Origin of the sequence: Dokdonia sp. PRO95, assembly GCF_000355805.1 — a bacterium.
In the GTDB taxonomy this organism is placed as follows: Bacteria; Bacteroidota; Bacteroidia; order Flavobacteriales; family Flavobacteriaceae; genus Dokdonia.
Genome location: NZ_CM001837.1, coordinates 1,048,093 through 1,105,763 on the forward strand (window position 1 = coordinate 1,048,093; position 57,671 = coordinate 1,105,763).

The 57,671-nt window shown below is 38.5% G+C and carries 45 protein-coding genes and 1 pseudogene (2 of these 46 only partly in view); 22 read left to right on the top strand and 24 right to left on the bottom strand.

Annotated features, from left to right (window positions below; translation table 11 throughout):
- The 3 genes from D017_RS04550 to D017_RS04560 form a co-directional block, all read left to right on the top strand.
- On the top strand, positions 1-1,569 hold the 3' portion of the coding sequence (locus D017_RS04550; RefSeq protein ID WP_035334922.1) for an ATP-dependent DNA ligase. Its footprint begins 57 nt before the window's first position; 1,569 of the gene's 1,626 nt are visible here — the last part of the coding sequence; the start codon falls outside the window, past its left edge; it ends in the stop codon at positions 1,567-1,569.
- A gap of 69 nt (positions 1,570-1,638) precedes the next feature.
- Entirely contained in the window at positions 1,639-1,965 is a 327-nt protein-coding gene (locus D017_RS04555; RefSeq protein ID WP_051583800.1) for a GIY-YIG nuclease family protein, read from the top strand.
- Between the two features lie 61 nt (positions 1,966-2,026).
- Positions 2,027-4,498 carry a ligase-associated DNA damage response DEXH box helicase gene (locus D017_RS04560; RefSeq protein ID WP_035334923.1) on the top strand — a complete coding sequence of 824 codons (2,472 nt, stop codon included), beginning with the start codon at positions 2,027-2,029 and terminating at the stop codon, positions 4,496-4,498.
- Positions 4,499-4,518: 20 nt separating this feature from the next.
- Here the strand turns inward: D017_RS04560 and D017_RS04565 are convergent, their stop codons facing one another.
- From D017_RS04565 to metG, 3 genes are all read right to left on the bottom strand, one after another.
- Positions 4,519-5,421: a histone deacetylase gene (locus D017_RS04565; RefSeq protein WP_035334924.1), complete on the bottom strand. Its 903-nt coding sequence runs from the start codon at positions 5,419-5,421 to the stop codon at positions 4,519-4,521.
- A 610-nt stretch (positions 5,422-6,031) separates the two neighbouring features.
- Positions 6,032-8,155, bottom strand: a complete 2,124-nt coding sequence (locus D017_RS04570; RefSeq protein WP_035334925.1) for a Tex family protein — start codon at positions 8,153-8,155, stop codon at positions 6,032-6,034.
- 4 nt (positions 8,156-8,159) lie between these two features.
- Positions 8,160-10,247: a methionine--tRNA ligase gene (gene metG / locus D017_RS04575; RefSeq protein WP_035334926.1), complete on the bottom strand. Its 2,088-nt coding sequence runs from the start codon at positions 10,245-10,247 to the stop codon at positions 8,160-8,162.
- 341 nt (positions 10,248-10,588) lie between these two features.
- On the opposite strand from metG, the gene D017_RS04580 reads away from it, so the two are divergent.
- Genes D017_RS04580 through D017_RS04590 form a run of 3 tightly spaced genes read left to right on the top strand, consistent with a single transcriptional unit; the run spans position 10,589 to position 12,740 of the window.
- The gene (locus tag D017_RS04580) at positions 10,589-11,488 is read left to right on the top strand and encodes an LD-carboxypeptidase (RefSeq protein ID WP_035334928.1); all 900 of its coding nucleotides are present in this window, start codon (positions 10,589-10,591) and stop codon (positions 11,486-11,488) included.
- Positions 11,481-12,365: a hypothetical protein gene (locus D017_RS04585; protein ID WP_035334929.1), complete on the top strand. Its 885-nt coding sequence runs from the start codon at positions 11,481-11,483 to the stop codon at positions 12,363-12,365. The genes D017_RS04580 and D017_RS04585 overlap by 8 nt, the downstream gene beginning before the upstream one ends.
- Before the next feature lie 15 nt (positions 12,366-12,380).
- On the top strand, positions 12,381-12,740 hold the full coding sequence (locus D017_RS04590; protein WP_035334930.1) for a YraN family protein: 360 nt from the start codon (positions 12,381-12,383) through the stop codon (positions 12,738-12,740).
- A 14-nt stretch (positions 12,741-12,754) separates the two neighbouring features.
- Here D017_RS04590 and D017_RS04595 read toward each other — a convergent pair whose 3' ends face one another.
- Positions 12,755-13,579, bottom strand: coding sequence for a helix-turn-helix transcriptional regulator (locus tag D017_RS04595; RefSeq protein WP_035334931.1), 825 nt, complete (start codon positions 13,577-13,579; stop codon positions 12,755-12,757).
- 174 nt (positions 13,580-13,753) lie between these two features.
- Positions 13,754-14,677 (bottom strand): LysR family transcriptional regulator, encoded by a 924-nt coding sequence (locus tag D017_RS04600; RefSeq protein WP_035334932.1) that lies wholly within the window; start codon positions 14,675-14,677, stop codon positions 13,754-13,756.
- A gap of 89 nt (positions 14,678-14,766) precedes the next feature.
- On the opposite strand from D017_RS04600, the gene D017_RS04605 reads away from it, so the two are divergent.
- The 7 genes from D017_RS04605 (at position 14,767) to D017_RS04635 (ending at position 21,256) form a co-directional block, all read left to right on the top strand.
- Complete coding sequence (locus D017_RS04605) at positions 14,767-15,015, top strand: hypothetical protein (protein ID WP_013750506.1); 249 nt, start codon at positions 14,767-14,769, stop codon at positions 15,013-15,015.
- Positions 15,016-15,045: 30 nt separating this feature from the next.
- Entirely contained in the window at positions 15,046-15,354 is a 309-nt protein-coding gene (locus D017_RS04610; protein WP_013750507.1) for a hypothetical protein, read from the top strand.
- 30 nt (positions 15,355-15,384) lie between these two features.
- Positions 15,385-16,347 carry a sodium-dependent bicarbonate transport family permease gene (locus D017_RS04615; RefSeq protein ID WP_035334934.1) on the top strand — a complete coding sequence of 321 codons (963 nt, stop codon included), beginning with the start codon at positions 15,385-15,387 and terminating at the stop codon, positions 16,345-16,347.
- Positions 16,348-16,396: 49 nt separating this feature from the next.
- A complete protein-coding gene (locus tag D017_RS04620; RefSeq protein WP_035334935.1) occupies positions 16,397-16,708 on the top strand; it encodes a hypothetical protein in 312 nt (103 codons plus the stop codon).
- A gap of 25 nt (positions 16,709-16,733) precedes the next feature.
- A complete protein-coding gene (locus D017_RS04625) occupies positions 16,734-17,618 on the top strand; it encodes a YitT family protein (RefSeq protein WP_035334936.1) in 885 nt (294 codons plus the stop codon).
- A gap of 201 nt (positions 17,619-17,819) precedes the next feature.
- Positions 17,820-18,611: a GLPGLI family protein gene (locus D017_RS04630; protein WP_035334938.1), complete on the top strand. Its 792-nt coding sequence runs from the start codon at positions 17,820-17,822 to the stop codon at positions 18,609-18,611.
- Positions 18,599-21,256, top strand: coding sequence for a carboxypeptidase-like regulatory domain-containing protein (locus D017_RS04635; RefSeq protein ID WP_035334939.1), 2,658 nt, complete (start codon positions 18,599-18,601; stop codon positions 21,254-21,256). Before D017_RS04630 ends, D017_RS04635 begins: the two co-directional genes overlap by 13 nt.
- Before the next feature lie 197 nt (positions 21,257-21,453).
- Here the strand turns inward: D017_RS04635 and D017_RS04640 are convergent, their stop codons facing one another.
- The 3 genes from D017_RS04640 to mfd all read right to left on the bottom strand — a co-directional run bounded on the left by D017_RS04640 (position 21,454) and on the right by mfd (position 26,263).
- On the bottom strand, positions 21,454-22,134 hold the full coding sequence (locus tag D017_RS04640; protein ID WP_051583801.1) for a DUF2490 domain-containing protein: 681 nt from the start codon (positions 22,132-22,134) through the stop codon (positions 21,454-21,456).
- Between the two features lie 2 nt (positions 22,135-22,136).
- Positions 22,137-22,694, bottom strand: a complete 558-nt coding sequence (locus D017_RS14920; RefSeq protein WP_152023862.1) for a hypothetical protein — start codon at positions 22,692-22,694, stop codon at positions 22,137-22,139.
- Between the two features lie 170 nt (positions 22,695-22,864).
- Positions 22,865-26,263 carry a transcription-repair coupling factor gene (gene mfd / locus D017_RS04650; RefSeq protein ID WP_035334940.1) on the bottom strand — a complete coding sequence of 1,133 codons (3,399 nt, stop codon included), beginning with the start codon at positions 26,261-26,263 and terminating at the stop codon, positions 22,865-22,867.
- 185 nt (positions 26,264-26,448) lie between these two features.
- On the opposite strand from mfd, the gene D017_RS04655 reads away from it, so the two are divergent.
- The 4 genes from D017_RS04655 to D017_RS04670 all read left to right on the top strand — a co-directional run bounded on the left by D017_RS04655 (position 26,449) and on the right by D017_RS04670 (position 29,597).
- Positions 26,449-26,949 carry a sigma-70 family RNA polymerase sigma factor gene (locus D017_RS04655; RefSeq protein WP_035334941.1) on the top strand — a complete coding sequence of 167 codons (501 nt, stop codon included), beginning with the start codon at positions 26,449-26,451 and terminating at the stop codon, positions 26,947-26,949.
- A gap of 4 nt (positions 26,950-26,953) precedes the next feature.
- Positions 26,954-27,562, top strand: a complete 609-nt coding sequence (locus D017_RS04660; protein ID WP_035334942.1) for a hypothetical protein — start codon at positions 26,954-26,956, stop codon at positions 27,560-27,562.
- A 126-nt stretch (positions 27,563-27,688) separates the two neighbouring features.
- Positions 27,689-28,126 carry a DoxX family protein gene (locus tag D017_RS04665; RefSeq protein WP_035334943.1) on the top strand — a complete coding sequence of 146 codons (438 nt, stop codon included), beginning with the start codon at positions 27,689-27,691 and terminating at the stop codon, positions 28,124-28,126.
- Between the two features lie 121 nt (positions 28,127-28,247).
- On the top strand, positions 28,248-29,597 hold the full coding sequence (locus tag D017_RS04670; RefSeq protein ID WP_035334944.1) for an NAD(P)/FAD-dependent oxidoreductase: 1,350 nt from the start codon (positions 28,248-28,250) through the stop codon (positions 29,595-29,597).
- Here D017_RS04670 and D017_RS04675 read toward each other — a convergent pair.
- The 3 genes from D017_RS04675 to pdeM form a co-directional block, all read right to left on the bottom strand.
- A complete protein-coding gene (locus D017_RS04675; RefSeq protein WP_035334945.1) occupies positions 29,594-30,394 on the bottom strand; it encodes a tryptophan-rich sensory protein in 801 nt (266 codons plus the stop codon). The genes D017_RS04670 and D017_RS04675 overlap by 4 nt on opposite strands.
- 88 nt (positions 30,395-30,482) lie before the next feature.
- Complete coding sequence (locus tag D017_RS04680) at positions 30,483-31,910, bottom strand: aminotransferase class V-fold PLP-dependent enzyme (protein ID WP_035334946.1); 1,428 nt, start codon at positions 31,908-31,910, stop codon at positions 30,483-30,485.
- A 116-nt stretch (positions 31,911-32,026) separates the two neighbouring features.
- Complete coding sequence (pdeM, locus tag D017_RS04685; protein ID WP_035334947.1) at positions 32,027-32,662, bottom strand: ligase-associated DNA damage response endonuclease PdeM; 636 nt, start codon at positions 32,660-32,662, stop codon at positions 32,027-32,029.
- Positions 32,663-32,718: 56 nt separating this feature from the next.
- On the opposite strand from pdeM, the gene D017_RS04690 reads away from it, so the two are divergent.
- Positions 32,719-33,867, top strand: coding sequence for a lycopene cyclase family protein (locus D017_RS04690; protein WP_035334948.1), 1,149 nt, complete (start codon positions 32,719-32,721; stop codon positions 33,865-33,867).
- Positions 33,868-33,871: 4 nt separating this feature from the next.
- Here the strand turns inward: D017_RS04690 and D017_RS04695 are convergent, their stop codons facing one another.
- Positions 33,872-34,549, bottom strand: coding sequence for a haloacid dehalogenase type II (locus D017_RS04695; RefSeq protein ID WP_035334949.1), 678 nt, complete (start codon positions 34,547-34,549; stop codon positions 33,872-33,874).
- 80 nt (positions 34,550-34,629) lie between these two features.
- Positions 34,630-35,397 (bottom strand): TerB family tellurite resistance protein, encoded by a 768-nt coding sequence (locus tag D017_RS04700; protein ID WP_035334950.1) that lies wholly within the window; start codon positions 35,395-35,397, stop codon positions 34,630-34,632.
- 199 nt (positions 35,398-35,596) lie between these two features.
- On the opposite strand from D017_RS04700, the gene D017_RS04705 reads away from it, so the two are divergent.
- Complete coding sequence (locus tag D017_RS04705) at positions 35,597-36,010, top strand: BrxA/BrxB family bacilliredoxin (protein ID WP_035334951.1); 414 nt, start codon at positions 35,597-35,599, stop codon at positions 36,008-36,010.
- 202 nt (positions 36,011-36,212) lie between these two features.
- Complete coding sequence (locus D017_RS04710) at positions 36,213-36,872, top strand: HD domain-containing protein (protein WP_035334953.1); 660 nt, start codon at positions 36,213-36,215, stop codon at positions 36,870-36,872.
- A gap of 86 nt (positions 36,873-36,958) precedes the next feature.
- Here D017_RS04710 and D017_RS04715 read toward each other — a convergent pair whose 3' ends face one another.
- The 4 genes from D017_RS04715 to D017_RS04730 all read right to left on the bottom strand — a co-directional run bounded on the left by D017_RS04715 (position 36,959) and on the right by D017_RS04730 (position 45,589).
- Positions 36,959-39,256, bottom strand: a complete 2,298-nt coding sequence (locus D017_RS04715; RefSeq protein ID WP_035334954.1) for a S9 family peptidase — start codon at positions 39,254-39,256, stop codon at positions 36,959-36,961.
- A gap of 188 nt (positions 39,257-39,444) precedes the next feature.
- Positions 39,445-39,852 carry a hypothetical protein gene (locus D017_RS04720; protein ID WP_035334955.1) on the bottom strand — a complete coding sequence of 136 codons (408 nt, stop codon included), beginning with the start codon at positions 39,850-39,852 and terminating at the stop codon, positions 39,445-39,447.
- A 235-nt stretch (positions 39,853-40,087) separates the two neighbouring features.
- Positions 40,088-41,815 (bottom strand): helix-turn-helix domain-containing protein, encoded by a 1,728-nt coding sequence (locus tag D017_RS04725; protein WP_035334956.1) that lies wholly within the window; start codon positions 41,813-41,815, stop codon positions 40,088-40,090.
- A gap of 72 nt (positions 41,816-41,887) precedes the next feature.
- Positions 41,888-45,589 (bottom strand): carboxypeptidase-like regulatory domain-containing protein, encoded by a 3,702-nt coding sequence (locus D017_RS04730; protein WP_035334957.1) that lies wholly within the window; start codon positions 45,587-45,589, stop codon positions 41,888-41,890.
- A 374-nt stretch (positions 45,590-45,963) separates the two neighbouring features.
- On the opposite strand from D017_RS04730, the gene D017_RS04735 reads away from it, so the two are divergent.
- Positions 45,964-47,376, top strand: a complete 1,413-nt coding sequence (locus tag D017_RS04735; RefSeq protein WP_035334958.1) for a Gfo/Idh/MocA family oxidoreductase — start codon at positions 45,964-45,966, stop codon at positions 47,374-47,376.
- A gap of 63 nt (positions 47,377-47,439) precedes the next feature.
- On the opposite strand, the gene D017_RS04740 is transcribed toward D017_RS04735, so the two are convergent.
- The 5 genes and pseudogenes from D017_RS04740 to D017_RS04760 all read right to left on the bottom strand — a co-directional run bounded on the left by D017_RS04740 (position 47,440) and on the right by D017_RS04760 (position 55,151).
- The gene (locus tag D017_RS04740) at positions 47,440-48,210 is read right to left on the bottom strand and encodes an enoyl-CoA hydratase-related protein (protein ID WP_152023863.1); all 771 of its coding nucleotides are present in this window, start codon (positions 48,208-48,210) and stop codon (positions 47,440-47,442) included.
- A 63-nt stretch (positions 48,211-48,273) separates the two neighbouring features.
- Positions 48,274-49,674, bottom strand: coding sequence for an ATP-binding protein (locus D017_RS04745; protein ID WP_225969332.1), 1,401 nt, complete (start codon positions 49,672-49,674; stop codon positions 48,274-48,276).
- A 47-nt stretch (positions 49,675-49,721) separates the two neighbouring features.
- On the bottom strand, positions 49,722-50,273 hold the full coding sequence (locus D017_RS04750) for a CopD family protein (protein ID WP_035337995.1): 552 nt from the start codon (positions 50,271-50,273) through the stop codon (positions 49,722-49,724).
- Positions 50,274-50,353: 80 nt separating this feature from the next.
- Positions 50,354-53,455 (bottom strand): glycosyl hydrolase, encoded by a 3,102-nt coding sequence (locus D017_RS04755; protein WP_035334961.1) that lies wholly within the window; start codon positions 53,453-53,455, stop codon positions 50,354-50,356.
- A 314-nt stretch (positions 53,456-53,769) separates the two neighbouring features.
- Positions 53,770-55,151: pseudogene (locus D017_RS04760) on the bottom strand (MATE family efflux transporter).
- A gap of 134 nt (positions 55,152-55,285) precedes the next feature.
- Between D017_RS04760 and D017_RS04765 the strand changes: the two are divergent.
- Entirely contained in the window at positions 55,286-55,732 is a 447-nt protein-coding gene (locus D017_RS04765; protein ID WP_035334962.1) for a hypothetical protein, read from the top strand.
- A 9-nt stretch (positions 55,733-55,741) separates the two neighbouring features.
- On the opposite strand, the gene hemH is transcribed toward D017_RS04765, so the two are convergent.
- On the bottom strand, positions 55,742-56,782 hold the full coding sequence (gene hemH, locus D017_RS04770; protein WP_035334963.1) for a ferrochelatase: 1,041 nt from the start codon (positions 56,780-56,782) through the stop codon (positions 55,742-55,744).
- A 113-nt stretch (positions 56,783-56,895) separates the two neighbouring features.
- Positions 56,896-57,671: the 3' portion of an AraC family transcriptional regulator gene (locus D017_RS04775; RefSeq protein ID WP_035334964.1), read on the bottom strand. It continues 115 nt past the right edge of the window; 776 of the gene's 891 nt are visible here — the last part of the coding sequence; its start codon lies beyond the right edge, outside the window — the gene reads right to left on this strand; it ends in the stop codon at positions 56,896-56,898.

Consider the following 57,671-nt stretch of genomic DNA (forward strand, 5'->3'; position numbering starts at 1 on the left):
AAGGTTAAGGCACTTGCGCATTATTTTAAAGAAGCGCCAGATAAAGATAAGGTCTGGACGATTGCCATCTTATCGCACCGCCGTCCTCCACGACCTGTAAACACAACCTTACTAAGGGAGTGGGCGAGCGAACTATCAAATATTCCCTTATGGCTATTTGAAGAGAGCTATCACATCGTGGGTGACCTTGCAGAAACGATTGCACTTGTGGTTCCCGCAGCAACAGCATCTTCAGAGAAGTCGCTTACTCAGTTTCTGGAAGAGATGATTTCGCTTAAGCGAAAAACGGATGAAGAGAAAAAGGAATACCTCTTTGATAACTGGGCAAATCTCAACTATTATGAACGTTTTGTATTTACAAAGCTTATTACCGGAGGATTTAGAATAGGCGTGAGTCAAAAGTTAATGACGCGTGCATTATCACAAGCAACAGACATAGAAGAAGACGTACTAGCTTATAAACTTATGGGAGACTGGAAACCGCAGACGGTCACCTTTCACGATCTGGTTATCGAAGAAGATGCAAGTCAAGAGTTTTCAAGGCCGTATCCATTTTACCTTGCCTATGCAGTTGAAGATGAGCCTTCGGCGCTGGGTGATGTGACAGACTTTCTTGCCGAACATAAATGGGATGGTATACGCTCACAAACCATCTTTCGTAATGGCGAGATTTTTATCTGGAGCCGCGGTGAAGAGCTAGTGACAGATAAGTACCCAGAACTTGAGATTCTCAAAGAACATATACCAGACGGAACCGTCATAGACGGTGAGTTACTGCCTTTTTACAATGGTCAGATTGGCACATTTAACGACTTACAAGCGCGTATAGGACGTAAGACGGTGAGCAAAAAAATGCTCAAAGAAGTGCCTGTGATTATCAAGGCTTATGACATTTTAGAATGGGAAGGTAAAGACTTGCGTGAGATTGCTTTCGCGAAAAGGAGAACAATACTCGAATCGTTATATCGCAATATCACAGATAAAGGGCTGCCTATAGGCATTTCTAAAACAATGGAGTTTGATAGTTGGGAAGCGATGGCACAAGAAAGAGACCGCAGTAGAGAGATGCGCTCTGAAGGATTAATGATTAAGCGCAAAGACAGCCCCTATCGGGTAGGTAGAAAAAAAGGCGACTGGTGGAAATGGAAAGTAGATCCGCTCACCATTGATGCTGTGCTCACCTATGCAATGCGTGGTCACGGTAGACGAAGTAATTTATTTACAGATTACACCTTTGGGTTATGGAATGAAGATAAAACCGAGCTCGTTACTTTTGCAAAAGCTTACTCAGGACTAACAGATGCCGAGTTTAGAAAAGTAGATAACTGGATTAAAAAAAACACGCTAGAGCGTTTTGGACCTGTACGATCTGTAACACCTCATCACGTGTTTGAAATTGCCTTTGAAGGAATAGCGTTATCCAAAAGACATAAAAGTGGTATTGCCACGCGCTTTCCAAGAATGCTACGCTGGCGACACGACAAGAAGATAGAAGATGCAAATACACTAGAGGATTTGAAAGGGATGATTCCGAGCGCAGCGAAGGAATCTCTCCCGCCCACAAAATAATGGTGCAAGAAAGCAACATCTAAATTTCCGCATAAGAGTAAGAACATTCGCAATATCAACCTCATTAAGATGCCATATTACACTTACATACTAACTAATAAGAATAAAACTGTTCTTTATGTAGGAGCGACTCGCAATCTTAAAATACGAATGGCTCAACATAAGACTAAATATTACCCCAAGTCTTTTAGCGCGCAATACAATTGCTACAACTTGATGTATTACGAATTATTTGAAACGCATAATGAAGCTCTCGCAAGAGAAAAGCAGTTAAAATCTGGAAATAGAAAACGGAAAATTTCATTAATCGAAAGTAAAAATCCTGATTGGTTAGATTTGGCAAGTTCCTACGCTTCGCTTGGGAATGATGATTATTTAATAAAAGAAATATGGTAATAGGTGTATTTGGTTTGGTGGTTATTGAATCGCAACAGATTACTTCGCTACACTCGTAATTATGAATAATAAGCAACTACTCGATATCGCAAATAACTGGTTCCAGTCGCAAGACTGGAAACCGTTCCCGTTTCAAAAACAAACGTGGAAGGCTTTTCTGGCGGGTAAAAATGGATTGCTTAATGCGCCTACGGGTAGTGGGAAAACCTATGCACTTTGGTTTCCGGTGGTTCTTAAGTATATCAAACAAAACCCTGATTACAAGACCAAACATAAAAAAGGACTAAAGGCTATTTGGATTACTCCACTGCGCTCGCTTTCTAATGAAATTGAGCTTTCGGCTTCTCGCATCACACAAGATCTCGGCACACAGATGACGGTGGGTATACGCAATGGAGACACCTCTCAATCTGAGCGTGCAAAGCAAAAACGTTCAATGCCAGACTTGCTCATCACCACGCCCGAGAGCTTGATGCTTTTGATTGCTTCCAAAGGGTATGAGAAGGTTTTTAAAAATTGTTCGGCTATTATTATTGATGAGTGGCACGAATTACTGGGCACAAAAAGAGGTGTACAGATGGAACTCGCCTTGAGCCGATTGAAAACAGTCGCTTCAGATATGCGTATCTGGGGAATTTCGGCAACGATTGGGAATCTCGAGCAAGCTCGAGAAGTATTGCTAGGTTATGAGAGTGACGCTTTTCGCAAAAGCGTAATTATCAAAGCAAACATCAACAAAAAAATTACTGTTAAGTCTATCATTCCAGACGAGATGGAAACCTTTCCTTGGCGTGGTCATTTGGGATTGCACTTGCTGGAATATGTTGTACCCATCATTAATAAAAGTAAGACTACATTACTGTTTACAAACACGCGCAGCCAGTGTGAGATTTGGTTTCAGCGCATTCTTGCGACACATCCTGAGTATGCTGGTGAGATTGCAATGCATCACGGGAGTATCAATAAAGAGACGCGTACGTGGGTTGAGGGCGCGATACGTAATGGTTCACTCAAGGCGGTAGTTTGTACTTCTAGCCTTGATCTCGGAGTAGACTTTGCGCCTGTTGAAACCATTATTCAAATAGGCGGCCCAAAGGGTGTCGCTCGTTTTTTACAACGTGCTGGGCGATCTGGTCACAGCCCTGGCAAGGAGAGTGTGATTTACTTTTTGCCGACGCACGCCATCGAGCTGATAGAAGCGTCTGCTTTGCAGCGCGCCGTTAAGGAAAACACGGTAGAAGATAGAATTCCGTATCTCAATAGTTTTGACGTACTGATTCAATATCTCGTGACGCTAGCCGTGTCTGACGGATTTTTACCCGAAGACATCTGGCCAGAGATACAAACTACGTTTTGCTTTCAAGCAATGACAAAAGAGCAATGGGAATGGTGCCTTAATTTTATGACAATGGGTGCGCAATCCCTGCAAGCTTATGATGAGTATAAGAAGGTGGAGATTCTTGAGGACGGCAGATTTAAAGTAAATTCTCGTATGGTGGCAATGCGCCATCGCCTGCAAATAGGGACGATTGTAAGCGATGCAAATCTTGTAGTCAAATATCAAAAAGGTGGTTACATTGGTACCATAGAGGAGTTTTTCATCAGTAAGTTAACGCGTGGTGATGTGTTTACTTTTGCAGGTCGCAACCTAGAATTTATCCGTATTAAAAATATGGAAGTACACGTGCGTAACAGCTCAAAGAAAACTAATAAAGTCCCCTCGTGGATGGGCGGCCGACTTACCTTGAGTAGCCAGATGTCTCAACTGTTACGGGAGGAACTTTATACTGGGAATTCGCTTTCGCGAAAGCGGTCTCTAGAGATTAATGCGCTAGAGCACATTTTTAGACAGCAAAAGGTAGAGAGCATCATCCCAAGTGATGAGCAATTGCTTATTGAGACATTTAAAACGCGCGATGGCTATCATCACGTATTTTATCCTTTTGAAGGTCGTTTTGTGCACGAGGCTATGGGAAGTTTACTTGGGTATCGCCTTAGCCTGCTAGACCCTATCACCTTCTCTCTCGCCTTTAATGACTACGGTTTTGAGCTGCTTTCAGACCAACCTATAGACATACAGCAGCTACTAGATAACGACCTATTTACGACGGCATATATGCACGACGACTTGCAGAATAGTCTCAATGCTACGGAGATGGCCAGGCGAAAATTTAGAGATATTGCCGTGATTTCTGGGCTTGTGTTTACTGGCTTCCCAAACAAGCAAATCAAACAGAAACACCTGCAAAGTAGTAGTCAGCTGTTTTTTGATGTGTTCCGAGATTATGAGTCAGAGAACTTACTGTTTCAACAAGCATTTACAGAGACTTTTGAGCATCAGCTAGAAGAAGGTCGATTGCAGCAAGCGCTTGAGCGTATAGAGACGCAAGAAATTGTATGGATGGATTGCGAGCAACCTACGCCTTTATCTTTTCCAATAATTACAGACCGCTTACGCGAAAAATTGAGCAGCGAAAAACTAGCCGACAGGATCAAGAAAATGACTGCGAAATTGATGCGAAAAAAGAAATAATAGTCTCACGAAAGATTATACTAAAAATAAATATCTTGCGCCGTTCTAAAGGTATTTGCGTGTGCGTCAATTATCACTTTTATGTCTGGAGAATAGCCGCCGCCCATACTACATTGTACGGGAATTTTTAAATCGTGACAGATTTGTAACACAAACCGATCGCGTTCTTTACAACCTTCTATACTACATCCAAGCTTACCCAATTTGTCACTTGCTAAAATATCGACTCCGCACAGATAGAAGATAAAATCTGGTTGTTGTTCTTTAATGAGATTTGGTAATGTTTTTTTTAGAATATCGAGATACTCCGCATCGCCTGTATCGGTCTCTAATGCAATATCAAGATCTGAGATTTCTTTTCTAAAAGGATAGTTTGCCTTACCGTGCATAGAAAACGTAAACACCGAATCGTCACCCGTAAAAATCTCTGTCGTTCCGTTACCTTGATGAACATCGAGGTCTACAATGAGAATCTTTTTCGCAAGCTCGTTTGCTTGTAAATACCGCGCAGCAATCGCTTGGTCGTTGAGAAGGCAAAACGCCTCTCCGTGATCTTTATAAGCGTGGTGTGTACCACCAGCAATATTCATTGCAATACCATTTTCTAGAGCGTAGTGACACCCATCAATGGTGCCTTGAGTAATGATTAATTCGCGATCTACAAGTTCTTGTGAGAGCGGAAAACCGGTTTTTCGTTGTGCTCTTGGGTCAATAGTAAGTGCTTTAAGACTCTCTACATATTCTGTAGTGTGACATCGTACAATATGCTCGTTATCTACCTGTACAGGCTCAAAAAAGTTATCCTCTGTACACGTCCCTTCATACACTAATTGCTTAGGAAGCAAATCATACTTCTCCATAGGAAAACGATGCCCCTCCGGCAGTGGGTGTTTATAAATAGGGTGGAATGCGATTTTGAGCATTAAGTATATTATGGTGAGTATACAAATATACAATCACTCGTCATTTCGAGCTTGCCGAGAAATCGCATAGGAGTGAGCACATAAAAAAAGAAAGTGAGCAGCTACTCGTGTAATCTCTCCTATTGTCGAGATGACAATCCCTCGTCATTTCGAGCCTGTCGAGAAATCTCATAGGAGTAAGCGCATAAAAATCTAGTCGTGTGACCTCTCGACAAGCTCGAGGTGACTAGGACTATGTCGCGAACAATCAAGTTTTCCGCAGCCTGTATTCTTGAGCAACTCGTGTGATCTCTCCTATCGTCGAGATGACAATCACTCGTCATTTCGAGCCTGCCGAGAAATCGCATAGGAGTGAGAACATAAAAAAAGAAAGTGAGGAGCTACTCGTGTGACCTCTCGACAAGCTCGAGGTGACTGCGGCTACAACACAAACAATCAAGTTTTCTGGAAGTTGTGCTCTTGAGCTACTTTCTTGATCTCCCCTTACGTGGAGATAACAATTGCTCGTCATTTCGAGCTTGCCGAGAAATCGCATAGGAGTAAGCGCTCAAAAAAACAAAATGACTAGCTACTTGTGTGACCTCTCGACACGCTCGAGGTGACAAAACTTTTACTTCTCCAACTTCAATTGTATCCTCTTTCTTGCGATATCTACTTCCAGTACTTTTACAATCACCTGCTGTTGTAAACTTACGTGTGCACTCACATCGCTCACATAACCATCTGCAAGGTTTGAGATGTGTATGAGACCGCTTTCTTTGATGCCTATGTCTACAAAGGCTCCAAAAGCTGTTACATTATTTACAATACCTGGCAGTAACTGTCCAGGCTGTACATCTTCTATGGTGCGTATGTTTTGATTAAAAGTAAACACCTTTGCTTTTTCTCTAATATCTAGCCCAGGCTTTTCTAATTCGCTTATAATATCGGTGAGTGTAGGAAGTCCTACCTCATCAGTTACATATTTTTGAAGATCTATCGATTTAAGAAGGCTTGTGTTTCCAATCATTTCGGAGACAGAGACTTTTTGATCTTTGGCGATACTTGCAACGAGCTTATACCTTTCTGGATGTACCGACGAGTTATCTAGCGGATTTTCGGCACCTGTGATTCTCAAGAAACCTGCGGCTTGTACGAATGCTTTTCCTCCCAGACGTGGTACCTTTTTAATCTCTTGACGTGTTTTGAAGGGTCCTTCGCTTTCGCGAAAGCGTACTACGCCTTCGGCAAGTTTTGGTCCGATTCCAGAAACATAGCTCAATAGCGGAGCACTTGCCGTATTTATATTCACACCCACGGCATTTACACAGTTTTCTACCGTTTGATCTAGCGATTTTTGAAGTGCGGTCTGATCTACATCGTGCTGATATTGCCCTACGCCAATTGACTTTGCATCTATCTTCACCAGCTCTGCCAGCGGGTCTTGCAACCTACGACCTATAGAAACCGCGCCACGAACTGTCACATCATAATTAGGAAACTCATCACGGGCAATCTTGCTCGCACTGTAGATGGATGCACCCGCCTCGCTCACTACAAAAACCTCCATTGCATTCTTAAAATGGATGCGCTTTACGAGTCTTTCGGTCTCGCGGGAAGCCGTTCCATTCCCGATGGCGATCGCTTCAATTTTATAAGCATCTGTGAGACTTGAGATCTTCTTTATCGCGCCTTTGTCATCGTTTTTTGGTGCGTGTGGATAGATGGTTTCATTATGTAACAACTGTCCCTGTGCATCGAGGCACACCAGCTTACAACCTGTTCTAAAACCTGGGTCTAGCGCAAGAATACGCTTCTCACCTAGCGGCGAACCAAGGAGTAATTGTTTTAAATTTTTTGCAAATACTTGGATGGCAGTTTCATCTGCTGTTTTCTTTGCTTCTGAGAGGCGCTCATTGCTCAATGCAGGGAATAATAGTCGCTTGTAGGCGTCTTTTATGGCCAGCTCAATTTGCGTAGCGCTATCTCCACGAGAGCGTATGAGTTTGCGTTCTATTTTGTCAAGCGCTCGCTCATCATCGATGACAACTTTCACACGGATGTAACCTTCATTTTCGGCTCTTAAAATGGCGAGTAGTCTATGCGAAGGGCAGCGACTTAATGACTCAGACCAGTCAAAATAATCACGGAATTTCTGAGCTTTCTCATCGTTTGCCATTTTCTTAACCACCTTCGTCTCTATGGTGGCAAAACGTTTTAATTGCTCACGTATATTATCGCGTATATCTATGCGCTCATTAATCCACTCGGCTATAATGTGACGTGCTCCTTCTAACGCACTTTGCGCATCCAGAACCTCCTTATTAGTATATCGATGCGCTAGCCCTTCTGGGTCTTGCGCATTTTGAGACATAATTATTTTGGCAAGTGGTTCTAGTCCATTTACACGTGCTGTCTCAGCCTTCGTTTTACGTTTTTTCTTGTACGGTAAATACAAGTCTTCTAGCGTAGTAAGATCTTGCGTTTTTTCAATCTTATCTTTGAGTTCTCTGGTAAGAACATCTTGCTCTTCTAGTGATTTAAGAATTGATTTTTTACGTTTTTCTAAAGTCTCAAACTGCTCTTTAAGCTCGATAATCTTCCCAATCTCCACCTCATCTAGCCCACCCGTCGCTTCTTTACGGTAGCGAGCTATAAATGGGAGTGTACAGTCTTCGTTGAGGAGATCTAGTGTATTTTTTACACCTTTTTCTGATAAGCCTGAGCTTTTGATTACGTATTGTAAAACCTCCACACGCTTAACTTATCATATTCCCATTACTCACCCCTTCAGCATCAGGATTTACAAACACCAACTTACCAGAGGCATCCTCCGTCATTAAAATCATTCCTTCACTCTCTACACCTCTTAATGCTCTTGGAGCCAGGTTTACAAGTACGGTTACTTGCTTCCCAATTACTTCTTCTGGAGTAAAGCTCTCTGCGATACCAGAAACTATGGTACGTACATCAATACCTGTATCTACTTTTAAGATGAGGAGTTTCTTCGTTTTCTTCATCTTCTCTGCTTCGATAATGGTACCTACTCGCATATCGAGTTTTGTAAAATCGTCAAAGGTAATCGTGTCCTTTTGTGGCTCTACAACTGCATTTTCGGCAGCGGCTTCTGCTTCGTTTGCTGCTTTGCTTGCTTCTAGCTTATCTAGCTGTACTTGTATCTGACTATCTTCTATTTTTGAGAAGAGTAATTGAGATTTATTAATGGTGTGACCAGCTGGAAGTAAGACCTCATTAGATGATATATCACTCCATTGTAATGCGTTTTCATCTGCACTTGAACTCACATTAAGAATATCTTTCAGTTTTCCGCTTGTATGCGGTAATAATGGCTCACTCAAAACAGACAGTGCAGCTGCAATTTGTAAGGCTACGTACATTACAGTTTTAGTACGTTCTTCATCTGTTTTGATTGTCTTCCACGGCTCTTCGTCTGCTAGGTATTTGTTTCCTAGACGAGCGAGGTTCATAAATTCTGTTTGGCTTTCGCGAAAGCGGTATTTTTCTATACTGCTACCTATCACTGCAGGGTATGCTTTTATAGCATCTAGCACTTCTGTATCTAACGCATTAAACGCACCCGGCTCTGGTATCGCGCCATCATAATATTTGTGCGTAAGCACGGTAACTCTGTTAATAAAGTTTCCAAAAATTGCTACAAGTTCGCTATTATTTCTAGTTTGGAAATCCTTCCAAGTAAAGTCGTTGTCCTTAGATTCTGGTGCGTTTGCTGTAAGTACATAACGCAACACGTCCTGCTGATCTGGAAATTCTTCAAGATACTCGTGTAACCATACTGCCCAGTTTTTTGAAGTAGAAAGCTTGCGCCCTTCAAGATTTAAAAACTCATTTGCAGGTACGTTATCTGGTAAAATATACTCGCCGTGACCTTTGAGCATCGCAGGGAAAATCAAACAGTGAAAAACGATATTATCCTTCCCTATAAAGTGAAGTAGTTTTGTGTTTTCATCTTTCCAGTACGGCTCCCAGTCTTTGCCTTCACGCGCTGCCCATTCCTTTGTAGAAGAGATATAACCTATAGGCGCATCAAACCAAACGTACAACACCTTTCCATCTGCTCCCTCTACTGGAACTGGGATTCCCCAGTCTAGATCACGAGTTACGGCACGAGGGCGTAGTCCATCATCTATCCAAGATTTGCACTGCCCGTACACATTAGTTTTCCAGTCTTTTTTATGTCCTTTTATGATCCACTCCTTAAAGAAATCATTGTATTGATCAAGTGGTAAAAACCAGTGTTTTGTTTCCTTAAGTGTAGGTACAGCTCCCGTAATCGCACTCTTTGGGTTAATTAAGTCTGTTGCATTGTGCGAAGTACCACAGCTCTCACACTGATCTCCATAAGCCTCTTCAAAGCCACATTTAGGGCAAGTTCCCGTCACAAAACGGTCTGCAAGAAACTGGTTTGCCTCTGCGTCATACAGTTGCTCGTTAGTCTCTTCTATAAACTTACCTTGATCGTACATATTCTTAAAAAACTCAGACGCTGTATCGTGGTGAATTTTTGCAGAGGTACGTGAGTAATTATCAAAGGTGATCCCAAAATCTTCAAAAGATTTTTTGATAATGGCATTGTATTTATCTACTACATCTTGCGGTGTAATCCCTTCCTTTTTTGCTTTAATTGTAATAGGCACTCCATGCTCATCACTTCCACAGATAAAAGCAACATCTGCTCCTTGCATACGCTGGTAGCGCGCATAAATATCTGCCGGAACATACACTCCTGCAAGGTGGCCTATGTGTATAGGTCCGTTAGTATACGGCAATGCCGCTGTAATTGTATATCGTTGTGGATTCTGAGACATATTGTGTTCTTTAAGAATCGACAAAAATAAAGAAAAACAAGCAAGGATTATCTATAAACTAATCTAGCTTTAACTCGGTATTATTAAGCTAGGAGCGCTGCAGTAGTTGTAGTAAGCAGCTGCCTCTTCCCGCTATTCATTACAATTCCTCACCTTGCTATCGCTAGGTTGCGGGATTTTCATTGCTATCGGGGCTATGGAGCATGGTTTAGGAGTTATAAGCATCTCTCAAATCACCTTGTTTTAAAATAATAAGTAATTAACCTTTTCACCAAATTACCAGTTGGTTTAAAATCCAAACTGCCGTTAAGTTAGTATATTGAGGTGTGAAAAATACACTAATGATTACACCTCCTTATCTTGTACAAGGCGACAAAGTCGCAATCGTTGCTACGGCTCGTAAAATTTCTAAAGAAGAACTCAAAGACGGCATTGCCTTACTTAAAAGCTGGGGCTTAGTTCCCGTATTGGGCAACACCATTGGGTTAGAAGATAATCAGTATGCCGGCACAGATTTTCAGAGAGCACAAGACTTTCAGCAAATGCTAGATAATACGGAGATTAAAGCCATATGGTGCGCGCGTGGTGGCTACGGGACGGTACGCATAGTAGATAATCTAGATTTTTACAAGTTTGTCAAATATCCAAAGTGGGTAGTTGGCTACTCTGACGTGACAGTTTTACACAGCCACATCCATAAAATCGGGTTTAAAACGATACATGCGACAATGCCTGTGTCTCTTGATGACAATACCGCTTTCGCGAAAGCGTCATTAAAACAATCGCTTTTTGGCGAGCAACCTAACTTTAGTTACAACACCACAAATAAACTTAATAGACTAGGCACTGCAAAAGGCACACTTGTAGGTGGAAATTTATCCATTCTCTACAGCCTTTGTGGTAGTAGCTCTGATCTAGATACAGCGGGTAAAATCTTATTTATAGAAGACCTGGATGAGTACCTCTATCACATAGATAGAATGGTAGTAAACCTAAAACGCAACGGGATGCTGGATCACTGTGCGGGTATGGTTGTGGGTGGTATGACGAAGATGCACGACAACAGAATCCCTTTTGGGAAAACGGCTCAAGAGATTGTGCTAGATGCTGTAAAAGAATGTGACTTCCCAGTAGCGTTTGACTTCCCAGCAGGTCACGTAGATAATAATAACGCATTGAAGTTGGGGAGTGAGATTACGCTTGAAGTAACAGCAACTAAAACAAGTATACAATATGAATAGAATTCTCTCTATACTTATAATGATGTTTTTGTTTTCTTGTATGGATAAACCTTCTTGCAATTTTATAGAATCCTACTATCAAGATGTTTATCAAGCAGAGCTGGCATTTTATGAAGAAGACTACCAGAAAGCATATGATATTTTTAAAGAGGTAGAAGCTCGTTGTGGTCTATTGAACCAGACGCTCATTAGAGAGCCTGAAATGATGGCCAAACTCTCCATTAAAGTAGGTGAACCTCAAAAAGCCTTTCCTTATATGGAGCGTATGCTTAAAGAAGGAATGAGTTTTGATACTTTTAAAAACAATGAAATATATAATATCCTCAAGGAATATGAAGAGTGGGATTATCTAGCGCGTAACGCTTCTTCTTATGAAGATGAGTTGAACGCAAATATTGACCAAGATTTGAGAGCAGAGATTATTGCGATGAACCGTCTTGATCAAAAAGTAAGACAGTCTCCTATAGATTTTATAGAGATGGAACGCGTAGATAGCGTTCACCAAAAGAGAATCAAAGAGATTTTTAATCAATATGGATATCCTTCAACTCAACTTGTGGGTAAGGATAATTTCAATCAAGGTGAGCGTGTAGATATAAAAACATTGTTTTTTCATTTTGACGACACGATATACTTTAAACCAGTGCTTCTAAAAATGATTGAGGATGGTGAAGCTCCAGCAGACATATTAGGTAAAATGATCGACAGTAGACAGCGCTCTCGTGGTTTTTATGATTATGGGATTTATGACAATGTGGATAGCACCAATATTCTTGATTTTAAAAATGTTGACAAAAGGCGTGTTGCAGTAGGTCTTGCTCCTTGGAAGTTAAAAAAACGAGTTGATGCGCTAAGACGAGCTTATTATGGGTACTAATCACACAACTAAATTATGACCCCAAAAGAACTAGGCGAATACGGCGAAGAACTAGCAACCCTGCATTTAATAAAGCAGGGGTACACGATTCTTGAACGTAATTGGTTTTTTGGAAAAAATGAAGTCGACATTATCTGCCAGAAGGAAGAAGGCGTCCTGGTAGTGGTAGAAGTAAAAGCGCGTAACTCAGATTTCTTTGGCGATCCGCAGAGTTTTGTGAGTACTGGTAAGCAAAAGTCTATCGTAAAAGTGTCAAATGAATATGTACTAGAAAATGACCTAGATGTCGAAGTACGTTTTGACATTATCGCAGTACTCAAAAACTCAAAGCAAGAACGCCTTGAGCATTTTGAGGATGCGTTTTACTTTTTTTAAAATGATAGTTCTTATTAACCTATTTGCTTTTTGATCATATCAATCGCTTTTAAAATAATAAGGATATTAAATACCTGTGCCACGATACTTAATGGCAGTGCTACAATGACCAAAATTATGGTGCAAAAGAAAACACCTAGTACAATATACCCGATACCTGTGCCTTGAGACAAAGCCCCTAACCCTTTGAGCTTATAAAGCGCATAGCCAAAAACGAGAAATGCTATACCGTACAACACTGAGGTTATAATACCAAAAGCAATATCTGAGATATACGTGCCGTGCACATCTATAATGGTAATTAAGTTTGTTATAATCTCTACCGTGATAAAAACTAGTGCAGCCGCTTTTAGTATACTCGCCTTAAAGAGGTTTCCTATTAAAATGAAAGCCCTCATATGAAATATAAAAAATACGATTGCAAAAAGAGCTAGCAGTCTAAAACCTATATCTCCAGCAAAATATACATTTTCAGTCTCGTAGTAATATGTGTCAAAAATCTGAAATATGAACACAATCATACTCAAAATACCAGCAACCCAGCCTATGTGCAGTTGTTTAAATAGATATGATACATCCTTACTTTCATCTATTTCAAAAAGCATTGCCTTTTTTACTTTGGCCTCAAAGACGGTGTCTTCTTGCAGGTCATCTAGATCTCTATCTAACGCAGAGAGTATGGTTTTAATCGTGTAAACGCGTGGCATTGTTTCTCCAGCTTCTATGCGCTGTATTGTGCGCACAGAGATATTACATTGCGCTACAAGTTCTTCCTGCGTTAATCCCTTTTGCCGGCGCAGTTCTAAAATCTTTTGTCCTAATTCTGGTTGTTTCATCATAAATGTTTTGCCTTGTAATGATGCGCATCAAATGTACAAGAAGTTCTACACTGCAATAGTATGGCTCATTTATGATTTGTGTCATTTTTTGAGCAGTATTTAACCCGACATTTGCACGTCACTTCAGCAAATACAACGTTTTGCACGTTTTACGCTTTCGCGAAAGCGTACCCTTTAATACGTATCTAACCACCCAAAGTGCTTCTCATTGAGCGCTGTTTTATGCTCCTCGAGGTAACTCACAAATGCTTGTGCGGTGGGAGAAAGCTGCTTGCTTTTTTGCCAGATGAGATTCCAGTGTGTGGTAATAGGCAATCCTTTGCTCGGGATGATTTGAGCATCACCACTCGTAAGTGCATTTTTAAGCCCCACTAGCGGGAGTATAGAAATCCCTATTCCAGAAATCACAGCTTGCTTTACCGCCTCGTTTGAGGTAAGCTCTATTTTTTTACGAGTAGGAAGTTGTCTGTCTGCAATATAATTTTCCATAGCTGCCCGTGTTGCAGATCCTTTTTCTCTATACACCACGGGTAGTTTATCAAAATCCTTTTTTGAAATGGTTTTACCTGAGTACGTGTGCTGCCTCCCTCCTACTAAAAATAGTTTGTTAGGGATGAGTCTCACTTTATCTATCGCGATATGATCTGGAACTACAGATACTAGTGCAAAATCTGTTTCGTTTTTTTCAAGATGACGTACCACTCTCGTTTTATTTGTCACATCCATCTCTAGATCGACACCAGGATGCATATTCATAAAATCTGTGATGTAATAGGGCATCAAATATTTACCCGTGGAGACGATGGATATCTTTAATTTACCCGAGAGCTGACCTTGATAAGCCATCGTTTTGTAATTAATTGCATCTACTTCGGCAATTATTTTACGTGCTGCAGCTGCAATTTCTTCACCAAAATCTGTTACAAATAATTGCCTTCCCACAACCTCCGTAAGCGGAATAGGAAACTGATTTTGAAAGTTTTTAATCTGTATCGAGACCGCTGGCTGCGTGAGATGTAGCTCCTCTGCAGCTTTTGTGATGCTCTTAAAATCTGTGACCTTCAAGAAGACTTGAAGCTGGTGCAGTGTATAATGCATTAAAATTATTTATGTAATTCATTATAAATATAAATAAAAATATATGAACTCTAGCCCACATCTTTGCACCATCAAAACAATGAGAACCTATGTTACAAAAACTAAAAATTGACTCGTTTCGAAATGACAGGTACACACCTCAAGAGATCAAGACCAGTATAACCATAAACTGGACGGCTCTATTTTTTGTCTTAAAAAATTTGATGCTACTTGCTATCCCTATGGTAGCCATTACACTCTCCATTTTTTCAGACTACCTGTTTCTTACAGAAATTCTATCTGCTAGTTTTTTAATAACCCTTCTAGTGTTTATAAACATTGCTAGTAGAGCATCTTAATATCTTATTCATTTAAAAAAATCATTTACTATGAAAACATTACAAACAGAAACTGCAACAATGACAGATCAAAAAATCAACCTAATTGACGGAGTATTTACAGCAACCGAAGCTGGAGATATCTTACACGCAATGCTTGATAAGAAGATCAACTTCCACAAATTACAACGCTTAAGCCGCACCGAAGGTAACATAGATGATGCCTGTGAGTATGATAGTGGACGTATTATAGAGCTACTAGATGAGAAAGGAAAATTAAAAAGCTTTTTAAGTGACGTGCGTGCAGATGGAGGGAAACTAGAAATAAAAAGCACTGTAGAGATACGCATCAAAAAGTAATTACCACACTAAGACACCTAACCCTCTTTTATGGACTTACATCTACTGGTTGATAACTTGACCAACCCTGCCCTCTTGTTTTTCTTTTTAGGATTACTAGCGGTACAACTCAAAAGTGACTTAGCCATACCGCCTAGTTCTTCAAAGTTTATTTCTCTTTATCTCCTACTTTCTATAGGATTTAAAGGAGGACAAGAGCTCGCTCACTCAGCGTTTAATATGGAGATTGTCTGGTCATTAATTTTTGGAGTAGTCCTTGCTCTTTCAGTTCCCCTGTATGCGTTTTTTACGCTCAAAAAGCGCGTCGGAGTTCAAAATGCCGCGGCTATCGCCGCGGCATACGGCTCTGTAAGTGCTGTAACCTTTGTTACCACAGTCGCTTATCTTGATATGGAGCAAATTGCATATAGCGGGTATATGGTTGCGGTTATGGCTATTATGGAAGCGCCGTCTATTATAATAGGAGTGCTTCTTATGATGCTATTTACGGCAAACAGAGACAAGACTGTCTCTATGGGCAGTATTATCAAGCACTCTGTGACTAATGGGAGTGTGCTATTAATTATAGGAAGTCTCGTCATAGGTTTTATGGCAAGCGATGCACAAGCACAAGGCATTGCTCCTTTTACCACAGATATTTTTAAAGGTTTTCTAGCTGTCTTTTTACTAGATATGGGAATCTCAAGTGGTAAAAAAATAGGAAGTCTCAAAGAGTATGGCGCTTTTCCTTATGTATTTGCAATCGCCGTCCCTATTGTAAATGGTATTATCGTGAGTTTACTAAGTGGGTTTATAACAGAATCTGTAGGTAACAGGTTGCTCTTTGCCATACTTGCAGCAAGTGCCTCTTATATTGCAGTCCCTGCCGCTATGAAACTCGCTGCGCCTAAAGCAAACGAAGGCCTATACTTACCTATGGCACTTGCCATTACCTTTCCCTTTAATATCACACTGGGAATGCCGCTTTACCTCTGCATTATAAACTGGAGCTAATATAAATTTTAATCACGCTTTCGCGAAAGCGTACTCAAAACCTTACTTTATGATTCTCTCACAAAGCAATACCCTAACAGAAGATATAGCAGCAGCGAGAGTCGCAGGTTTTACCTCAGATTTTATGTATAGAGGGGGGCGTTTATTGTGTAGAACTAATAATCGCTGGTATCAAATAGAAGACCTCACACTTATAGAATATTGCAGGCACGAGGGAATGAATGACCCAGGGGATAGTTCGATTTTATTTTTGATAGAGACTAATGATTCTATAAAAGGTTGCCTTACGAGTGCCTATGGTAAAGATGCAGATACAGACCTCATAAGTTTTGTAATGAGCTTAGAAGAGAAAGAGAAATAACTATCTTAACATAAAACCAAAAGGTATGGCAAAGATATTAAAATCACTTTCTGAGTATGTACAAATTGCTATAGGTATTGCCCTCGCGAGTATAGGCCTCAAGGCCTTCTTGCTACCTAATGGGTTTCTGGATGGTGGAGCGACGGGTATCGCTATTTTACTAAGTAAAAAGTTAGATCTAGATATCTCCTTACTGCTCTTTATTGTGAGTATTCCGTTTCTGGTGTTGGGCTTTTATAAGCTTTCGCGAAATATTCTTTTAAAAAGTACAATGTCCATCTTAATACTAGCAGTCCTTATAGGTGTTGAGTCATTTCCTATTATCACTGAAGATAAGTTGCTCATTGCGATTTTTGGCGGTATGTTTTTAGGAGCTGGTATTGGCATCAGTATACGCAACGGTGCAGTACTTGACGGATCCGAAATTCTAGGAATTTATGTCTTTGATCTTTTTGGAATAAGCATAGGTAAGACCATTCTGGCATTCAATATTATTCTATTTATTATCACCGCATTAGTACTTAGTGTAGAGGTCGCACTATATTCCATACTTACCTATATCGTGACCGCGAAGTTTATCGATTTTTTTATAGAAGGATTTGAAGATTTTATAGGTATTACCATTATCTCTCCATCCTCTGAAGAAATAGAACAAAAGATTCTTAAGGAACTAGGCACTGGTATCACCGTCTATAAAGCTGCTGCTGGTTATGGAAGTACGGGTCATAATAATGAACGCCGCGTGATACAAACCGTGATAAATCGTATACACCTGCGCAAAATACACAAGCTCATAGACTCCTGCGATCCCGATGCTTTTATCGTAGAGTTTGATGTGAATAATGTAAAAGGAGGAGTTTTAAAAAGGTATCTGAATCCTCAAAGTTCAAAAAAGTTGGCTAGTCTTTAGGGTTTCTCCTAATCTCTACATTGTTTTATACCTCAAAGACAGAATTTTACAATACTAAAAGCATGTTAATTCGCTATTGATTGAGGATTTCCTTTTTTCTACTTCTGTTTTATGTGCTATTTTGCTGACTAACATACAAAATCACGCTTTTAAAGCTATGTTTTGCAGAGATGAGCTCAATAATCCACTAAATAAAGTCAGATGTTTTTAAAAAAAGTAATTGTTCTATTATCTGTTATTTTCTCTAGTACTTTATTAGCCCAAAACGAACTACATATTTTTGAATATGAAGCCCAGTATAACTTAGGTAAGTCATTAATAAAGAAAGGATATCTTTTTAAACATAATAACCAAGTACGTTATCAAACTAGCGCTCCTATCTTTCTAGAAAACCTACCAAAACTTAATCTAGATACCGCAGATGGAGTTCCAGAAATAAATATAAAGTTTGGTCACTCTAATGAAAACACAATCACAAATCTAGATGATAAAGTACTTCTTAATGTAAACTCTATAGGCAATGATGTGTATGTAACTGAAGAAGTTATAAAACCAAACAATTGGATACCTACAGGCCTTTCTAAAAACATAGCAGATAGAAATTGCACAGAATTTACAACCACTTTTAGAGGAAGAGATTACAAAGCTTATGTGGACCTCTCAGTACCTGTTAACTATGGACCATGGAAATTACAAGGGCTTCCAGGCCTAGTCGTTTATACTGAGGCAGATGATGGAATTCTCAAATGGCAATTAACTACTATTACTAAGAAAAAGGTAACAGAACTCGCATCCTTTATGCAAGAGCAAGATGCATTTATAACCTCTCATGAGGTCATCTCTTTAAAAGAATTTGTTTCACTAGACGATGAGTGGAGAGCAAATGGCTCTCCAGTGATTGCGTCTCGATTACCTAGAGAGTACAGACGCTCTGGTTCAAGAAGAGCAAGAAAAAGAGGTGGTAAAGAAATAGCTTATGAATGGGAAGAATAAACACTTTATTACTTCTATTATTCATCCTTTGTACATCTATTACTTCTTTACGAGGACAAACATCTTTGAGAGGTAAGGTTATTGACACATCTGGACTAGAAATAAGTCAGGTTAATTTACTTCTATTTCAAAATGAAAAAATCATTAGTTATACTAGTAGTGACCTTAAGGGTGACTTTACTCTTAAAATCCCTAGCTCTGGCAAGTATATTTTAAAAGCAACTAGTTTGGGCTATAGCGCTTATGAAAAAGAGTTAAATATCACCGCTACAGAGACACTTTCTATTGAAATTTCTTTAATTTCAGAAACTACAAGTCTAGATGAAGTTGTACTTAATGTAGAAAAAAATATAGAAGTACGTAATGACACCCTCATTTTCAAAGCAGATGCCTTTAAAAGGAAAAGCCAAATAGTTCTTGAAGATTTATTAAAGAATATACCTGGGATACAGGTAGGAGATAGTGGTAATATCACTTTTCAAGGAAAGGCGATATCAAAGATAAAGATTGATAATGATGACCTCTTTGGTCAAGGTTATAAAATTTTATCTAAAAACTTAAACTCAGAGGTAGTTGATAAAATAGAAATCCTACAAAACTACAACGATAGCAAAATTTTGAAACAGGTTCAAAAAAACGACGAAGTAGCTATTAACCTCACACTTAAAGACGATAGAAAAAGCAGCTTGTTTGGTAACGTAGATGCTGGAGCAACCTTTAACGGTCGCTATAAAATCAAGTCAAATACAATCTCATTACTTAACAAAAACAAGGCCTATCTTTTTCAAGATTTTAATAATATAGGAGATGAAATAGCAGACAATATTGACGGAATCTTATCGCCTTCTTCCAACAACCGTCTGTATAATTTTGGTACAAATGCTAATGCTACATTTTTTATTGATGTGGATCGAGTAAGACCCACCTTTGACGATCGTATTTCAAATAGAAACAATGCTCAATTTTTATCTCTAGCAGATATTTACACATTCTCAAAAGACCTTAAACTTACGGTAAACGGAGTTCTTACCTATGATAAAAAACGCTATAATCAAGAAGAGTTCACCACATTTTTGGTGGAAAACCCATTTACACTAGACGAAAGCTATGACATCCAACAAAAAGATAATCTAGCAGCTGGTAAGATAGCGCTAGACTTTAAGCGTAATAATGATGAAATACATTTTGATGCACTATACTATACAGGTGACCAGCGAATCAATAATAATCTAATTCAAAATGAAATAGACATACGTGAACACCTTAAAAACAATGCCTCGGTGTTTCAGTTACAAGGAAATTACACCCGAAGTATAGATAGTAATAAAGCTATTGTACTCACCAGCAAATATAAAAAAGACAGTAAGCCTCAAGGATATAATATAAGCCCTAATATATATGGAGATTTTGTCACAGATAATGAAACGGTCTTAGGGATTGGTGCAAGAAGCAAAGAAGTTTCCGAGTTTGCTGGAGTACAAGCTGCTTTTGTGACTAATACTAAGAAGTCCAACTACGAATTTATCTTAGGAATAGACAGCCAAAATCAACACTTAACAAGTGATATAAATAGTGTTAATACTACAGATGAAGAGCAAGCATCAGATGCTATTTTTAATAATAATTTTAAGCTAGAAAACCAGCAAACCTATGGCGGACTACGAGCCAACTATGATTTAGATAAGGTGGACATCCAATTTTCTATAGATGCTTCTCTCAAAAAAACAACTCAAAATGACAATGTAACTTCAAACAGTGAGCATTTCTTTCAGGTAAATCCCTTTTTGAAAATAGATCTTACTCCTATCAAAAATCACAAATTTGAAACAGTACTCGCAATTAATCAAAACACAGCTAGCTTAGGGAATTTATATACGGGATATATCCTGAGAAATTATCGTGCTTTCATTCAAGGAAATGCAAAAAATGACATTATAAACACTTTTCAATCAAGTTTGAAATATACATACGGGAATTGGACCGACAGATTTACTGCATCTGCCATTGCAGATTATAGTAGTACTAAAAACTTCTACTCGGTAGACGCTTTACTCTCCCCTCAATTTAATACCGTAACTGCGGTATCTGGACAGAAATCTGAACAATTCAAAGCAGAGGTTCACACTGATTACTTCTTAAAGTTTATGAAAACTAACCTCAAGCTTAACGGGCAGTTTTTGACAAATAATTATAACGACATTATCAATAATCAAGAGAGAAATGTCATTTCCCATCAGTTGGGCTATGGATTCTCTTTACGTTCTGATTATAATAGTATTTTTAATTACAACCTTGGCGTAAATTGGATTAAGACTGCGTTTGACATAGGCACATTCAACAATAGGGTGACTAATAACAAAATGTTTTTAGACATTGATTTGAATATTAATGACAAGTTTAACATGTACTTCAAGAATGAAAAGTACTTCTTTGGAAACCTACCTAGAGATTCTAACTTTTACTTTAGTAGTATAGAGGCAGATTATGATATCATTCCAAAAACGTTAAGAGCTCACGGGAGAATTCATAACCTATTCGATAATGATTCATTTAATATTTCATCACTAACCGGAGTATCCACTTTCACATCTCAAACCCAACTTATAGGGAGATATGTAATGCTAGGTCTTGATTATAGGTTTTGACAGTTCTAAGCTCATTCCTCGCAATATCCACTAATTCCCTTGTAATTCTGTTGATCTTTTTTATCAATTAACATGGAGATATACCGTATGACTATTGACTTTACAAATCCTGGTAACACCTCTGGATATAATAGACTATGATCTTATTAATGAAAGTAAATATTATGTGTTACTTATGCTTTCGCGAAAGCGCAACCCTACAAACTCAAGTAATACCCCAGATTTATCCAGAATCTATGATTTGCAGTAGCTTTAAGAAATGAATCCATACGGTAGTCTACGCCAACCTCTAGTTTATTTGCATCGTTTACATAATACCCCAAAGTAGGCACAAACCTGACCTCTAGGTCTGTGGCATCTCCTTGAATGGAATATACATACTCGTTCCCTAGTTTTAAATACACTTCTCCTGGGTCTATAAACTCACCATTGAGCGATATATCTGAAGACAATCTGTATCGCGCTCTAAACTCAACTTTTTGCCTAGCATTAAATGTTTGATCTGTACGGAAGCGATGCCCCAAACGGAAACCAAAATAAGGTACAGTAAATGAGTACTGTTGTATCGCACGGTGTATAAGGTCCTTGTCACGGAAGCGAGCTAAATATCCTATCCCCACTTTTGCATCTACTCCCACAGTGCGCGTGGCAACCGTGGTGACATCTAGTAATGAGTAAAATACATCTGTATCATTAGCACCCTTAAAATCGCCTTCACTTACTTCAAAACGTGGCGCAAATTCTACATTGATATTCCATAGCGCATTGATTTTTGTGCCAATATTTACTTCTGGAAGTATACCCACTTCATAAAGCGATTGCCCGTAAAGCAACGTGCTCGTAAAAAATATGAGTATAAAGGATGAGAATTTAAACATACTCAAAAGCGTAAAATATTATCACGTCGTATGCTTACTTGAGACCTACTTATGAAGGCTCCTTTCTCGTTAAAAAGAACTTCATAACGCTTTGATTTTTTACCAGAATTACGTGTTTTTACAACGACCTCATAATACGGAATGAGCGATGAGGCTACGAGCTTTTTTGCAGTTCTATTTATTATTTCGTTTACCGTATTGTTATACTGCGCTTGTATTTTTTCTACCTTAAAATAATCAAATTCTTGCTCAAAATAGCTGGTTATCTCATGTTTAGTGCCTTCTGGTAAATCTCCTAAGCCAATAACTATTTCTACATCTTCTAGCACACCATCTGTTGTAAACTCTACACTATGACGTTGTCCTTTATATTTAAATTTTGCTTCAATACTAGCACCATTATCACCTACTTCTTGTAGCCATTTTACAGAACGATTTATATTAAAGGTGGCAATAAAGTCTTTTGCTTTTTGCGGTACAAGCTCGGGTTTAATTCGGTATTCTCTTTCGGTTTTTACGGCATCTTGTACTTGCGCACGACTCACTGATGTCAGTAGCAAGACACAGGTACACAATAAGAAAAAAGAATACTTAGTCCACACGATCTGTCTTTTTTGAGTTAAATAACCATCCCAGGGGTAACCAAATCACAAAGAACAGAAACTTCCCAGTTACTAAACCTATAATGGTAATAATTGCAGCGATTACCGCAAGCGAATTTTTCCAAGATTTACTCATCCCCTCCTGAGATCTTTGCGCTTACTTTTTGAGTACTCGCTGGCATCAATGGTCTTAATAATGCGACAACGTCATTTACAGTTTTTGCATCGTCAGATTTTAAGAGAAGTCTAAGTCCTTTCGACAGTTTCTTTTCTTTGATGCTCACGCGGTATGCATTTTCTTGTACAAACTTAAGCACACGTCCAAAGGTAGGACTCTGGTAAAAAGAGCTCTGCTGGTCTGCAATAAAGAAGCCTGTGAGTTTGCCATTTTTCATTACTACTTTCTCTAGGCCTATCTTAGTTGCTACCCACTTAATGCGCACAGAGTCCAGCAAGTCTTCGGCCTCATCTGGTAAGGGTCCAAAACGATCTACAAGTTTTGCCTCAAAGGCATCAAGCTGTTCTTCGGTTTTTACATTATTCAGCTCAGTGTAGAGACTAAGGCGCTCTGTAATGCTATTAACATAATCATCTGGGAAGAGAAGACTAAAGTCGGTATCAAGTACAGTGTCTTTTACGTATTCTCTTTCTTCTTTCGCGAAAGCGGGATCATCTTTATACAGCTCTGCAAACTCATCTTCTTTGAGTTCATCTATGGCCTCATTGAGGATTTTTTGATAGGTATCAAAACCTATTTCATTAATAAAGCCGCTCTGTTCTCCTCCTAATAAATCTCCTGCACCACGTATCTCAAGATCTTTCATCGCGATATTAAAACCGCTTCCTAGTACAGAAAACTGCTCTAGCGCCTGGATACGTTTTCTAGCATCCTCGGTCATTACAGAGTATGGCGGTGTGATAAAATAACAGAAGGCCTTTTTATTACTTCGTCCCACACGACCACGCATCTGGTGTAGGTCTGAGAGTCCAAAGTTATTTGCATTGTTTATAAAAATGGTATTTGCATTAGGTACATCAAGACCACTCTCTATAATGGTGGTTGAGACCAGTACATCAAACTCCCCATTCATAAACGAGAGCATTTTTGCCTCTAGGGCTTTACCTTCCATCTGGCCGTGACCTACGCCTACTTTTGCATCTGGCACAAGACGCTGTATGAGGCCAGCGACTTCCTTTATATTCTCTATACGATTATGAATAAAAAATACCTGCCCACCACGTTGTATCTCATACGAGACTGCATCTCGTATCACCTCTTCTGAGAAGCGCACAACATTACTTTCTATAGGGTAACGGTTAGGTGGTGGCGTGGTGATGGTGCTAAGATCACGAGCCGCCATAAGTGAGAATTGTAAGGTACGAGGTATAGGTGTTGCTGTAAGTGTGAGCGTGTCTACGGTCTCTGAGATAGTCTTGAGTTTATCTTTTACGGCTACACCAAACTTCTGCTCTTCGTCAATTACTAGGAGACCTAGGTCTTTAAAAATGACATTTTTACTAGTGAGCTGGTGCGTACCTATCACAATATCTACCGCGCCACTCTCGAGGCCGGCGAGCACTTCTCTTTTTTCTTTGGCAGTACGGAAACGGTTAAGATACTCTACCGTCACTGGGAAACCTTTAAGGCGTTCTTTAAACGTACGCGCGTGTTGATAGGCAAGTATTGTGGTAGGAACTAGTATTGCTACCTGCTTACCGTTATCTACCGCCTTAAACGCAGCACGTATGGCAACTTCTGTTTTACCAAAACCTACATCACCACACACTAGTCTATCCATAGGGCGATCGCTCTCCATATCGCGTTTTACATCTTCTGTAACGCTGCTTTGATCTGGAGTGTCTTCATATATAAAACTCGCTTCTAGCTCGTGCTGCATATGGGTATCTGGCCCAAAGGCATATCCCTTTTGCAAGCGGCGTTTTGCATAGAGTTTTATAAGGTTAAAGGCTATGTGTTTTACCTTAGATTTTGTTTTGGCTTTAAGCTTTTTCCAAGCTTGGCTTCCTAGTTTATATACTTGTGGCGGCTTACCATCCTTACCGTTATACTTGGTGATTTTATGTAATGAGTGTATACTCAAGTATAAGATGTCACGCTCACCATAAATGAGCTTGATGGCTTCTTGCATTTTACCTTCAACGTCTATCTTTTTGAGTCCGCCAAATTTTCCTATACCGTGATCTATGTGCGTGACATAATCACCTACACTTAGATTAGTAAGCTCCTTGAGCGTGATGGCTTGCTTTTTTGCATAGCCATTTTTGATATTAAACTTATGGTAGCGTTCAAAGATCTGGTGATCTGTATACACCACCATTTTTGTATCATTATCTACAAAACCTTGATAAAGTGATAGCACAATGGTCTCATAGGACGATACAATAGCATCTGCATCATCAAAAATGTCTTGAAAACGCTTTGCTTGCTGCTCACTACTACAGGTGATAATATTCTTATAACCACGAGCGTGGTTGTCATTTAAGTTTTCTATAAGGAGGTTAAACTGCTTATTAAAAGATGGCTGTGGCGCCACATCAAAGGTGATGCTATGTTCTATCTCACCTACCTCTGCGCTACTTCCTAAATCTATAGTGGTAAAAGAGTCTAGTTGTTCTTTTAGATTTTTGCCGTGACAAAAAAGCTCTTCTGGTGAGTTGCGTTTTACCTCTTGTGAGAGGTTTTCAAAAGCTTCTTCGGCTTTAGAAAAGTTTTGATCTGTACGATCATATAGCAAGGACCTGTTTTTAATAAAAACGACTGTCTTTGCAGAGATGTATTTTAAGAAACTAGCTCTTGTTTCTTCTAATGCCTTGTTCTCCACATTAGGCATTATTGATATTTTCTTTACTTGGTCTAACGACAGCTGACTCTCAACATCAAAGGTTCTAATACTATCTACCTCATCGCCAAAAAATTCTATACGGTACGGCCTGTCGTGCGAAAATGAAAATACATCTACAATACCTCCACGCACCGAAAATTCACCCGGCTCTGTTACAAAATCTACTCTTTTAAAACGATACTCAAAGAGCATCTCATTTATAAAATCTAGCGATAACTTATCGTTTACAGTAACCTTGAGCGTTTGTCTATCTAGCTCCTTACGTGTCACTACTTTTTCAAATAACGCATCTGGATACGTCACGATAAGAGCTGGCTTTTTACGTGAGTTTACACGATTAAGCACCTCTGCACGCAACAAGATATTGGCATTATCTGTCTCCTCAATCTGATAAGGACGCCTGTAACTGCCAGGGTAAAAGAGTACGTTTTCTTCCTTGCGCAAGGCTTCAAGATCATTGAGATAGTAAGCCGCTTCTTCCTTATCATTAAGGATTAACAATACGGGGCGCTCTCGGCCTTCAAAAAGCTGACTTACAGCAAAAGATAATGACGATCCCGTGAGACCTTTTGCTTGTATACGTTGAGAATGGGCAATAGCTTCCCCTAGTTTCTGCAGTGGCAGAGACTGTGCAAAGTGCTGTGAGAGTTCTGATTTACTCAAGAAATAAGATTTTTTACAAAGATAGTCTTGAGTACGCTTTCGCGAAAGCTTAAAAAGTAAATGGTTTCTTAAATTAAACAAACGTTTTGAACAGAGTAAATAAAATAAATTAAATTATTTTTCTCTAATTGTGATTTATTGAAATTTCCTGCGAATAATAAGGTATACCCAAAATACGAAACAGCTTGAATAAGCAAATTACATTTATTGACATTGTCAAAAGGCACAGAGGCATTTTATATAAAGTGATCACAATGTACTGTACAAACGATGATGATAAAAAAGACTTAGAACAAGAGATTCTCATCCAGATTTGGAAATCTTTAAGCTCTTATAATGATAGCTATGCAATAACCACGTGGTTGTATAGAATCTCAATGAATGTTGCTATCTCACATTATCGTAAAACGTTCAAGAAAAAAAGTAACACTGTACGACTAGATACAAGTTTACTTGAATTCACTCCAGCTCCTGAGACTAGTGAAGGGAGTTATGAGCAGGAGCGTTTAAGAAAATTGCTAGCTGGTCTCAATGAATTTGATAAAGCCTTAATGTTTTTATATCTGGAGGATAAAGACTATGAGGTCATTGCAGATATTTTAGGTATTACAAAAACAAATGTAGCGACTAAGATTAGTCGTATTAAAAACCGATGGAAGCAGGAGCTTTCATCTGCTAAAAACTAATATTATGAATATAGACGATATAAAAAATATTTGGAAAGAGGATATGAACCAATTGGAGGCTCGTGTACAATTCAATGAAAATAAAATCAAACAACTTGAACTTAACAAATCTCAGAGTAGCTTTAATAAGTTTTTAAACATATCGCTCGCAGGAAAAAATATGGCTCTCATTTATGCGATAGCTTCACTGTTTCTTATGTACAAATTATGGGGGAGTGCTTTTTATGTAGGAATTGTAAGTATTGGTGCAGCAGCAATGATTTTCTCATACATACAACACAGTCCTCTCAAAAAATTAAATATTGAGAGTCTAAGTATAATTGCACTTCAAAAGGAGGTAAGTAAATTTAGAATTCACACTGCAAAGACCGCTATTTATGACCTATCAATAGTGGGTATATGGATGGCTACTGTAGGAGTGGGCTTTTATGCGTGGACTTCTGGAGGTAATCATACCCTTAATCTCGCAAAGGGAATATGGATTAGTGTTGCAATCCTTACTTGGTTCATTGTCGCTTATTTTGGAAGCAAATTCATTTATAAAGACATAGATGAAAAATTAAAAGAAAGTGAAAATATTCTTGCCAATCTGTCTAAGTACGAAACGAGCTAGTGTACTTGAACATATGCTAAAACCCAATACTGACTAGTATTGGGTTTTTTGCTTTCGCGAAAGCGCTATTTACTTTTTACCATTTTCATAACATTACACCTCTCTTCTATTTTCTACTTTTAAAGTATGAAACATTGGACAGATCATCAGCTAGCATTTGTAATCGCGCGTATTACCATAGGAATCAACTTCTTATTGCACGGGGTAGTGCGACTTCCTAAAATGGAAGGCTTTGCCAGCGGACTATCAAAAGGTTTTGAGGGAACAATGTTACCACCCGCTCTGGTGGAGCCTATCGCTTTTGGACTACCTATTGTCGAGCTTGTGCTTGGCATCTTATTAATTATAGGATTTAAAACACGTCTTGCCGCAGCACTAAGTTTTGTATTAATCACATTATTAATGGCGGGAACTTCTTTTAAGGAAGACTGGGATCTGGTAGGCTCACAAATGATTTATGTAATTTTCTTCTTCATCTTTATTAAAAATTTACGTCACAATACGTTTGCCATAGACGGCACTTCTAAAACGGTAGTTGACGGATTTTCAAACCAGCAGCAATAATATTTTTTATAGATTTTATAAGAGTTGTGAGTACGCTTTCGCGAAAGCGTGATTAAGATTTTACAATTTCCATAACACCCAAAGGCAGATTACCGCACTACCTTTATAAAAAAAAGAAGGTATGGGATTTAAACATTATGACGTTTTTGTAATAGGATCGGGCAGCGCAGGTAGACAGGTGGCAACACGTTGTGCTAAAGAAGGAATGAAAGTAGCCATTGCAGATAATCGTGAGTATGGCGGCACCTGCGCAAATAGAGGTTGTGACCCCAAAAAAGTACTCCTTAACGCCAGTGAAATCATTGCTAGAACGAGCGATATGGCAGCGGTAGGCGTGACCGAAATCCCAAAAATAGACTGGCAAGCGCTTCAAAAATTCAAAGAAAAGTTTGTCTCTGCAATGCCCATAAAAACGGAAGAATCGCTAGATAAACTAGGGATTACAATGTACCACCAGTCGCCTCAATTTATAGAGGAAGGTCTTCTAAGCGTTGAGGGTAAAAAAGTAACGGTAGATAAGGTCGTTATTGCCTCTGGTCTTATCCCTAGACCACTGCACTTTGAAGGTGCTGAGTTGTTTAAAACCTCAGACGATTTTCTTGAATTACCAGCCCTGCCAGAGAGCATTATCTTTGTGGGTGGAGGTTATATCGCTATGGAGTTTGCTCATATCGCGGCACGCTGCGGTGTAGATGTAACAATTATAGAACGTGGTGAGCGTGTTTTAAAAATGTTTGATGCTAGTATCACAGGGCTCTTAGAAGAAGAGTCTAAAAAAATAGGAATCAACTTTATTTTTAATGCAGATGTTATCCGCGCCGAAATGCTTCAAAAAAATACACGCGTTTTTTATACACGTGATGGCGAAGAGCAGAGCGTAAAAGCCGAAATGGTTTTTAATACCTCTGGACGTGTACCCTCTGTAGATATGCTTGCGCTTGACAAAGGAAATGTAGCAACTACCCCTAGAGGCATTAAGGTAAATGAGTATTTACAAAGCACTACTAACCCTAATGTATATGCCTGTGGCGATGTAGCAGACTCTGGTTCTCTACCACTTACCCCACTTTCTAGTAAGGAAGGTAGACACGTAGGTATACAACTAGCTACTGGAACACATACCAAATATGATTTTCCAGCAATACCTACAGCAGTCTATACCACACCACAGCTAGCAATGGTAGGACTCACAGAGGACCAAGCAAAAGAGCAAGGCATTTCTTATAAAGTACTAAGTGAGCACGTTCCAGACTGGTTTAGTGTAAAGAGATTAAACTCAAAGAACTATTGCTACAAAACGCTTAAGGGTGAAAATGATGAGATACTTGGCGCTGAGATTCTAGCGCCAGAGGCGAGTGAGATGATCAACTTATTTGCGATGGCAATACAGCAAAGGCTAACCTGTACACAGTTTAGAGAAACGATTTTTGCATATCCTACATTTGCAAGTGATATGCAGAGTATGGTTTAATTATCAAGAAACCGTTCCTTGAATTTTAAATGAGGAGCGGTTTCCTTATTCTTAAAAGCGTGTAGCATTGTAATTATTACTAATACTACTGCTCCTAGTAAAGCGTAGTAAGCGATGCTCTCATATTGATCTTTATGTCTTATGAATATTGCGACAAGTGCCCACACAGCAACCAGCGCAAACTCTCTCATATTACGTAACCATACCATAAGTACATTTATAAGTACAGCCACAGTAATCATTACCATAGTCCACACAACCTCGTTAAGCTCTGTACCCTTTAGGTCTATACTAGAAAAGAAAGCAGAGAAGTTTGCAATAGTAGCAACGGCTATCCACCCAGAATAAATACAAATAGGCCACCACACAAGTCCAATGACCTCAACGGGAGCATCCCAACGTTCCATATTAGTGCGCCAGATTACGAGTAACAAGCTCGACAAAATTCCTAGCATAATAAGTACAGATAATCCTATGTAATCATACGTAAATGCAACCACCCAAGCTGCGTTAAGAAAATTTGCAATAGCAAACCACCAGCCGGTCTGTATAATAAACGGTGATTCTTTCTTGCTAAAAAAGGCACGACGTATTTGAAAAAGCGAATATCCTATGAGCATTAAGAAAATCACTCCCCAGATAGAAAATGCATATCCTGCTGGAGTAAATAAATTCTCATACTTATCTGAAGCTTCACCTATCGTAGTATTATTCCAGCGCTGGGCTTGTGAAAGTCCGTTTACTGCTAGGACTAATAACACAGAAAGAAAATTAACAATCGCGTAGGTCTTTTTCATAATCACTGATTTTTAGTAAAGTTACATAGGCTACTATGTTCAAACACCCCTAGCTACTGCTAAAATATTCACAAAACCGAAGCTTTCCTTATCCTAAGATCTCATCTGCAAATTTTTCGCAAAGTGCTAGAGTATCTTTTACATCGTCAAAAGTAGTACGTGGATTAATCAAACACATACGAAGCACTACTTGCTTATTGAGAATTGTAGTTACAAGTTGAGCCTCTCGAGATGCCGTCACCATCCCAGAAATTTTCTGATTAAGTTCATCTAATTTCTTCTCTGAAAAATCAGTACCTAAAGGATTATATCTAAAATTAATAATCGCTAGCGTAGCTGGTGATACAATCTCCCATTTTTTACTTTTACGAAGTAGCTTCTCGGTCTTTTCGGCTATTTTGATGTTATATGTGATAGCATTTCTAAATCCTTCTAGTCCAAATGTTTTTAAAGACATATAGAATTTAAGTGCTCTAAAACGTCTTGTAAGCTGGACACCGTGATCATAAAAGTTAATCTCAGATTCATTGCCTTCTATATCTCTTAAATACTCTGGCTTCTCAAGAAAGGTACTTTTCAAGTATTTGTGATTGCGTATTAATAAACAACCCATCTCGTAAGGTTGGAAGAACCATTTGTGCGGATCTACAGTGAGAGAATCTGCTTTAGAAATTCCTTTTAAAAGTTCTTTGCCATTTTTTGCAAGAATTGCTGCTCCTCCGTATGCTCCATCTATGTGAAACCACAGTTTCTCTTCTTTACAGATTTTTGAAATTTCAGTAAGAGGATCTACTGTTCCCGTATTTGTAGTTCCTGCAGTAGCAATTACACAAAACGGATTGTAACCTTCCAGTCTATCACGAGCAATAGCACTACGAAGTTTTATAGTAGAAAATTTAAATTCTGAATCTGTTGGGATTAATCGTATTTGATCTTTTGTAAAACCTACGATACGTAGCGCCTTAATATTTGAAGAGTGCGCTTGATCTGAAAGATAAATGACTGCATTTGCAAAGTCTTCTCCACACATCACACGACGAGCAGTAACAATGGCAGTAAGGTTTGCCATAGATCCTCCACTGGTAAAGATCCCTCCACCTTTTTTTACTGGTAATCCAAAGATTTTAAGCAACCAACTTATCGTTACGATCTCGAGCTCTGCTGCTGGTGGCGACTGTGACCAACCACCAGAAAATATATTAAAACCTGTAGCTAGCGTGTCAGACATTGCACTCACATAGTTACTTGGTCCGGGAACAAATGAAAATGACTTAGGATGTGTAATGATTGCACTTTGCTTCATCACCTTCTCTATCACAAACTCCAGCACTTCTTGTGGATCTGAAGCTTTTTCTGGTGCTTCTTCTAGAAACAAGGAATCCATTTCCTCTCGTGTTCCAGAAGCTAAAGGAAACTTACTGTTTTGAGTTTCAAAATGTTCTACTACAGCATCTACTATACGATATCCGTATGCTGTCATTTCTTCTTTTGAAAGTTCTAATTTATCTCTATCCATCACCTGTTGTATTAAGGCTGCAAAGTTAGACTATTGCTCAGACCATTAAAAATGTGTGCCATAGTAATTAGAAATAAGATCCTAATTAATAGTACTTCTATAAGATAGCTAATAAACTATAATTCAATTAAGATAACTTCCTCCGGAGTTAACACAAATACCTCATCACCTTCTTCTGGTTCTAATAAATAATTACCCGTAAAAGTGCCAAAAGCTGGCAATATGAGCTGACTTTTTTTCTTAAAAAAACAAGGCATTTTTAAGGCTTGTCTTCCCATACCCTGCAGCCGAACTCCTGGGTGAATATGACCACAAAAATTATATAGCCCATCTCGTTCTTCAGGATGGTGCGTGAGTAAAAAACCATCAATGATTCTTTCGTCATAAATTGTAATGCCCAGTCCTTCAAATCGTAATGGAGAGATGATGTCATGATTTCCAATCACCAGCGTAAATCTCACAGTCTGGTCACTTATCCATTTTTCAAAATAAGCCCATTCTATATTAAGGTCAGAATGAAATAAGTCTCCTAGAAAGCAAACCTCCTTAGGGTTGTAACAAGCAATTGCTTTATCTAACTGTTCAAAATTAGTTTGTATCGCCTCTTGAGGAACAGCACTACCATGTTTTCTAAAATGAGCTACTTTTCCAAAATGCACATCGGCAATGAGTAATATATCTTGCTCCTGCCAGTACATTGCGCCAGTAGGATGTAGTAAAAATGTATTATTAAAAATTGTAGTTTGAGTCACATGGTAAAGTTACAAATGACACTACTTCTTTTACAACTTCCGCGTATCTTTATCATGTGCAAAATCAATACGATTATATTATTCTAGGTGCTGGTCTTTCTGGACTAACAACGGCGCTTCGTATGGCAAGAGATCCCTTTTTTAAAAATGCGTCTATTGCTATCATCGATCAAGATCTCCATAAAAAAAATGATCGCACTTGGTGTTTTTGGGAGACCACTCCGGATCTGTTTGAAAGTGTCGTTTCTTACTCTTGGCCTTCGGTGCTAATTAAAGGAAATAAACAAAGTACGACCATAGACATATCTCCATATACCTACAAAAAGGTGGAGAGTGAACAATTATACGCTTTCGCGAAAGCGGAATTATCGCAACATAGCAATATCACGTTTATACAAGGTAAACTAACGCATGTCACTGAAAAAGAAAACGGAGCAATTGCAAAAACTATTGATCATGAATATCATGCTGCCACAATTTTAAATAGTATTTACAAGCCAGAGCAGCTAGAAAATCAACAAGAAGCCGTGGTATTACAGCAGCACTTTGTAGGCTGGTTTGTAAAAACTGACAAGGCTGTTTTTAATCCAAAAGTAGCAACGTACATGGATTTTAGCATACCCCAAAAAGGTAATTGCAGATTTATGTATGTACTTCCTACGTCTACTCAAGAGGCACTTATAGAGTACACACTGTTTTCTAAAGATTTACTACCAAAGGAAGAATACGAAAAAGCTATAAAAGATTATTTAAATAATCTTGGAGTGACAGATTATGAAATCACAGATCGAGAATATGGTAGCATCCCTATGACCACTTATGATTTTACACAACATAATAGCAAGCATATATTACACATAGGTACCGCAGGTGGGTGGACAAAAGCGAGTACAGGATATACGTTTAAGCATACCTTAAAAAAATCGGCGGCGCTTATTGACTTTTTAAAAAGTGGTAAACCTCTAAAAAATTATAGCCTTAAAAACCGTTGGACTTTTTATGATGGCGTATTACTTGAAGTGCTTGCTGCGCACAATGAACGTGGTGCAGAGATTTTTACACGCATGTTTAAAAAGGGAAAAGCCGCACATATCTTTAGATTTCTAGATGAAGAATCATCCTATAAAGATGAGCTTGAAGTTATTTTAAGTGCGCCTAAAATTCCTTTTATAAAAGCGGCATTTAAAGTGTTATTTAAAAAGTAGTACATTATTTATTTGAGAAGATGTCTACCAGACCATCGAGTGTATCGACATTATAATCTGGCTTTTGAGCTAGTGGATACATTTGTTTACCTGGCCTGCTTATAAACGTAGTTTGCATTCCTGCTTTTTTTGCACCAGTAATATCCCAACCGTGAGCAGCAATCATCATAGCATCCTCTGCTTCTACATTCAATTTTGAAAGTGCCCAACTATAAACTTCTAAGCTAGGTTTAAAAGCTCCTACAGTCTCGCAACTCAACAAGGTGTCAAAGTTATCTTTTATTTCAGCATATGCTAACTTCTGGGCTAGTCCAGAAATTGATGAATTTGTGAGCGCAACGAGCTTGAAACCTTGATCCCTGAGCGCCTCTAATGCTTGTTTTACCTCTTTATAAGGCATCAAACTTTTAAAAGGTTTAATCACCGCATCTTCGGCTTGCTCTTTTGTAATGGTAATATCATTACCTGCGGCTACCATTTGCAATGCTGCGACACCTATCTCGCTAAAATCTTTATAATCTCCTGTTACGTTTTCAACTAGTGAGTAATGTAATAACGTGCTGAACCATAATGGTACAAGCTCCTCCCTCCCATTTAAAGCAGTAGTGACACTCTTCTTTAACGCTGTAAGCTCTAAAAGAGTTTCGTTAACATCAAAAAATAATACGGAAGGCGTCTTCATAACGTTGTTTTGTTACAAAGTTACTAAGCGCTATACACAATGTATCTTAAAGAAATAGTAAGGTTATACTAAGAAAGACGTTAAATACCTCGTTCTTTTTGAATCTGCTCGTAAGCTTCTTGCACGTTTCTAAACTTCTCCTCGGCACCTTTTCGGTAGGCTTCATCCATGTCCATAAGTTTATCTGGATGATATTTTTTGGCCATGGTTCTAAAGGCTTTCTTCACCTCATCATTGGTGGCAGACTTATCTATCTCTAGTATTTTATACGCACTATCTGCTTTCTTAACAAACATGTTTTTAATACTCTCAAAATCCTGATGGTTGATTCTAAAATATCCTGCAATAGTCCCCAGGACATTTACCTCTGGCTGACTTATTTGCCCATCTGCTCCTGCGATACCAAATAAGAAGTGCAAAATCTGTAATCTAACCTCATAACGCGTTCTAGCATTAAGGTATGTACATATCTTTGATGCCGAAATCTCACGATTTTTAATTACATCATTAAAAGTTCTAAAGGTTGCATTTGCACGCTCCTTTCCATACGCTCTTACAAAGTATGCTCTAGCATAGTCTAGTTCTGTCTTACTTATTTTTCCATCTGCCTTAATCACAATAGATGCTAGTGAAAGCAAGTTAAGTTCAAAATCACCAGGTGAGACATTCTGCTGTGTGGCTTGCTCAAAAACATCCTTAAAGCGTTGGCCACGAGACCCACCCTCAGATGCTCCCTTATTTGTACTCATCATCATGTCTATCACATTGCCGATAATGTAGCCTATTAAAGCTCCAAAAAATCCACGTCCCAAAAACCAACCTACTACGGCTCCTATATATTTAATCATAAGTAATTCTCAATCTTTTAGAACTGCAAATCTACGAGTTCTTAAGATTAGACGAGGGCTCATATCCTTTGTTACGCTTTTGTGTCATACTTACAGCTTGTTATAAAAGCGATAGGAAATTATAGTAAGAATCTGACATATTTTCCGTCATACAAAGGAGGAACACTTTTTGTACCTTTGTTATCAAAATATATTGATTATGTATCCACCAGATTTAGTAAAACCTATGCGTGAAGACCTTACCAGAAATGGCTTCACAGAATTACATACAACAGACGACGTACACGCTGCAATGAAAAAAGAAGGAACGACCCTTATGGTTGTAAACTCTGTTTGTGGTTGTGCTGCTCGTAACGCACGCCCAGCTGCTGTACATGCTACAGTAAACGGGAAGACGCCAGACAACTTATTTACTGTGTTTGCAGGAGTAGACGGCGAGGCAACAGATCTTGCTCGTTCTTTTATGGTACCATTTCCTCCATCAAGCCCTTCTATGGCGCTTTTTAAAGATGGAGAGTTAGTACATATGTTAGAGCGTCACCACATTGAGGGAAGACCTGCAGAAATGATTGCAGAAAACCTTATGGATGCTTTTAACGAGCACGTAGAGTAATCTGCAAACTTTAGTCGCTAGACGGCAATAAAAATAAGCCACTCTTTTTAGGGTGGTTTTTTTATGCGTATGCATTTTGTTTTCAGTGCGCTTTCGCGAAAAAGTAACATTTCAAACTACATGGTTTTGCCATAAGTAACCTTGTAGGTCTGAAACAAACTGCCGACATTTGAGATTATAATCTATTCTACCTCTTCTGAAGATGACACAAGAACACCAAGAACTCATAGACAACACCATCACCTTTGTAAAAACCACCCTTGCAAATGCCGAAGGTGGTCATGACTGGTTTCATATAGAACGGGTGTATAAAAGCGCCGTAAAGATAGCTCAAGGAGAAAAGGTAGATCCTCTCGTTGTAGCGCTTGGCGCGTTATTACATGACATTGCAGATTCAAAATTTTTTAATGGTGATGAAACTATTGCTCCTAAAATGGCAACAGAGTTTTTGTTAAACCAAAACTGTGATAGTACCGTAATTGAACATGTTGTACAAATCATTAAAAACATATCCTTTAAAGGCGGAAATAAAGCGCAAGCGTTTACATCTCCAGAGCTAGATGTTGTACAAGATGCAGATAGACTAGACGCAATAGGAGCCATAGGGATTGCACGCACCTTTAACTACGGAGGGTTTAAAAATAGAAAACTCTACGATCCAGCAATAGCACCTCAGCTGGATATGACAGTAGAGGAGTATAAAAAAAGTACCGCTCCTACCATCAATCACTTTTATGAAAAGCTATTACTATTAAAAGATAGAATGAACACCAAAACCGGTAAGAAAATGGCAGAGAAACGTCACCAATATATGGAAGGCTTTCTAGCCCAATTTTATGCCGAGTGGGAAGGTTTAAAATAGGAAATTATACCTCATTAAAAACCCTGAATGTCAAATGACATTCAGGGTTTTTTTATTCAAATTTTCGCGAAAGCGTACATTGTAATCTACTTTTTAAGAGTAACAACTTCTTCTTGTTTTAAGTGCTCTGCAAAAAAGCCCATCATTGCTTTATACAACTCCAACGTGTTTTCTTCTTTCCCAAAACCGTGACCTTCATCATACTTTACCATGTATGGCACCTCGACTCCGCGAGCTCTTAATTGCTCGACAATTTGGTCTGCCTCGTCTATATTTACTCGAGGATCATTTGCTCCTTGCACCACAAATAGTGGCTTTACGATCTTATCTACATGTAAGGCTGGAGAAATCTCATCCATGATTTTCTTCTCCTCTGGCTTGTTAGGATTGTACCAGATGGTATGTAACATATCACGGTACTTCTCCCAGTACGCCGGGATAGTTTCCATAAAGGTATGTAAGTTACTCACACCTACATAATCTACACCACAAGCATATTTTTCTGGTGTTTTAGTCATTCCGCGTAGTACGGCATATCCACCGTGACTTGCACCATAAATGGCAACTTTATCTTTGTCAATCTGTCCGAGGGAAATTGCATAATCTACACCATCTTCTACATCATCCATCGCTTTACGACCTATTTGTCCAAAACCAGAGGTGTAAAATTCTTTACCATATCCACCAGAAATTCTAAAGTTTACGGCTAGCGTAGCATATCCACGGCTAGCAAATAATTGTGCTTCTGGGTTAAAACCCCAGCTATCACGTATCCCTTGCGGTCCTCCATGCGGATTTACAATCATAGGCACTTTTTGACCTTCTTTCACACCATTAGGCATGGTAAGATACCCGTGTAAAGTAATCCCATCACGACTCTTAAAACTGATAGGAGTCATTGCAGCCATATCTTGCTCCTCAAGCTGAGGAAGAATTTTATACAGCAACGTTACCGTATCCTCCTCCACGTCATAGAGGTGATACTCACCTATAATGCGATCGCTCGTTACCACAACCATCATTTTACTCTCATCATCTGTGCGTCCTACCACATAAAAATCTTTATCGCCAAAATCTTTCTGCAAACGCTTTTGTACCTTTTTATAGGTATCACTTACAGGTACGATAACCGCTTTCTCACCATTGTGCGAAAAATAATCAATCTCATAGTTACGCTTTCGCGAAAGCGTAATTCCGCTCACGTCATACGTCTCATCCTTGTACATGGTTGCCAGCACCTTATTTGCTCGCAAATCATAACGCTGAATCTCGATTTTATCTGTCTCAAGATTAGAAACCACATAAGCCGCATCTGGATTATCTGAAGCATAATCAAAACGACTGATACCGAAAGTTTCTCCAAAAGGGACTTCCATTATTTTTACAAACTCACCATCAATATTGTAAAGCAACTCCATGTCTACGCCATTGATAATTCTTGAGATTGCACGTAGCTTTCCATGCTTATCAAAATCATATCCTGCTACCGGTGCATCTCCCTCATGTACGGTGTACAGCTTCTCAATAGCACCCGTGTTGATGTTTAATTTATAAGGCTCTTCTTGTGCAGGGTTGTCCTTATTCATCTGCACGATAACGTGATCCTTGTCCTCCTTAAGAACGGCAAGTACTGCTACTCGTACCTCATCAAAAGGTGTTAACTCTTCATTATCGCTGCCGTCTAGATTTACTCCAAAGAGATGGTAATTTTCATTACCGCCTTTATCTTGAGAGTACACAATGCGATCTTCGCTCGCCCAGAAGTAGCTACGTATTAAATCTTCTTGCTGTTCTACAAGCTTAATTTCTTTTTGAGTAGTCGTATTTTTTAGAAAAAGATCTCTTTTTCCATCTTCTCTACGCTTCATGTACGACAAGTACTTTCCATCTGGTGAAAGTTTAAACGCATACGCCTCTGGCGTCTGGAAGTAATCTTCTACTTTATATTTAAAATCTCCATCTTCTTGTGCAATGAGCTTTGCAAGTGCAACGCTTGATGATGGTAATGATGTATTTCCTGGGAGTGTTTTTTCTGTTTTCATTAATTGTAATGGATAGTCAGTACCTAGCTGAGTGTAGGTTCCTGAGATGTTATCATTTGTAATAGTCCCAAGATACCTCATTTTTAGTTTTGCACTTGTTATAGAAATCTTATTTTCTTCAAGTGTGGCGCTATCCATAGCTATTCCAGACGCTCCTTGCATAGGTACATCCATAGTAGCCGTAAGATTGCCATCTATAGTTTGAAAATTAAAAATAAGTTCAATTTCAACTCCTTGAGCAGTTATAGTCCCTGCATAAGATCCAGTGAGTTGTTGTGCAACTACTTGCTGTGCACAAATGATTATTAAGAGACTGATGATATACTTTATTATTGAGGTCATAATGATTGATTTTAGTAATTAGAAATATGAATAAGGAATAGTATCGCGAGGCCTGTGAGGACTCCTATAGCGAGTTTGCCCATTTGTGCAAACCGCTCTGCATTCATTGTTGGTTTCATAATTGTTTGTTTTGATGATTGATTTTCTTTAATTGAATGATCTCTTAAGCGTGTTATCGCCAACATTAATTATTGTATTACTCCATTTTTTATAGTGATGGTTTCGTGCTTATCTACACCTACAAATTCTAGTTTAAGAAGGTCAACTTCTTCATAACCTTCTACTTCTTCTAGTAGTGCAAGATTGAGACGCGCTACTTCCTTATACAAATTATCGTAAGTACAATTTTTGAGTTCGTATTCGGCTGTTTCCTTAGATACACCATCTTCTTTGCTAAAGTGGATTCCCTTTGTATAGATAAAAGAAGTTACAGACTCGCACTCGCAGTGATCTAGAAGCACTGCTTGAATTGCGTCAGATTTATCTGCACTTAAAGCATCTTTTACTCCGCTTATCGCTCCTGCGATAACTACCCCTGCAAATAATCCAACAACTAGTAAGAGTATATACTTAATTACTTTTTTAAATGATGTCATAATGTTCGGTTTTTAGAATTGATATGTGATTGATTTCTAAAACCAAAGATGTGTTAAGATTGACCTATTTAAAAGAGTAACCGCCCGATTTTAGGAAAATTAGGGCAGTCTATAATCGCCGTAAAGTACTGCTATTACAAGTTAAAATGGATATATGTACGCTTTCGCGAAAGCAAAAAAAACCTTACCCCAATTTTATAAATTTAGGGTTTGATTATAATCAAAAAGTGAAATTTTAAGATGTCTCGTTGAGCTTTTTAATGTAGAATGAAGGAAGAAGTCCTGTATCCTTTTTGAAGTACTTTGTAAACGAATCTGCACTTTTATATCCCAATTCTGTAGCTATCGAACTAATGGTATAATTGCGGAATTTTGAATCTTGCTTCAATCTTTTGATAGCATAATTAATGCGCAAGTCATTTATATATGTACTAAAATTTTTACCAAAATGCGCATTAATCACCTTAGAAAGATAAGTGGTATTTGTTTTGATACGCTTTGCCACATTAGGAGCGCTACATGCTGGGTGTAAGAAATAGTGTTGCTCCTCCAGTTTTTTAAGACCGTCTAGTATGAGCTGTGTGGTCTCTGGATTTACATCTGAGGTAGTTTGTTCTTCTAGCACCTCATCCTTAGTGTCAATAATATTTTCAGACTCCTTTGCCGCCGAAACTTTAGCCTCAAGAATATTGAATTTTTCCTCATTTTCTTTTCTCTTTTTATTGCTGCAAAAGAGACCATAAACAAGTACGAGAATAATAAGTGCTCCAGCTATACCTCCATACAGAAGTAGGTTCTCCTTTTGAGATTTTTGCTTTGAAAGTTCAATAAGCTCTTTTTGAAATTCTTTAATTTCCTGTTTTCTAAAAGAGTTTGAAAGTCCGCTTCTCAGGTCATTGGATTTGCTAGTGGTATTGAGGTGCTTCTCAAGAAAATAGTTTGCGCTATCTACCATACCAACGTTTTTATAAGCCTTAGCAAGTGTTTTATAATAGTCTGCCATAAACTTCTCCTCTGCAGGAGTAACCCTATAGGTTTTCAACCCTTTATTTAAGACGTTAATTGCTTCTTTGTATTTTTTATTACCCAGATATATCGCTCCCTTAGTATTACTCCATCTCAAACTATCTAAGGCAGACTTTGGACGGCAGTATTCTGTTGATTTCTTGAGATAAATACTTGCTTCATCAAAATCGTTTTTATCTACTAGCGTATTTGCTTTAAGTTCAAAAGCGGTACTTATGTAACAACTATCTACAGGTAAAAAAATAATTTCTTCCGCTCGATTTATATATAGCAATGTAGAGTCTAAGCGACGCGCATTACGATGAGCCATGGCAATATTAAGATTAAAAGATATTTTGAGTTCGCGTCTTGTAATAATCTTCTTGTCTATTCTAATATTCTCGTCAGATACGCTGCGCAGTCCTCTTCTTAATATTTCTATGGCACCGTCATAATCTTCCATGTTGCCTTTTATCCAGCCCAGGGTATTAGTAATACCAAATGCTGTTGCATAATCCTCTTCTTGATACGCTAGCTCTAATGCTTTGTAATAAGAATCTATGCTTTTGGTAATTAGAAAGTTTGAATCATAAACAACCGCTTTAGTAACATGAGCTCTAAGTGCAAGTTCGTTAAGCTCATTAGCCTCTGCAATAGTAATGGCTGTGTCTAATGCTGCAATACTCTCTTCTACCTCTCCCTTAATCCCAATGAGAAAACCATATCGACCATACCCAAAACTAATTTCCTCTTGATTATTTTCTATAATCGCTCGGTTTTTATGGTACTTAGTAACCTCTATCGCGCGCAGAGTATCCTTTTTATCCCTCAACTCGGTTAGTATAATCTCTCTCAACTCATCATAACTAGTGGTAGCAAGAGTGTCCTGCTGCGCAATAGCCGCAGAAGCACTAAGAGTAAGTACAAAAGAAAATAGAAGGTGCAAAGACTTAGTCATATGGTATGAGTGTAACAAGGCTTAACAATGTTACAACATCTCAAATATAAGTAAAGCTTAGGGTACTCTTAATTACATAGAAATCTTCTGTATAGTATATTTTTGATCCAATTGAGAAATAGGTATAATCAAGATTTGCTCTTGCTCATCAATACCACCATAATTTGATTGTATTGTCATCTTTATAAAGCGAGGCACTCTTGATTCTTTAAAAGTGTTGTTTGTAATATTTATAATCCACTCACCTTTTTTAGAATCATCATCAATTATAAATTCCTTTGATAACAAACCATTAGTGATAACATCAGATTTATCTGGCGTACTCAAATTTTGCGACCAATTGTAGAATTTTTTTGCTGGATTTACAAACTGTAAATCAAACTCCATTTGAGGGTCGTTCCATTCAATTAAAATCCTTTTATCAATTAATTGTACTGTTTCATAAAATGCCGAAGGCACTTCTTCATAATTTATACGATCTTTATTTTTTGTAAGAAGATGTCTTAATTCTGTTTCGGCTATCTTAATTAGTTCTGGAGAAATATTATAAGTGGTAGAATCTGCAGAGAGAATACTTTTGAGAGTTTCAAAACTCTTTAGGTATTTACCTTCTTTTTTATATGACTGTATAACATCAAGGTGTGACTGCGACTCTTCTGGAGCTAATTTTAGTACACGCTCATGGATTTTTAAGGCTTGTTTATATAAATTCTGTTCCTCTAGAAAAAAGGCAAGCGACCTTAACACCCTTGTATTGCTGTCTGCTATGTCTAAAATTGTTGTTAGCCCTCTAACTGCCTGATCTTTATCTAATGGCTTTAAAACCTTGTAATAAGCTATATAGTTGTTTACATCTAAAGGATCTTCATCTATTTTATTCAAAAACTGCTGCTGTAATGTTTTTAGATTTTCCGTAGTTGCTGCATTGTATATTCCAGTCTTTCTGGAAGACGAAAATGTTTTTGCACCTTCTTTATAATCATTATTCTTTGCGAGAGCGCTTTGTGATTCTTTAGTGTCGATAAAGTCTCCACTCATAGTTGTAATTTCTATAACTCCGTTTCGTCCTAGCGCACCATACTTATTGGTTCCCGCCAGTGTAGACTTAAATGTTATATTGTCAATTCTATTTAAATCAAGAAATGTAGGAGGTGTTTGCGTTAACACTCCGTCTACAGCAAATAGAATCTCATCACCTTGTAGAATGGATGATCGCTTTCTTGTATGATAGGTTGCTTGATCACCTTCTCCTTTAACAAGAATAGTTAGAAAACGCCCTCTTATTAGGTCTGCTAGAAATGAAAAACCACCTGGATTAAAGTCTTCTTTATCTATCGATTGATACCCTATCCCGGATCTTTCTTTTTGGGCAAGTCTCTTTTCCTTATCAGTTAGGTTTTTGTCTTTCTTTTGTTTTGCCTCACCAGTAAGAGCTACTTCATTTAATATCTCATACTGAGATTCTAGTTCCACTTTTAAGAACGAGTTATCTAAAATAATGATTTCCTTTGCCTTAGTGTCTTTATACTCAAAACTTAAAATAGCACCCTCTTGAGTAGTGATTACAAAATCACCATTACTATCTGTTATCACTTCATTAAGAGATCCTTCTTGAATAACGTAGCATCCAGAAACAGCTGTGTTATTTAATAAAACTTTTCCTCTAACTTCAATGTTTTCATCAATACCTTTCACCTTATCAGAAAGTGTTTTCTCAAAACTATTTATTGAGTTAGAATGGTCTAATTGAGAAAGGTTTCCTTCATAATCATTCCCTTTTACTAAGGCGCTATTTACTTCTTTATTTACTACTGTATTAATTATGATTGCCCCATTGCTGGCTGTAGATCCATATTTAAAGTATGCCATATCACCTGGCATTACATATATGCTGGAAATAGAGCTAGCGTCGAGATATAGTGGCAATGATGTAAATGGAATATCATCTACAATAAAATATCCTATTGGATTAACATTAGTTATAAATTGAGCAAACCGACCAGTTCCTTTTACCGTTAATCCCGGAACAATTTTTAAAACATCTGCTACATACTTTGCTCCTGAAGGAAAATCCTCTTTTGTCAATATACCATAAGCTTCTTCAACAGAGGATTGCTTATTTTTATTTACAGCACCACTACCCGTTACTACCACCTCATTGAGAACATCAAATGATTTAGTTAACCTTATCGAGAGATCCCTTATATTATCATCAACAACTACTTGTTTTGAATCCATACCTATGAATTCAAAATTTAATATATCCCCTTTTTTAGCAGGTAATTTAAAACGCCCACTACGATCTGTTTTAACCTCCTTAAAAGTATTATTTATACTTACTAAAACTCCTGAAAGTGGCTGCTCATCAAAGAATACAGTTCCTGATATCGTAGTAATATCATTTGCCGAAATCTTAATAGTCTCAGTAAATACACCATCAGATGTATTGAGTAAGTTTTTGGCTTCTTTAATTTTTCTATTGTACAATGGTATGTACTTACCCTCATTATATTGAGCCCATTCATTGAGAACTAAGTGATTAGCACTCTGAGTACTGCTCACAACTATAAAATCCCCAGATGTATATAAAGGATCATGATTCCCCAAATTAACATGCCCATCAGAAAATAAAAAGGTCACATCAGAATTTTGAGGTATTTCAGCCAATTCACTAGCATCAGTATTACCAAAATATGATTGATTCTCTAAAAATCGATATAATTCATCTTGTGATAATCCGTAATTATAAGATTTTTTATCATTTATTGTATTACTAAAAACAATGACGTCAACCTCTCCAGGGTTGACATCATCTAAATATTCTTTCAAGAGCTCTATTTCCTTATCTAAAGATCTATCTACCATAGATCTAGATACATCCCAGAGAATAGAAACACGGTCTACCTTGGTGTTATTCATCACAGAATTATTTTGAAGTGATGGCTTTGCTAGTACAGACAAATCTACACCATTTGAAGTTTGTTTAACCCAACCGTCTTGACTTACCGACCTTAAGAAAGATCGTTTAGAATTAAGACTTTGAGAGATTGCAAGACCTAACTCTTCACCATAAACTTCTAGAAGCTCTATGCTTAGAACAATATCTTGACTTACAACAATATTAGCTGGTATTAAATTTATAGTTTCAATACCGCTCCTAGAAGAAATAGTATGGTAGATAGGCTTAGACAGAAATTGCTCTCTTGGGAATCCTTTATCATAATTATAAATATTCACACGTATTTTTATACTGTCCGAAATATTTTCAACAACATTGAAGCTAACCTTTGATAATTTATGCCTTCCTTTTGGAATCTTAATAAAACTAGCTATTTCTCCCCCTAATGCCTCCTTATCTTTCCAGTAGGCTAATAATTCATTAGTGCGCTGTTTAGACCCCAATCGCACTGCTTTTCCCCATTTTGAAGTCAGCATCACTTCATCTAACCCATAGACATCTTTAACGAGTTCAATAGTGTTATCTTTTTGAAATTTACTAACCAATTCCTCAAAAGAATAGCTCTGTGTTTTATACCCTACAACTGAAAATTGGATGACATCGCTATCTACAATTTTACTTTCATCAAATTGTAAGGACATGAAACCATCTTTATTAGTTACGGTTCCTATTGCTTTATCTACGAAACCAGCATTCACATATGGAATACCTAAACGAGTATCGCTGTCAATAATATTAGCCTCTATAGTTATTACATACTGAGCACTACATAGAGAACTAAAAAAAAGAATGATTAAAAAAGTAAATTGTTTCATAAAAGTGATTTTTGATTGATTAAGCTATTTTAACAAAAAGGATGCCAAAATCGTAATTAATTTGCATTTACCCGCTCATTATCTTCACTTTACACATGATTAACGTAATATAATTAATGTTAGTAGACATCCACATATAAAACATTTAATCTCAAAAAATAATTGGTTCACACCAAGAGAACTTTCCTATTCACATAATTATTCAAAATACAATTTAGCCAACACTGACAGCGGTATAACTCTCACAAAGAATATTTATACTTTTTAAATTATGTATGTCTTGTATGCTTTCGCGAAAGCGCCACATCCCCAATTAAAGGTAACATCCAATTGATTTTTAATATCTTTAAGAGAGATTCAAAAAAGCAACCCTTATGAAACGTCGTTCCTTTATCCAAAAAAGCGCTGCAGCTAGCGCAGCTTTTACAATCGTTCCTAGCTTTGTGTTAGGCGGAAATCATGTACCTCCTTCTGATACTTTGTATATAGGAGCAATAGGTGTAGGTGGTCGCGGAGGTGGCGTGGTGAATGATCTTACAAACTATGGTAAAGTGAAGTTTGTAGCTATGTGTGACGTAGATGATAAGATGGGTGCTGCAAGCTATGCCATGCATCCTAAGGCCAAAACATACAGAGACTTTAGAAAGTTATATGACAATCATATTAAAGAAATAGATGCGATAATGGTGGGAACACCAGATCACACACATGCTACCATCGCATTACCTTTTATGCGTGAGAATAAACATGCCTATGTAGAGAAGCCTCTTACGCATAACATTTATGAAGCTCGCTTAATGGCAACCGTAGCACAACAACAAGGCATTGTAACCCAGATGGGAAACCAAGGAGCTTCTGGTGATGGGATTAGAGTAGCGCAGGAGTGGATTGACGCAGGGGTAATTGGTACTGTCTCCCGTGTAGACTGCTGGACTAATCGCCCCGTGTGGCCACAAGGATTTAAACATATTACAGAAGGACATCCTGTACCAAAAAACCTAGATTGGGATTTATGGTTAGGACCCGCTAGTTACAGACCTTATAATGAGAATTATCTACCGTTCAATTGGCGTGGCTTTTGGGATTTTGGTACAGGAGCAATGGGTGATATGGGTTGCCACATTATGGAAACTCCATTTAAAGCATTAAATCTAGGCTTTCCTTATGAAGCCGAAGCTAGTTGCACGAGCATCTGGTCTGGAGATTTTGTGGAGGCAGATTATCGCGAGGCTTGCCCACCAAGTTCTATAGTACGATTAAAGTTTAACTCTCCTACGCAAGGTGACGTGGGATTAAACTGGTATGATGGAGGAATTATGCCGGATTTACCTAGCGAACTAGGAGAAGGTGAGAAGCCGGGAGATGGCGGTGGTGGTAGCATTTTTTACGGTAGCGATGGCATTATGGTTACAGATACTTATAGTGCAAACCCTCGACTACTACCTAGCGAGCGTATGAAAGATATGGCTGCAGTTCCGCAAACAATTAAAAGAGTGACTACTGGACACGCTGGAGAGTGGGTTGAGGCGTGTATTAATGGTGGTACTACATCATCCCCATTTTCTTATGGAGGGCCGCTTACGGAGGCTGTACTTATGGGCAATCTTGCAATTAAAGCTTTCCAATACAAAGAATTGAAAGAAGGTAAAAAATCAGGAGACTGGGATCCATATAACTATCCTGGTCGTCGTACGATTAAGTGGGATGGTGATAATATGCGAGTGACTAATTATGAGGAAGCAAATGCATGGGTAAAACGTGAGTATCGCAAGGGATGGGAGATTTAAAAAACAAAAAAGTCTGTAACCTAATAGCTACAGACTTTTTTATTTTATAGAACTTTATCTGATCTAAAACTCAGCCTTTCTTTTTTCAAGAAATGCTGTGGTTCCTTCTATGAATTGGTCGGTTCCAAAGCAACCTCCAAATTCTTCAATTTCCGTGTCATAACCATCTACACCGTCTTCAAATCCGGCATTTACGGCGTTAATTGCTGCTGCGATTGCCATAGGTGAATTACGCATGATTTTACCTCCTAGCTTCTCTGCAAGTGGTAATAATTCTTCTTGTGCTACGATATGATTGATAAGACCGTAATCAAGCGCAGTATTTGCATCTATCATTCCTGCAGTCATGATCATCTCCATTGCACGTCCTTTACCTACTAGTTGTGGTAGGCGTTGTGTACCACCATAACCTGGTATCACGCCTAAGCTTACCTCTGGAAGCCCCATGCGTGCATTATCACTAGCTATTCTAAAATGTGCCGCCATCGCAAGTTCTAGTCCGCCGCCTAGTGCAAAACCATTAATTGCAGCGATCACTGGAGTTCCCATATCTGCTACATAATCAAAAAGCATTTCTTGTCCTTTACGAGCAAGTTCGGCTCCTTCAGATTCTGAGAAATTTGCAAACTCTGAGATATCTGCTCCTGCTACAAAAGCTTTTTCACCAGAACCGGTTATGATTGCAACGCGTACGGTTGCATCTTCTTCCGCTTTCGCGAAAGCGTTATGAAGTTCCTCAATAGTCTCTTTGTTCAAAGCATTGAGCTTAGATGGACGATTGATTGTGATGGTAGTGATACCGTTTTCTGTAGTTGAAAGAATATTATTGTACATAATACTATGTTGATTTTTAAAATTGGTTCTTATATGGCAGTAATAGCCACGCTTTAAAACTTCTTATTTTGGAAAAACAACTTTAAATACAGTTCCTTTTCCTTCTTCTGAAGTAAAGGTAATACTTCCATTATAGGTCTCCATAATATTTTTTACCATTGCTAGTCCTAGGCCCATTCCGCTAGATTTGGTTGTGAATTTAGGCTCAAAGATTTTTACTTCATTCTCTGCTGAAATCCCTATTCCATTATCTGTCACAGTAATCTCAACCTCCGTTTCTAGCTCTTGTACAGCTACAATAATATTAGGATGCTCTGTAGTCTTGGTTGCTTGCACTGCATTTTTAACCAGATTTGTAACTACGCGAATTAACTGTGTGCGGTCAAAATTTGCATAGAGCTCTTCCTTTTCACTAGAAAAGTAGATGTAACGTTCATTAAATATATCTACTGAAAGCTTTACAATATTGGGCACATTAAGAATTTCGCTTTGCTGTGCAGGCATGTCTGCAAAGTTTGAAAATGCACTCGCAATACTGCTCATTGTATCTATTTGCTGTATGAGCGTCTTGCTGTATTCCTTTATTTTATCGTGAACCTCTGGATCTTCTGGGTCAAAACGGCGCTCAAAACTCTGTACAGAGAGTCGCATAGGCGTAAGCGGGTTTTTAATCTCATGTGCTACTTGCTTTGCCATCTCTCTCCAGGCGGCCTCACGCTCGTTTTGCGCAAGCTTCACCGCACTACCTTCTAGCTCATCAATCATGCGATTATAAGCGTTTACTAAGGTCGTAAGCTCTGATGGAAGCTCTGTGGTATCAATTTTCTCGTTACGTTTATCTAGTTGGGTTTCTTTTATGTTATCCTCTACCGTTTTGAGCGTTTTTGTAATATACCTCGCCAGAAAATAAGCGAGCAAAATTGCGGTTAATACCATAAGGATATTTACCACCACCAGACGCCACAATATCTCTCTGAGTTCCTTATTAATAAAAGCCTCACTATCTTCATACTGTATCTCAAGTATGGCGAGTGGTCTATATTTAGGGTCATTTATATAGCTATAAGAGAGTTGTTGAGACACCTCACCATCCAGCTGATTTACATATCGTTTTTCTTCAGATTTTTCTAAGTTTTCTAAGGTCTCAAGACATAATTTCTTTTGCGCGGGACTATCAAATAATTGATCTGTAGACGAGATAAGAGGCTCCCCATCTAGATCATACATTGTGAGATTCTCACCCTGTATACTTGCGATTTCATATATTTTCTCCTTAAAGATATACGGTATTCTATCTGTCTTGAGCTCCCAGCTGGTGTTATCTAATACAAAGTCTATGGTTTTCTTAATGGAAGACTCTTTACGTTCTAATCGTTCCTCATTATAGTCTCTTATTTGCTCTTTGTATTGAAAGTAAGTAACAGCAGCAATCATCAAGAAGGCAATCAATACCAATGCAAGCATTGAGGTAAAGATTTTTGTGCCAAGGGATGTACGATTAAAAGTGAGCATTAGGCATCTGGATTTTTATCTTGTATTTTCTTATACAGTTTTATGCCTAGCATCAATAATACTGCCAGACCTACAAGACCTAGCATTCCAAAAATCCAATTGGTTGTGCTTTTTGTGACTGCTAGAAAAACAACCGCAAAAAGTATAAGCGTTGCTCCTTCATTCCAAAGGCGCATTTGTCTAGAAGTATATTTAAAAGTACCTGCTTGAAATGTCTTGTGTATACGCCAGGTTTTCCAATGATATAAAAACAACAACACAATAAAAGCAAGTTTAATATGCATCCACGGGGCACTAAAAAGCCCTGGATTTATATAAAACATCAAACTCCCAAAAATCACCGTGAGGACCATAGAAGGGCCTGTAATAATCTTCCATAGGCGGTGTGCCATTAAGCCAAGTTGCTTGCCAAGTATCTCTTTATCTGGTGATGGTTTTTCACTAGCTTCTACTTGATATACAAAAAGACGCGGCATATAAAATAAGCCAGCAAACCAAGTGACCACAAAAATGATGTGTAGGGATTTGAAATAAGGGTAGTATTCTGCCATAATGGTAAAGATACGAAGCAAGACAAAACAATAAAGGCGCAGAATCTCTTCTGCGCCTTTCTAATAAGAATATTACTTATTTACTCTTTTGCATCTTCTACAAAAAGATAATCTAACTTCAAGCTATTAAACTCTTCATTAAATTTTGACACCTCTGCATCTAGCATTGTGTCAAAGGCATTGAGTTGTGTATTGATTGCTGCCGTAAGTTCATTTTTTACAGCTACGTCTTGGTCTGTAGGTCCAAAATCTCCCATACCCACAAGGCTGTTTAAATGCCCTAATTTATTAGTTAACTTAATAGGGAAGTTAAGCGGATCTTGACCAGAACGGTTCTTAGTCTGATAGAGTTCTTTCTCAATCTTACCAAACTCTTCCTGCATTGTTTTTGCTTTCTCACGCAGTACTTCTGTACGTGGGTCGTCTTTATATTGCGCAGTAAATGACTTGAGTTGCTTATTGATTTTTCTAATCTTTTTGATACTCTGGTGCGCTCTGTCTACAGATTTATTTACATCAGAAATGAAATCGTGTTGCTTCTGCATATCTGCCACTGTCGCCTCTGCATTAGGATTTGCAACAATTTCAAAAGTCTCTGTTTGCACATCACCATTTACATTAAGTGACACTTTGTAATTACTAGGTACTGCTTGTGGCCCGTCAAGACTTGCCCACCATAATATCATACCATCTAGACGCTCTGCGCCGTCTATTCTAGTATTCCAAGCAAACATATTTCCACCTTTTTTGGCTTTCAGCTTTTTCTTTTTACTACCTGTACTATATGATTGCAAAGTATCACCCGCCATACTCATATAAGTAAGGGTAACGGTATCCTTTTTCTTATCAAAATCCTTGAGGTTAAAATAAGTCATCACACCACCTGGATGATTAGTTCCAGCTGTAAGGCTCGATCTACCACCACGGCCGCCCATTCGGTACGTTTTCTTAGGTTTAAACAATTTATTTGTTCCCGCTTTCGCGAAAGCGGACTGATGCAACATTCCCAAATCATCTATAATCCAAAGGCTACGTCCCTGTGTTGCTACAATGAGGTTGTCATCCTTAATCGTAAGATCTGTAATAGGGACGATAGGCAAGTTAAGTTGGAATGATTTCCAGTTTTTACCATCGTCAAAACTGATGTACATACCCGTCTCTGTACCGGCGTATAACAAATCTTTTTGTTTTGGATCCTCACGTACTACGCGTGTAAAATGCTCTGTAGGTATACCACTTGTAATCTTTTTCCACGACTTACCGTAGTCTGTAGTTTTATATAAATAAGGAGCAAAGTCACCTAATTTATAACGTGTTCCAGCCACGTAGGCTGTTCCTTCTTCAAAGGCAGATGGCTCCACACTATTAATCATCATATTTTTTGGCATCCCTTTAGGGGTTACGTTTTCCCAAGATTGCCCTCCATTACGAGTAACGTGTACAAGTCCATCATCACTACCTACCCAGAGAAGTCCTTCTTTAAGAGGAGACTCTGCCGCTGCAAAAATGGTACAGTAGTACTCTACAGAAGTATTATCTTGTGTGATAGGTCCTCCAGAAGATTTCATTTTTTCTGGGTCGTTAGTCGTAAGATCACCACTTATTACTTCCCAGCTTTGACCTTCATTTTCACTCACGTGCACGCTTTGTGAGAATGTGTACAATCTGTTAGGATTATGCTTTGAGAAGATGATAGGGAAATTCCACTGGAAGCGGTATTTCATATCCTCCACACCGTGACCCATTGGGTTATCTGGCCATACAGATACGCTACGTACGGTATTTTTCTCGTGGTTTACACGCGTTAAGAATCCGTCGTAACTTCCTCCATACACAATCTCATTATTTTCTGGATCTACAGCTATATGTGCAGACTCACCACCGGCGGTACTCTCCCAGTCATTTTCTGTAATGCTACCACCTTCTGTGCGGTGCGGAATGCGTATTGTGCTATTATCTTGCTGCGCTACATAAATTCTGTACGGAAAGGCATTATCTGTAGTCACACGATAAAACTGAGCCGTAGGCTGGTTCATATACGTACTCCAAGAGCGACCACCATCATAAGACACTTGTGCGCCACCATCATCACCTATAATCATACGGTTAGGGTCTTCTGGAGCTATCCATAAGTCGTGGTGATCTCCGTGCGGTGCGTTATGTGTGCTGAAGGTTTTACCTCCATCTGTCGATTTGTGGTAACGCACGTTCAGTACATACACTGTATTCTCATCCTTAGTATCTGCATATAGACGTGTGTAATACCAAGCACGCTGGCGTAGCTTACGCTCATCGTTTATTTTTTTCCAAGTCGTACCTGCGTCTGTAGAGGTATATAAACCTCCTTGCTCTTGGTTTTCTACCATTGCATACAGACGGTTACTGTTTGCTGGAGAAACAGTGATTCCCATAATCCCTAGTATACCTTCGGCAAAACCATCGTTTGTAGAAATCTCTTTCCACGTCTCACCGCTGTCTGTACTTTTCCACACGGCCGATCCTTCTCCCCCAGAACTTAAACTGTAAGGTGTCCTACGAGCATTCCACGTAGTAGCGTACAGTACTCTTGGGTTGTTTGGATCTATAATTAAGTCAACGACACCACTATCTGCGTTAGAAAAGAGTGTTTTTCTCCACGTCTTACCACCGTCTGTACTTTTATAAACGCCACGCTCTTGTGTAGGTTTATAGATGTTACCTAAAACCCCTGCATATACTATATCAGAATTAGTAGGATGTACACGTATTCTTGGCACGTGGCGGCTGTTTTTAAGACCAGACTGTATCCAAGTTTTCCCTGCATCTTCAGACTTCCAGATACCATATCCAGAAGATACGTTACCTCTTAGCGTTTTCTCACCACCACCTACATAAATAACGTTTGGGTCGCTTTTTGAAACCTCAACGGCTCCTATACTTCCTCCAAAATAGCCATCTGAGATATTTTCCCATTCTTTACCGCCATTTGTAGTGCGCCACACACCACCACCTGTACTTCCCATATAAAATAGGTCTGGTTGTCCCGGCACTCCAGTAACGGCAGCACTTCGACCACCACGGAAAGGGCCAATGAGTCTATATTCTAAAGCTTCGTAAGTAGAAGGGTCTGGTGTTTGTGCAAACGTATCAAAAGATAATACTGAGCACACCGCCAGTAATAGGTAGCATAATTTTGTCTTCATTTGGATTGTGTTTGTTATAGCTAAGAAAATTACACAATTCTCTATGAAGTAAGAAGCAAGGATGAATTTTTAACGCTTTCGCGAAAGCGTATACCTTATAATCTCTATAAAATTAACGTCATTATTATCATCTCAATAACGAAGAAAAAAAGAAAAGCAATCGTCATCTAGACAAAGGAGAGATAATACATCAAGCTCAGAAAATCTATCAATACTCAACGACAACGGCTCACAATTATGAGATTTATCGGCAAGCTTGAAATGACAGAGATACGTTTTGGAGTGCTTCACTTTTTCGCGAAAGCGCAGAAATACTACTCTTCTATTACTACAAGATTATTTTTTACATCACGCCTTAAATAATAACCCGTAACTACGGTAGACAATACATCTGCAATAGGAAATGCAATCCATACTCCCCAAACACCAAAAAAGTTAGGTAGTATGAGTATAAGCGGGATTAAGAAAAAGCCTTGTTTCGTAAGGCTGAGCAGTAAAGCTGGTATCGCTTTACCTATGGCTTGAAAATACACAGCTCCTATTAACTGTATTACAATAACTGGTGTCGCAGCGAAGACAGTGCGTAGTGCATTAGGGGTGCGTTCCATCAATACTTTATTATCTGCTACCGCCTGGGCTTGTGCGTTACTATCGCTTATAAACCAAGACACAAAAAAATCTGGCACCGTCATTATGATTATAAAAATGGCTAGTGCAAGACCGCCTGCATAAAGAATGGACGTCTTGATAGTTTCTCGCACGCGCGCGTATTGGTTTGCTCCATAATTATAACTCGCGATAGGCATAAATCCTTGTGTGACCCCTATCACGGGAAACAATGCAAACATTAACATCCTGCTTATAATACCATAACTAGCGACGTCAAGGGCATCTCCATAATTGATAAGTACATTGTTAAGTAATATAGTAAGCACAGAAATTACTCCTTGTCGCGCAAGTGTCACAGAACTCAAACCAGAAATTTCTGAGACGATTTTTCTTGTAAGCACAAGGCATTTAGGTACAATTCTAAGTTCGCTCTTAAAAATGAAAAACCATACGATAAAAGCAAAACACACCGCATAACTTGCAAACGTTGCCCAGGCAGCACCTTCCATCCCATAGCCTAGCACATTGATAAGAAGGTAATCCATCCCTATATTACCTATGGCTGGGAGAATCATCGCATACATCGCAAATTTAGGTTTACCCTCTGCGCGTATCACGTTGTTACCCATCATACACATTGCAAGCATTACAATACCGTAAAGTACAATGCGGTAATAGGTGAGCGCCATATCTTTAAAAGAGTCATCTGCTCCAAAAAACTCTATGAGCGTATTTTGAAAAACGAGTCCTAGAATTGCTAGTAATCCCGATACTAAAAATGTGAGTGTTATTTGATTACCAAAAACTCGAAGCGCCTTATCGTCATCACCAGAACCTAAGGCTCTAGACAGTACAGAACTACCACCTATACCTACGGCGAGGCCTATAGCTGCTATAAAAAAGGTTACGGGTATAACTACTGTAATGGCACTAATGGCAAGAGGACCTATCCATCTTCCTACAAAGATGGTATCTACTATATATTGAGCGACATCACGAGTATCCCTATAGATGCGGGTACAGCTTGCTGTACGAGCAACTTTGATATGGGTTGTGTGCCTAGTGCTGTAGATTTTTTATTTGCCAATAGATATTTGCTAGTTTATTATATAATGAAACGTTATCAAAGTTTTAACGTAAGCTAGGTAATAGATTATTTACTTTTGCCACGTGCAATATGCTGTATAACAGTAAATTAATGTTTCCCAAACATCCTCAGATATGAGTAATTTAATTCAAGTTAAAAAACTTTCTTTTGCAACTATTGAGTTTTATAAAACTTTTATAATATGCAAAATGAAAGAAGGAATCGTATTAGATATTTCAAAAACTATAGAACTTCACGAGCAATCTCGCGCATTTTATAACGGGCTTAAATACGGCTTCATCTTTGACAGAACAGTAGACTTTACAATAGACCCCATAGTCTATATGAAATGTCCGTACTACCCAGACATAAGTGCTTTACACATTGTAGCAGATAAAATTACTACGAAGAAAGTAATTCACTTTGAGCAGAATTTTACAAAATATCCTATTAAGCTCTTCATCACTATCGACGAAGCAATAAGCGTTATGAACAACGTTCCCTTTGGAGAAAAGTCAACCTTCTCTGAAAAAGAAGGGACTATAAACCCAAGGCAAACTAAACTGCGCTCTAAAGCTTAAACAACTTAACTACGCTATAGCCTTACCAGCCTCTACAAGCGCCCATTCATTTATCCACCCTGCAACAACACCTGCCCAGTCATCACGATCATTGATACAAGGAATGGTATGGAAGTCCTTTCCTCCAGCCTCGTGAAAGATTTCTTCACCCTCCATCGCAATTTCTTCTAGCGTCTCAAGACAGTCTGATACAAATGCTGGTGTTGCAATTGCCATTTTCTTAAATCCTTCTTTACCCATACGTTCTATTGTACGGTCTGTATACGGCTGTAACCACGGGTCAAAACCTAAACGTGATTGAAAGGAGGTAGAGTATGTAAGTGGCTCCATACCTAAATATTCGCCTACTAACCTTGTAGTCTCATAACACTGGTGACGATAGCAAAACTCGTGTGCCTTAGATTGTGACATACAGCAAGAACCATCTATTTTACAGTGCATACTCGTCACATCACTCTTACGTATGTGCCTTTCTGGTACACCGTGATAAGAAAATAAGAGATGTTCATAATCTACACCTTTAAGGCTATCTGCAATAGAGTCTCCTAGCACCTTGATGTACTCTGGCTTGTTGTAAAATGGCTTTACATCTGTAATCTTCATTTTAGGGAAAAACTCAGCACGTATCTCTTCGGCTAGTACTAAGATGGTTTCTGTAGTTGCCATTGCATACTGAGGGTATAATGGTAATAGCATTACCTCATCAATCCCTTGATCGTGTAATTTTTGAAGTCCTTCTTTTATAGAAGGTGTACCATATCGCATTGCGATTTCTACAGGGAGTTTTGTGTGGCTTTGCACTTTTTCCTGCAAGCGTTCAGTAAGAACAATTAACGGTGATCCTTCATCCCACCATATCTTACTATAGGCCTCTGCACTCTTTTTAGGGCGTGTATTTAAGATAATACCTTTTACTAGCAATGCTCTTGCAGCATAAGGAACATCTATTACGCGCTCGTCCATTAAGAACTCGCCTAGGTATTTTTTTACGTCTTTTGGATCTGTACTATCTGGTGATCCCAGATTAACCATTAAAACTCCTTTGTTCATTTGTTGGCAATTTTTCTTTAACAAAAATAAGGCTTAACCTTCTTTTAAATGTTATGATTGTTATAAGACTTTGTGATAATGGTATTAGTTTTTACGCTTTCGCGAAAGCGTACCTACCCCAAGCTCATTAAATACTTTTTTGGGGTGGTACCAAATTTCTTTTTAAAAGCAGCTATAAAGTGACTCGCCGTACTATAGCCTACTTTAAGACCTACCTCATTTACATTATGTGATCCCGTCTCTAGCAACTGGCGTGCGACTTCCATTTTATAGTCAAATAAGAAACTAAACACAGAGTCTCCATAGATTTGTTTAAAGCCTTCTTTTAATTTACTGAGTGAGAGACCTATCTCATCTGATAATTCACTTAGTGTGGGTGGTGCATCCATTCTTGCAATAATTATTTGCTTAGCACGCTTTATTTTTTGCACATTATCCTCATCTACTAGAAAAGGGCATTGTTCTATATCTACATCTGCTGGTCTATTAAAGTAGAGGCTTAGTAGCTCGTAACTTTTTCCTTTAAAATACAATTGCATTATAGAAGGGTGCAAGCTGTAATTCATTAACTGGTTAAGCACAATCGCCATACTAGGTGAGATGCTGCCGTCCTTGTAGTACTTTCTATCTTTATTTTCATCACTTAAGAAATGCATAAAATTTGCCTCGCTTGAAAATAAGCTATGAAATTTCTTGATAGAGATAATGACACTCACCAGCCAGGTCTCTGGGGCGAGTTCTAGATTCATAGGTAAATCACGCTGCGGATTATATAGTAACAGCGAATTCTCATCTGTAATAGAAAGTTGATAGGCTCCATTATTAAAATTAAACACCGCAGAGCCCTTGATACAAAAATGAAACTGTATAAAGCTACTATCTACCTCTC

Excerpts from the sequence above, each read along its gene's own strand:
- D017_RS04555 (WP_051583800.1), top strand. The coding sequence starts at position 1,639 with ATGCCATATTACACTTACATACTAACTAATAAGAATAAAACTGTTCTT.
- D017_RS04560 (WP_035334923.1), top strand. The coding sequence starts at position 2,027 with ATGAATAATAAGCAACTACTCGATATCGCAAATAACTGGTTCCAGTCG.
- D017_RS04565 (WP_035334924.1), bottom strand. The coding sequence starts at position 5,421 with ATGCTCAAAATCGCATTCCACCCTATTTATAAACACCCACTGCCGGAG.
- metG (WP_035334926.1), bottom strand. The coding sequence starts at position 10,247 with ATGTCTCAGAATCCACAACGATATACAATTACAGCGGCATTGCCGTAT.
- D017_RS04580 (WP_035334928.1), top strand. The coding sequence starts at position 10,589 with ATGATTACACCTCCTTATCTTGTACAAGGCGACAAAGTCGCAATCGTT.
- D017_RS04585 (WP_035334929.1), top strand. The coding sequence starts at position 11,481 with ATGAATAGAATTCTCTCTATACTTATAATGATGTTTTTGTTTTCTTGT.
- D017_RS04590 (WP_035334930.1), top strand. The coding sequence starts at position 12,381 with ATGACCCCAAAAGAACTAGGCGAATACGGCGAAGAACTAGCAACCCTG.
- D017_RS04595 (WP_035334931.1), bottom strand. The coding sequence starts at position 13,579 with ATGATGAAACAACCAGAATTAGGACAAAAGATTTTAGAACTGCGCCGG.
- D017_RS04600 (WP_035334932.1), bottom strand. The coding sequence starts at position 14,677 with ATGCATTATACACTGCACCAGCTTCAAGTCTTCTTGAAGGTCACAGAT.
- D017_RS04605 (WP_013750506.1), top strand. The coding sequence starts at position 14,767 with ATGTTACAAAAACTAAAAATTGACTCGTTTCGAAATGACAGGTACACA.
- D017_RS04610 (WP_013750507.1), top strand. The coding sequence starts at position 15,046 with ATGAAAACATTACAAACAGAAACTGCAACAATGACAGATCAAAAAATC.
- D017_RS04615 (WP_035334934.1), top strand. The coding sequence starts at position 15,385 with ATGGACTTACATCTACTGGTTGATAACTTGACCAACCCTGCCCTCTTG.
- D017_RS04620 (WP_035334935.1), top strand. The coding sequence starts at position 16,397 with ATGATTCTCTCACAAAGCAATACCCTAACAGAAGATATAGCAGCAGCG.
- D017_RS04625 (WP_035334936.1), top strand. The coding sequence starts at position 16,734 with ATGGCAAAGATATTAAAATCACTTTCTGAGTATGTACAAATTGCTATA.
- D017_RS04630 (WP_035334938.1), top strand. The coding sequence starts at position 17,820 with ATGTTTTTAAAAAAAGTAATTGTTCTATTATCTGTTATTTTCTCTAGT.
- D017_RS04635 (WP_035334939.1), top strand. The coding sequence starts at position 18,599 with ATGGGAAGAATAAACACTTTATTACTTCTATTATTCATCCTTTGTACA.
- D017_RS04640 (WP_051583801.1), bottom strand. The coding sequence starts at position 22,134 with ATGTTTAAATTCTCATCCTTTATACTCATATTTTTTACGAGCACGTTG.
- D017_RS04660 (WP_035334942.1), top strand. The coding sequence starts at position 26,954 with ATGAATATAGACGATATAAAAAATATTTGGAAAGAGGATATGAACCAA.
- D017_RS04665 (WP_035334943.1), top strand. The coding sequence starts at position 27,689 with ATGAAACATTGGACAGATCATCAGCTAGCATTTGTAATCGCGCGTATT.
- D017_RS04670 (WP_035334944.1), top strand. The coding sequence starts at position 28,248 with ATGGGATTTAAACATTATGACGTTTTTGTAATAGGATCGGGCAGCGCA.
- D017_RS04675 (WP_035334945.1), bottom strand. The coding sequence starts at position 30,394 with ATGAAAAAGACCTACGCGATTGTTAATTTTCTTTCTGTGTTATTAGTC.
- D017_RS04680 (WP_035334946.1), bottom strand. The coding sequence starts at position 31,910 with ATGGATAGAGATAAATTAGAACTTTCAAAAGAAGAAATGACAGCATAC.
- D017_RS04695 (WP_035334949.1), bottom strand. The coding sequence starts at position 34,549 with ATGAAGACGCCTTCCGTATTATTTTTTGATGTTAACGAAACTCTTTTA.
- D017_RS04700 (WP_035334950.1), bottom strand. The coding sequence starts at position 35,397 with ATGATTAAATATATAGGAGCCGTAGTAGGTTGGTTTTTGGGACGTGGA.
- D017_RS04705 (WP_035334951.1), top strand. The coding sequence starts at position 35,597 with ATGTATCCACCAGATTTAGTAAAACCTATGCGTGAAGACCTTACCAGA.
- D017_RS04710 (WP_035334953.1), top strand. The coding sequence starts at position 36,213 with ATGACACAAGAACACCAAGAACTCATAGACAACACCATCACCTTTGTA.
- D017_RS04715 (WP_035334954.1), bottom strand. The coding sequence starts at position 39,256 with ATGACCTCAATAATAAAGTATATCATCAGTCTCTTAATAATCATTTGT.
- D017_RS04720 (WP_035334955.1), bottom strand. The coding sequence starts at position 39,852 with ATGACATCATTTAAAAAAGTAATTAAGTATATACTCTTACTAGTTGTT.
- D017_RS04725 (WP_035334956.1), bottom strand. The coding sequence starts at position 41,815 with ATGACTAAGTCTTTGCACCTTCTATTTTCTTTTGTACTTACTCTTAGT.
- D017_RS04730 (WP_035334957.1), bottom strand. The coding sequence starts at position 45,589 with ATGAAACAATTTACTTTTTTAATCATTCTTTTTTTTAGTTCTCTATGT.
- D017_RS04735 (WP_035334958.1), top strand. The coding sequence starts at position 45,964 with ATGAAACGTCGTTCCTTTATCCAAAAAAGCGCTGCAGCTAGCGCAGCT.
- D017_RS04740 (WP_152023863.1), bottom strand. The coding sequence starts at position 48,210 with ATGTACAATAATATTCTTTCAACTACAGAAAACGGTATCACTACCATC.
- D017_RS04745 (WP_225969332.1), bottom strand. The coding sequence starts at position 49,674 with ATGCTTGCATTGGTATTGATTGCCTTCTTGATGATTGCTGCTGTTACT.
- D017_RS04750 (WP_035337995.1), bottom strand. The coding sequence starts at position 50,273 with ATGGCAGAATACTACCCTTATTTCAAATCCCTACACATCATTTTTGTG.
- D017_RS04755 (WP_035334961.1), bottom strand. The coding sequence starts at position 53,455 with ATGAAGACAAAATTATGCTACCTATTACTGGCGGTGTGCTCAGTATTA.
- D017_RS04765 (WP_035334962.1), top strand. The coding sequence starts at position 55,286 with ATGAGTAATTTAATTCAAGTTAAAAAACTTTCTTTTGCAACTATTGAG.
- hemH (WP_035334963.1), bottom strand. The coding sequence starts at position 56,782 with ATGAACAAAGGAGTTTTAATGGTTAATCTGGGATCACCAGATAGTACA.